General features: G+C 64.7%; 44 protein-coding genes and 2 pseudogenes. 25 read left to right on the top strand and 21 right to left on the bottom strand.

Annotated elements, in window-relative coordinates; all coding sequences use genetic code 11:
- The coding region (locus QTH97_RS32535; protein WP_286572723.1) for a coiled-coil domain-containing protein at positions 1-716 on the top strand (716 nt) is incomplete at its 5' end.
- Between the two features lie 297 nt (positions 717-1,013).
- Here the strand turns inward: QTH97_RS32535 and QTH97_RS32530 are convergent.
- From QTH97_RS32530 to QTH97_RS32505, 6 genes are all read right to left on the bottom strand, one after another.
- Positions 1,014-1,406: a hypothetical protein gene (locus QTH97_RS32530; protein WP_286572722.1), complete on the bottom strand. Its 393-nt coding sequence runs from the start codon at positions 1,404-1,406 to the stop codon at positions 1,014-1,016.
- Between the two features lie 330 nt (positions 1,407-1,736).
- Positions 1,737-2,504, bottom strand: coding sequence for a bestrophin-like domain (locus QTH97_RS32525; protein ID WP_286572721.1), 768 nt, complete (start codon positions 2,502-2,504; stop codon positions 1,737-1,739).
- A 492-nt stretch (positions 2,505-2,996) separates the two neighbouring features.
- Positions 2,997-5,771, bottom strand: coding sequence for an Hsp70 family protein (locus QTH97_RS32520; RefSeq protein ID WP_286572720.1), 2,775 nt, complete (start codon positions 5,769-5,771; stop codon positions 2,997-2,999).
- 19 nt (positions 5,772-5,790) lie between these two features.
- Entirely contained in the window at positions 5,791-7,665 is a 1,875-nt protein-coding gene (locus QTH97_RS32515; RefSeq protein ID WP_286572719.1) for an Hsp70 family protein, read from the bottom strand.
- Complete coding sequence (locus tag QTH97_RS32510) at positions 7,662-8,249, bottom strand: DUF2760 domain-containing protein (protein ID WP_286572718.1); 588 nt, start codon at positions 8,247-8,249, stop codon at positions 7,662-7,664. The genes QTH97_RS32515 and QTH97_RS32510 overlap by 4 nt, the downstream gene beginning before the upstream one ends.
- 392 nt (positions 8,250-8,641) lie before the next feature.
- Positions 8,642-9,160, bottom strand: a complete 519-nt coding sequence (locus QTH97_RS32505; RefSeq protein WP_286572717.1) for a phasin family protein — start codon at positions 9,158-9,160, stop codon at positions 8,642-8,644.
- An 806-nt stretch (positions 9,161-9,966) separates the two neighbouring features.
- Here QTH97_RS32505 and QTH97_RS32500 point away from each other — a divergent pair.
- The 5 genes and pseudogenes from QTH97_RS32500 to QTH97_RS32480 all read left to right on the top strand — a co-directional run bounded on the left by QTH97_RS32500 (position 9,967) and on the right by QTH97_RS32480 (position 13,504).
- Positions 9,967-10,143 (top strand): DUF3563 family protein, encoded by a 177-nt coding sequence (locus QTH97_RS32500; protein WP_286572716.1) that lies wholly within the window; start codon positions 9,967-9,969, stop codon positions 10,141-10,143.
- 352 nt (positions 10,144-10,495) lie between these two features.
- Positions 10,496-10,807, top strand: a complete 312-nt coding sequence (locus QTH97_RS32495) for a hypothetical protein (RefSeq protein WP_286572715.1) — start codon at positions 10,496-10,498, stop codon at positions 10,805-10,807.
- 441 nt (positions 10,808-11,248) lie between these two features.
- Positions 11,249-11,563: pseudogene (locus tag QTH97_RS32490) on the top strand (transposase family protein); the annotation flags it as partial.
- A 128-nt stretch (positions 11,564-11,691) separates the two neighbouring features.
- A complete protein-coding gene (locus tag QTH97_RS32485) occupies positions 11,692-12,819 on the top strand; it encodes a helix-turn-helix transcriptional regulator (RefSeq protein ID WP_286572714.1) in 1,128 nt (375 codons plus the stop codon).
- Between the two features lie 178 nt (positions 12,820-12,997).
- The gene (locus QTH97_RS32480) at positions 12,998-13,504 is read left to right on the top strand and encodes a hypothetical protein (RefSeq protein WP_286572713.1); all 507 of its coding nucleotides are present in this window, start codon (positions 12,998-13,000) and stop codon (positions 13,502-13,504) included.
- Positions 13,505-13,798: 294 nt separating this feature from the next.
- Here the strand turns inward: QTH97_RS32480 and QTH97_RS32475 are convergent, their stop codons facing one another.
- From QTH97_RS32475 to QTH97_RS32460, 4 genes are all read right to left on the bottom strand, one after another.
- Entirely contained in the window at positions 13,799-14,266 is a 468-nt protein-coding gene (locus QTH97_RS32475) for a phasin family protein (protein WP_286572712.1), read from the bottom strand.
- A 218-nt stretch (positions 14,267-14,484) separates the two neighbouring features.
- Complete coding sequence (xseB, locus tag QTH97_RS32470) at positions 14,485-14,877, bottom strand: exodeoxyribonuclease VII small subunit (RefSeq protein ID WP_286572711.1); 393 nt, start codon at positions 14,875-14,877, stop codon at positions 14,485-14,487.
- A gap of 212 nt (positions 14,878-15,089) precedes the next feature.
- Positions 15,090-15,557 carry an RrF2 family transcriptional regulator gene (locus tag QTH97_RS32465; RefSeq protein ID WP_286572710.1) on the bottom strand — a complete coding sequence of 156 codons (468 nt, stop codon included), beginning with the start codon at positions 15,555-15,557 and terminating at the stop codon, positions 15,090-15,092.
- 93 nt (positions 15,558-15,650) lie between these two features.
- On the bottom strand, positions 15,651-16,013 hold the full coding sequence (locus QTH97_RS32460; RefSeq protein WP_444813504.1) for a group III truncated hemoglobin: 363 nt from the start codon (positions 16,011-16,013) through the stop codon (positions 15,651-15,653).
- Positions 16,014-16,150: 137 nt separating this feature from the next.
- On the opposite strand from QTH97_RS32460, the gene QTH97_RS32455 reads away from it, so the two are divergent.
- Positions 16,151-16,564 (top strand): PAS domain-containing protein, encoded by a 414-nt coding sequence (locus tag QTH97_RS32455; RefSeq protein WP_286572708.1) that lies wholly within the window; start codon positions 16,151-16,153, stop codon positions 16,562-16,564.
- A gap of 20 nt (positions 16,565-16,584) precedes the next feature.
- Positions 16,585-16,941: a hypothetical protein gene (locus QTH97_RS32450; RefSeq protein ID WP_286572707.1), complete on the top strand. Its 357-nt coding sequence runs from the start codon at positions 16,585-16,587 to the stop codon at positions 16,939-16,941.
- A gap of 136 nt (positions 16,942-17,077) precedes the next feature.
- Here QTH97_RS32450 and QTH97_RS32445 read toward each other — a convergent pair whose 3' ends face one another.
- Positions 17,078-18,484, bottom strand: coding sequence for a hypothetical protein (locus QTH97_RS32445; protein ID WP_286572706.1), 1,407 nt, complete (start codon positions 18,482-18,484; stop codon positions 17,078-17,080).
- 412 nt (positions 18,485-18,896) lie between these two features.
- On the opposite strand from QTH97_RS32445, the gene QTH97_RS32440 reads away from it, so the two are divergent.
- From QTH97_RS32440 to QTH97_RS32415, 6 genes are all read left to right on the top strand, one after another.
- Positions 18,897-20,342 (top strand): hypothetical protein, encoded by a 1,446-nt coding sequence (locus QTH97_RS32440; RefSeq protein ID WP_286572705.1) that lies wholly within the window; start codon positions 18,897-18,899, stop codon positions 20,340-20,342.
- 65 nt (positions 20,343-20,407) lie between these two features.
- Positions 20,408-21,496, top strand: coding sequence for an alpha-xenorhabdolysin family binary toxin subunit A (locus QTH97_RS32435; protein ID WP_286572704.1), 1,089 nt, complete (start codon positions 20,408-20,410; stop codon positions 21,494-21,496).
- A 4-nt stretch (positions 21,497-21,500) separates the two neighbouring features.
- A complete protein-coding gene (locus QTH97_RS32430) occupies positions 21,501-26,219 on the top strand; it encodes a coiled-coil domain-containing protein (RefSeq protein WP_286572703.1) in 4,719 nt (1,572 codons plus the stop codon).
- Positions 26,220-26,279: 60 nt separating this feature from the next.
- Complete coding sequence (locus QTH97_RS32425; protein ID WP_286572702.1) at positions 26,280-26,504, top strand: hypothetical protein; 225 nt, start codon at positions 26,280-26,282, stop codon at positions 26,502-26,504.
- A gap of 714 nt (positions 26,505-27,218) precedes the next feature.
- Complete coding sequence (locus QTH97_RS32420; protein ID WP_286572701.1) at positions 27,219-28,121, top strand: SPFH domain-containing protein; 903 nt, start codon at positions 27,219-27,221, stop codon at positions 28,119-28,121.
- Between the two features lie 25 nt (positions 28,122-28,146).
- Positions 28,147-28,344, top strand: a complete 198-nt coding sequence (locus QTH97_RS32415) for a type II toxin-antitoxin system antitoxin (RefSeq protein ID WP_286572700.1) — start codon at positions 28,147-28,149, stop codon at positions 28,342-28,344.
- Positions 28,345-28,464: 120 nt separating this feature from the next.
- Here the strand turns inward: QTH97_RS32415 and QTH97_RS32410 are convergent, their stop codons facing one another.
- Entirely contained in the window at positions 28,465-29,643 is a 1,179-nt protein-coding gene (locus QTH97_RS32410; protein ID WP_286572699.1) for a GlxA family transcriptional regulator, read from the bottom strand.
- A 13-nt stretch (positions 29,644-29,656) separates the two neighbouring features.
- On the opposite strand from QTH97_RS32410, the gene QTH97_RS32405 reads away from it, so the two are divergent.
- Together QTH97_RS32405 and QTH97_RS32400 are read left to right on the top strand one after the other, a co-directional pair.
- A complete protein-coding gene (locus QTH97_RS32405; protein WP_286572698.1) occupies positions 29,657-30,640 on the top strand; it encodes a tripartite tricarboxylate transporter substrate binding protein in 984 nt (327 codons plus the stop codon).
- Positions 30,637-31,827 (top strand): M20 aminoacylase family protein, encoded by a 1,191-nt coding sequence (locus QTH97_RS32400; RefSeq protein ID WP_286572697.1) that lies wholly within the window; start codon positions 30,637-30,639, stop codon positions 31,825-31,827. Before QTH97_RS32405 ends, QTH97_RS32400 begins: the two co-directional genes overlap by 4 nt.
- Positions 31,828-31,855: 28 nt before the next feature.
- On the opposite strand, the gene QTH97_RS32395 is transcribed toward QTH97_RS32400, so the two are convergent.
- From QTH97_RS32395 to QTH97_RS32380, 4 genes are read right to left on the bottom strand one after another with little or no spacing between them, the layout of a single operon-like run.
- The gene (locus QTH97_RS32395) at positions 31,856-32,254 is read right to left on the bottom strand and encodes a hypothetical protein (protein WP_286572696.1); all 399 of its coding nucleotides are present in this window, start codon (positions 32,252-32,254) and stop codon (positions 31,856-31,858) included.
- A 56-nt stretch (positions 32,255-32,310) separates the two neighbouring features.
- Entirely contained in the window at positions 32,311-32,730 is a 420-nt protein-coding gene (locus QTH97_RS32390; protein ID WP_286572695.1) for a hypothetical protein, read from the bottom strand.
- A 31-nt stretch (positions 32,731-32,761) separates the two neighbouring features.
- Complete coding sequence (locus tag QTH97_RS32385) at positions 32,762-34,393, bottom strand: alpha/beta hydrolase family protein (RefSeq protein WP_286572694.1); 1,632 nt, start codon at positions 34,391-34,393, stop codon at positions 32,762-32,764.
- A gap of 26 nt (positions 34,394-34,419) precedes the next feature.
- Positions 34,420-36,546: a gluzincin family metallopeptidase gene (locus QTH97_RS32380; RefSeq protein WP_286572693.1), complete on the bottom strand. Its 2,127-nt coding sequence runs from the start codon at positions 36,544-36,546 to the stop codon at positions 34,420-34,422.
- Between the two features lie 24 nt (positions 36,547-36,570).
- Here QTH97_RS32380 and QTH97_RS32375 point away from each other — a divergent pair, with 24 nt between their 5' ends.
- The 3 genes from QTH97_RS32375 to QTH97_RS32365 all read left to right on the top strand — a co-directional run bounded on the left by QTH97_RS32375 (position 36,571) and on the right by QTH97_RS32365 (position 39,492).
- The gene (locus tag QTH97_RS32375) at positions 36,571-36,759 is read left to right on the top strand and encodes a hypothetical protein (protein WP_286572692.1); all 189 of its coding nucleotides are present in this window, start codon (positions 36,571-36,573) and stop codon (positions 36,757-36,759) included.
- A 132-nt stretch (positions 36,760-36,891) separates the two neighbouring features.
- The gene (locus QTH97_RS32370) at positions 36,892-37,203 is read left to right on the top strand and encodes a hypothetical protein (RefSeq protein WP_286572691.1); all 312 of its coding nucleotides are present in this window, start codon (positions 36,892-36,894) and stop codon (positions 37,201-37,203) included.
- A gap of 150 nt (positions 37,204-37,353) precedes the next feature.
- Positions 37,354-39,492 (top strand): hypothetical protein, encoded by a 2,139-nt coding sequence (locus QTH97_RS32365; protein ID WP_286572690.1) that lies wholly within the window; start codon positions 37,354-37,356, stop codon positions 39,490-39,492.
- 113 nt (positions 39,493-39,605) lie between these two features.
- On the opposite strand, the gene QTH97_RS32360 is transcribed toward QTH97_RS32365, so the two are convergent.
- Together QTH97_RS32360 and QTH97_RS32355 are read right to left on the bottom strand one after the other, a co-directional pair.
- Positions 39,606-40,196, bottom strand: a complete 591-nt coding sequence (locus tag QTH97_RS32360; RefSeq protein WP_286572689.1) for a plasmid pRiA4b ORF-3 family protein — start codon at positions 40,194-40,196, stop codon at positions 39,606-39,608.
- Between the two features lie 128 nt (positions 40,197-40,324).
- Entirely contained in the window at positions 40,325-40,687 is a 363-nt protein-coding gene (locus QTH97_RS32355) for a hypothetical protein (protein ID WP_286572688.1), read from the bottom strand.
- Between the two features lie 951 nt (positions 40,688-41,638).
- Here QTH97_RS32355 and QTH97_RS32350 point away from each other — a divergent pair.
- The 4 genes from QTH97_RS32350 to QTH97_RS32335 all read left to right on the top strand — a co-directional run bounded on the left by QTH97_RS32350 (position 41,639) and on the right by QTH97_RS32335 (position 45,799).
- Positions 41,639-42,838: an FAD-dependent monooxygenase gene (locus QTH97_RS32350; protein ID WP_286572687.1), complete on the top strand. Its 1,200-nt coding sequence runs from the start codon at positions 41,639-41,641 to the stop codon at positions 42,836-42,838.
- Positions 42,839-43,146: 308 nt separating this feature from the next.
- Positions 43,147-44,553: a patatin-like phospholipase family protein gene (locus QTH97_RS32345; RefSeq protein WP_286572686.1), complete on the top strand. Its 1,407-nt coding sequence runs from the start codon at positions 43,147-43,149 to the stop codon at positions 44,551-44,553.
- A gap of 126 nt (positions 44,554-44,679) precedes the next feature.
- Entirely contained in the window at positions 44,680-45,090 is a 411-nt protein-coding gene (locus QTH97_RS32340) for a cupin domain-containing protein (RefSeq protein WP_286572685.1), read from the top strand.
- Between the two features lie 238 nt (positions 45,091-45,328).
- The gene (locus QTH97_RS32335; protein WP_286572684.1) at positions 45,329-45,799 is read left to right on the top strand and encodes an AAC(3)-I family aminoglycoside N-acetyltransferase; all 471 of its coding nucleotides are present in this window, start codon (positions 45,329-45,331) and stop codon (positions 45,797-45,799) included.
- A gap of 156 nt (positions 45,800-45,955) precedes the next feature.
- Here QTH97_RS32335 and QTH97_RS32330 read toward each other — a convergent pair whose 3' ends face one another.
- The gene (locus tag QTH97_RS32330; RefSeq protein ID WP_286572683.1) at positions 45,956-47,179 is read right to left on the bottom strand and encodes a c-type cytochrome; all 1,224 of its coding nucleotides are present in this window, start codon (positions 47,177-47,179) and stop codon (positions 45,956-45,958) included.
- Between the two features lie 582 nt (positions 47,180-47,761).
- Between QTH97_RS32330 and QTH97_RS32325 the strand changes: the two genes are divergently transcribed.
- Positions 47,762-47,932 (top strand): hypothetical protein, encoded by a 171-nt coding sequence (locus QTH97_RS32325; RefSeq protein ID WP_286572682.1) that lies wholly within the window; start codon positions 47,762-47,764, stop codon positions 47,930-47,932.
- A 96-nt stretch (positions 47,933-48,028) separates the two neighbouring features.
- Here the strand turns inward: QTH97_RS32325 and QTH97_RS32320 are convergent, their stop codons facing one another.
- Complete coding sequence (locus QTH97_RS32320; protein ID WP_286572681.1) at positions 48,029-48,928, bottom strand: DUF2950 domain-containing protein; 900 nt, start codon at positions 48,926-48,928, stop codon at positions 48,029-48,031.
- 23 nt (positions 48,929-48,951) lie between these two features.
- On the bottom strand, positions 48,952-50,442 hold the full coding sequence (locus QTH97_RS32315) for a DUF3300 domain-containing protein (RefSeq protein WP_286572680.1): 1,491 nt from the start codon (positions 50,440-50,442) through the stop codon (positions 48,952-48,954).
- Positions 50,443-50,608: 166 nt separating this feature from the next.
- Here QTH97_RS32315 and QTH97_RS32310 point away from each other — a divergent pair.
- Positions 50,609-50,844: pseudogene (locus tag QTH97_RS32310) on the top strand (hypothetical protein); the annotation flags it as partial.

Below are 50,844 nucleotides of genomic sequence, written 5' to 3'. Positions count from 1 at the left end.
AGGAGGTAGAACTGCAACAACGCGCGACCTCCTTCGACCAGGCACGCGCCGCGCTCGATGAAGCCCTCGCGTCGTCACGCCAGGCGGTCGCTGCCATGGAAGCCCAGATGCGCGCGCAGCTTCAGGAGTCCGGGCGCCTGCTCAGCGACTCCGAGGCCGAGGTGCGGCGCCTCCGAAAGACCCTCGACGAAGCGCTGGCCAGCAAGGAAGCCCTGCGCGAGAAGGCAGCGATGGAACTCGCCGCTAAGCAGCGAGCCGCGGAGGAAGCCGAGGAGCGCCATCTCTCGCAGGAACGCCGCCTCCTCTCCGAGCTCGATCGCGAGCGCGTGAACACGCGTCAAGCCAGCAGCGACCTCACCAAAGAACAAAAGGCCCGTGCTGGCGAAGCGGAGGCCGCTCGCACCGCTCTGGCGGTTGCACACAAGGCGCTGCAGGACGAGGAAGCCGGGCACCGGGACGTATCCGCTGCATGGTCGCGCCGGGTCCAAGAGGCCCAGATCGAGCTGGCCACCCTAAGGGAGCGAACCGCAAACGCGGAGAAGCGGGCAACTGACCTCGCCTCTCATGCTCTGCGCCAACAGGAACAGTCGGGGCGCGAGATCGCACAACTACAGGAGAGCCTGGCTTCGACGGCGACCGTGCTGCGCCGGTTCGAGGCCCACCACGAGGAAGGCCAAAAGGCACCGTCTGCCCGACGGCGAAAATCATCGAAGTGATTGTCCGTGATCGATGCACTGGAAGGGGCGCTGGCTGGGCGCTTAGGCGGAAGCACCGAGGGCAAGTGCCGGCGCGCGGACAGTTCGTCTAGACCGGTCTCGAGGCTCGGGCAATCGACGCTCGACCAGCGACTGCGCAGGGCATCGGCGGCATCGAGAAAGCAGGCGACGAACCGGCGCTCCGCCCATGGTTGCGCCAGCGCGATCATTCGCGCCCCATGCGCCTAGCCTTCCCTTGCGGCAACCTCTCTGGGCAGCAGACGAATCAGCCGCTGCGCGCGGTGCCTGAGGGCTCGTTCAGGTCTTCGCTGACTTCTTTGGCGCTGTCCTCGCGGCCTGCAGGGCCGCCGCCTGCGCTGCGTGCTTCTCGGCACGCGAGGGCCTGTGGGCCTTGCCAACCTTGGCCTTCTTGGCCTCCTTGGGCTCCTTTTGTTCCTTGGGCTTCTCCTTGGCCTGAGGGTGGTGCGTTCTCACCAGCTTGTCGACGGCCTTTGCCCTCGGCTGCTGCGCTTGCGCTTGGCGCTTCGCACGCTCCTCTTTGAGCAGGCGGCGCTCCTCGGCCAGCGCCTGTTCGGCTTCGGACGGCTCATGGTCCGCCCCCAGGGCGTGGACGCGGTCCTTCGTCGCCTTGTGAAGCATCGCGCCGTTCCTCGCGATGCGGTGGGTCAGCGATGCGATGCGAATGGGCATGTTGCGAACCTCCTGGTGGGTGGAAGCCCAATGTAGGCCAACGTGTCGCGTCCTGCCAATCGATTTGTACGGCTTCACCGCCGGCGGCGGCAGTGAATTCCTGATGCTGGAAAAGAAACTGTCGCCGATGCCGATGGGACCGAATGTTCAGAATGCGGAGAGTTGTTAGGCGAGCGGCGACGGTGCGCTACTGTCGGCTGCGGACGCAGGAGCGCATCCGAGTCCTGGGGTCTGTGGTGCAGTCACGCAGTCCGCGAGAGCAGCCGCACGGTCGCGCCGCTTGGTCGCGCCGTAGCGGATCTGTCGGTCCACAAGCGGCACGCCGTCTCGTCAACGCGGGCGCACCGACTCCGCGATGCTCAGCAGATTGACCGGCTTCACGAGAATGGCGCCGCTGCGCGGGCTGTCGATGTCGGCGATCAGCATGAACGCGATCGACATGACCAGCGGCAGCACAAGCAGCAGGGCGCGCTCCTCCTTCGGATCCTTCACGCCGTAGCCGACCAGCACATGGCAGCAGATCCCGATCGTCAGCATGAGGATCCATGCCGCGCTAGGAATGCGGTTCCACCAGGCGGCCTGCGTGTAGCCCTGCGCGTTCAAAACATCGTTCATGCCCATCGCCACAAGGGCCGTTGTCGGCGAAGGCGTCGCCGCGGCCGGCGCGGCGACCGCGGCCCACAGTTCCGCCTGCAACCGCGCGGTGCGGGCATTGATCGTCTTGAGTTCCTGCTCGTCGCGAGTCGTGTAATACAGGACGCGTTGATCGAAGTAGTCGGCCAGCAGGGCGCGAACCTTGGCGGCGTCGGGGCCGGGCAGCAGATCGGCGCGCAGGAATTCGGTGCCAATCGCGTTGGCCTCGGCCTCCTCGAGAGTCTTGCGCTGGTCGTAGCGGCTGACGGCCATGGAAAAGGAGAAGGCGATGATGAGCCCCAGCAGCGTCAGCGTGGCGGCCTGAATGACGCCGAAGTCGTCCCGAGTGCTGTCCTTGGGCGGCCACCATCTCCTGAACAGCAACGCGCCCGTCCAAACGGAGATCAGCAGAAGCAGAAAGGACAGCCCGAAGACGGCCAGCGGGTAGTCCGTCACCCTGGGCATGGACCCTCCATCGGTATCCAATCCCTCAAGGCCGCCGGCTCGTCGTCAGCCATGCGATTCGGCACAAGCGATCCTGTCGGTGTCCGCGGCATCGGCCGTTCCCGCGTCGCTGGCGATGATGATGCGGCCGAGACCTCGGCGTCGGCGGGATTCAATCGTCGTTCCGTACGCGCGGTCCATCGAGTTCGCTCAAACCAAGAGGCAGCCATTCACAGGGTCGGTAGCATCAGTGACGGGGGCAGCATAGAAAGTTGAGACCGCTTGGACCATCCAACCAAAGTTGGATCCGGTGGTTGGTCGCAGAGGCAGGGCGATCGCGCGCGTTCTTACACCGATCGACGCCTTGGTGTTTGGCGACACCACCCAATTCGTCGCGACATGGACTGATTGCCGAGAGCGGATCCCGGGATTCCAAGCGTAGCGCACCGTTGTGAGCGAAAGCTGCGCGTACCCAACAACGACAGTGGAGACAACATCTCCGGTTGTCGGCACTCAGCCGATAAGCTTCAATCCCGGTGGCAAAGCTTCGCCGAACACGCCGCGCTCTCCGGCTTCGTCGAGCGGAACGACTTCGCGCACGCGAGCGATCCATGCCGACGGAGCCCGATGGGCCTCGAGCCGCGAGATGACTCGTTCGCGCGCTTCGAGCGCCAGGTCGCGAGCGCGATCACCGCTCAGACGGGCCAGGTTGGCGGCGGCGGCAGCGGCCCCTTCGACGCGCTTCCAATCCAGCGCAAGGAGTGCGTCGAGCCAGACGGCGGCGCGGGCAGTGGGCACCACACCGTGCGCACTGCCGTAAAGGGGCGCGCGCGCGCCGATGCGGCCGATGGCCCATAGCGTCCAGATGTCGCGTGCCTGCGGATCGCTTGCGGCGCCCGGCCGCTGCAGGCGCTCGACGAGCCAGTCGCCGATCTCGACCTTGTGTTCGACCGGTATGCGTTCAAGCGAAGCGCCCATGCGCACCATGTCGTCCCAGCCCCCCTTGACGAGCCGCGGCGGTCGCTCGCGGATGCCCGCCTCTTCGCCCTGGAGGTTCATCGCGAAATCCTCGAGCAGGCGTTGCTGTGCCGCTTCTTCCAGGCCGCCGGCGACGCGGCGCCAGAGCGTCCACCATTCCGCGTTGACCTGGCGCTCGTGGCCATGCTGCACCCCCATCTCGAAGAGCGGCCACAGCTGCTCGATGCGCCAGGGGTCGAGCGCGTCTCCGAAACCCGGTCGCAGGCACCACCCGGCCAAGCTCAGCCATAGGCGCTCGTGGTCGGCCGAGCGGTGGCGGCCACGCGCGCGCTGCCACAGCACGTCGAACAGGGGACGCAGCAACGCAGTCGTCCACCGCTCGCGACTGCCGAGCAGGGCTTCGAGTTGCGTGCGCAATTGCTTGACGGCCTTGGGTCCCACCTGGCGGTCGCGCGCGCCGAAGACCCGCTCGATGCACTCGACCGCTTCGCCAAAGCGCGGTGGCAGTCCGGCCCCCGCGGATGCCGGGGCAGATGAATCGGCACGCAACTGGAATTCGAGCTTCCAGCGTTGCGCTGGGTCGATGGCGGAGATGCAGTGCATTTCGAGCGTGCCGACCTCGGTCAGCATCGCTGTCAGCTGCACCGGGATGTTGCGTCGCGCGCTGCCGCGGCCGGCCCGCACCACGGTGGCCACCGGTGGCAGCGGCTGCACATCGCGATCGTCGAGATCGATCAGGTCACCTGCCAGCGGCGTGGGCTGGCCTGCGGCATCGCCCGTGGTCGACACGAGGTGGAAGCGTACCGGTTCGCCTATGCGCAGCTCGAAGCTGCGGCCTTCAAGGCGGATCTCGCGGCCTTCTTCGCTGCCGTGCGGAAGCACGCAGACGGCTCGCCCCTTGCTGTCGTCGAGCGGCAGGAAGTAGCTACGCGCCGAGCCGGCGCTGATCTTCGGCGCCAAGCCGCGTCGCGCCAGCGCGTAGGCGACCGCGCCGCGCGCGACCGCAACGTCCGGGTCGACGTTCTGCAGTGCCTGCAGCGGTGCGCCCCGCCATGCGCCAAGCGTCGCATGCAGGCGCGCGGCGATTGCCTCGGCGCGAAACACGCCGCCGTTGAGCAGGAGTGCGTCGGGCCAGCCGGCCTCTGCGTTCTGCTGCAGAAAGCCGGCGATGTGGCGCGTCACCGCCGGGTCGCTCGCGTACGGCAGGCCGAACGCGACCAAGCCGCTGGAGCGCTCGCGCTTCGGCAGTTCGCCGGCGCTCACCGGCGGGAAAAAGCCATCGACCACGATGCGTTCGACCTCGTCGCGGCCCAGCGCCACCGAACGCGCGCCGCCGATCAGGCGCGAACCCTCGCCGAGCAGCGTTACCTGTGCGCTGGCCGGTGCATCGGCAGCAAGAAGTCGTTCCTTGGCGGAGCGGCAGCGTTCGACCAGCTGCGACAGCTGGCCTGCAGACAGGCGCGCCGCAGCCTGGCCCGCCGCTGCGTCCAGCCTGGATTCGGCCAAGTGCGCGAGTGCCAGGTCCATGTTGTCGCCGCCCAGCATCAGGTGGCGACCGACCGCGATGCGTTCGAGTCGCGGGTCGGCGCCATCCTTGTCGACGCGCACCAGGCTCAAGTCCGTGGTGCCGCCTCCGACATCGCAGACCAGCACCAGCCGCGTGCCCGCCAACTCCTTCGCAAGGGCATGGCGGTGCCGGAACAGCCAGTCGTACAGCGCAGCCTGAGGTTCTTCGAGCAAGCGCAGCTGGGGCAATCCGGCCTCGCGTGCGGCCTCGACGGTCAGTGCGCGTGCCGCGTCGTCGAACGAGGCCGGCACGGTCAGCACCAGTTCCTGGTGTTCGAGAAGGGCCTGTGGATAGCGGTGGTTCCAGGCCGCGCGCAGGTGCGCGAGGTAGCTCGCGCTTGCAGTGACCGGAGAGACCTTCGGTACATCTGCCGTCGCACCCCAAGGAAGGATGGGCGCCAACCGATCGACTGCCGCATGAGATAGCCAGCTCTTTGCGCTGGTCACGAGCCGCCCGGGCACCCGGGCGCCAAGCTGGCGCGCAAGGCTGCCGATCACCGCCGTATCACCGTTGCCGGCCGGCGCCCAAGGCAGTACCAGGTCACCTGGCGCCAGCTCGCCCGGCAGCGGGTGGTAACGCATCGACGGCAGCAGCGGCGGCGCCGCCACTTCGCCTGGCGCGACCAGTTGTTCGACGTTGAACAGGCGGATGGCGTCTTCCGCGACTTGGCCGTTCGCTGCCGCATAGGCGACCACCGTGTGCGTGGTGCCGAGGTCGATGCCGACCGTGTAGGTCGCAGTCATGCTGTTCCCAGAGATCGGCTCACCCTCCCGCGGCGTCCTGCGGGCGTTCGCCGCGCACGTCGAATTCGATCTTCCACCGCTCGCCGCCGCTGCGCGGCACGGCTTCGAGTTCGAGCGTGCCGGCCTCGGTGACCCGGGCGTGCAGGCGCACCGGCACTACTTCGCCGGGGCTGCGCCCCTCGGGTGGCAGCGTGGCCGAGATCGGAGCGAGTTCCTGCAGTTCGTCGGAGGTCCAGGCGTCCAGCAGCGTGCCCACGCCGTCATGACGCCGCACCGACGAGGCAAAGAAGCGAAAGTGAACTGGTTCGCCGATCACCAGACCGAGTTCGAGCGCCGGGAGTTCGGCTTCGGTGCCTTCCTCCATGCCGAATGGGGCCAAGCACAGGGCCTGCACTGGCGGCTCGATGCCTGGTACCGCGGGCATCGACGATTCAACACCGACGTAGTACGCGAACGCGGTGCCACCGCGAATCCGCACGCCGTGGCCATGCCGCACATAACCATAGTAGGCCGCGCCCCGGGCTACAGCGAGGTCGAGGTCGGCGCCGCTCAGCAGCCGCGCCGGTGCGGCGCCTTCAGCGGCGAGCCACCCGTTGATGGTCGCCAGCGTGCGGTCGGCCAGCAGCGGCGACTTGAAAACGCCGCCGTTGAACAGCACCGCCGTCGGGTGCAGGAAGCTGGCGCCCTCCACGCCGTGGCCGACGCGGTCGCCAAAGAACCCTTCCAACTCGGCGACCGCGCCGAGCTGCCGTCCGAGGAACGCCGCCAAGTGGCGGGTGACGGCCGCGTCTTGCGCATAGGGCAATCCCAACTGCGACAAGCCGACACGAACGCGACTCACGGGTCGCGCCGAGGCTTCGACCCGGGGGAAGAAACCATCCACGATCGTCGCGCCGACCTCGTCGCCCGTCAGCTCGGTGCGGATCGAGCCGCCGATCAGTTTACTGCCGCGGCTGGGCACGACGATGGGTTGCGCAGGTGCTGCGGTATCTCCAAGCAGTCGTTCCTTCGCGCTGCGGCAGGCGTAGGTCAGGGCGCGCAGTTGCCACGCGTCCAGCGTGGTGCCGGCCGTGGCCAGCTTGCGGGCGACGACATGCGCGAGCGTCAGGTCCATGTTGTCGCCGCCGAGCAGGATATGGTCGCCAACCGCGACGCGGTGCAGTTCGAGGTTGCCGTCGCGCTCGAGCACGGCGATCAGCGAGAAGTCGCTGGTGCCGCCGCCGACGTCGACCACCAGGATGATGTCGCCCGGCTTGACCTGCTTGCGCCAGCTGGCGGCGCTGGCCTCGATCCAGCTGTACAGCGCCGCTTGCGGCTCTTCGAGCAGCGTCAGGGAACTGCAGCCCGCGGCCTTGGCGGCTTCGACTGTCAGCTCGCGCGCGGCGGGGTCGAACGACGCCGGGATCGTCACAGTGACATCCTGCTCGACAAATGGCGCTTCAGGGTGCGCATGGTCCCAGGCGCTGCGCAGGTGCTCGAGGTAGCGAATCGAGGCATCGAGCGGCGACACCCGCGCCACCTCGGGCGGCGCATCGTGGGGCAGGATGGTGGCTCGCCGGTCCACGCCGGGGTGGCAAAGCCAGCTCTTCGCGCTCGAGACCAGCCGGATCGGGGTCGTCGCCCCGCGGCTGCGCGCCAGTTCGCCCACGGCATGACGGGCGTCCGCCGACCAGGGCAGCGTCAACTCACCCGCCGCCATTTCGTCTGCATGCGGCACGTACAGAAATGACGGCAACAGCGCTAGCGATTCGACCGCACCCGGGGCAGTCAGCTGTGGAATCGACAGCAGGTCGTGAACGGTGGCCTCGCCATCGCTGGCTGCGATGTCGATGTACGTCAGCGCACTGTGCGTGGTGCCCAGGTCGATGCCGATCGCGAAGCGTGGATTGCTCATAGTTCCACCTCCGCCGGCGCCACCACATGCGTATCGTGGCGCTCGGCCAGCTTGGGCAGCCGCACCTCTGTGACGCGCCAGCCCCGGTGCGTCAGGCTGCCGGAGAAGGGCGGCTGACCGACCACGTTGCCGGTCAGGCGCACCGCGGCGGCGTCGAAGCCCCTCTGCAGCGTGACGCGGGCGCCTTCGGCCTCGTCACGCACTGGCACGATGCTGAAGTGCTCGCGCAGCACCTTGGCGCAGCCTTCGTGCACCAGGCGTGCCGCCGCGCCGATCTGCGCGTCGGCATAGCCGCCAAGATCCTCACCCACAAAGTCGATCAGCCGCGCATCACGTTGCAGCAGCGCAAGCAGTTGCAGCGCGGCGTCGGGACTTGCTTCCTTCAACGCCGGCGGTTCAGGAAGCGGTGCGGCCGTGGGCGGAACCGGTGGCGGCGCTGCTGCGCCATGGCGCAGCGCGGCATACCGCGCGGCCAAATCGGCATCCGCCAACAAACCGAACAGGGCGCCGAACGCCATTGGAATGCGGCGCAACAGCGAGGGTTTGACGTTGCCGTCGGAAGAGGGTGCTTGCGAGTGGTTCATTGATTGCTCCAAGTCGCCAGCCGCGCGGACGCAGTCACGGGCGACGTTAGTCTGGCCCCATCTTGCTGACAAGGGACAGGGCGCGAACCGCTGGCGAGGTCAGGGGCGAACCCCGTGCTGCAGCGCAGCATTGTAAGGTCGCCACCAATGATTGCCGGTGCAGCACCCACGCCGTCCCCCGCACGAAGAACTGCGACTATCAAAACGAGGCAGGTGTTCGGCGCTCTGGGGCGAAGCGGCGCATTCAAGCCCTGAAGACGGCGAGTTTGCAACTGAGCCTGGAAGCGGACTCTGGACGTGAGAGCAGGCCGATCAAGCTCGTGCCATGCAGCAGGCCCTCAACTTCGGGTCAGGTCGTCATGTCCAGCCCCGCCGCGTGCGGGCCGGCATCCCTAGGACTTCGGTTCCACGTCGATGACGTTGTCCAAGCCAGCCTCTGCCACTTCCGCCGCCTGCTTGACGGCCAGTTGCATCCCTTCGGCGGCGCTGCTCGCACCTTCGACGGCAGTCTTCACAAGCGCCAAGGCGTGCTCCGATCCAGCGGGCACGCTCTTCGCAGCAGAGTCGACAGCCGCCAATAGCGTCTTGCGCGCCTCGGTGACACTCAATTCCGCAGCCTTGGAGAACTCGCCCCTTGTCGCGGCGACGATCTCGCGCACGTGGTGGGCATAGGCGGCGGCCTTGTCGCCCGCAGGCTTGAGCAAGCCCGACTGCAGCGCCACCAATTCCTGCGGATCCTTGATCGACAGCATGGCCAAGGCGGTTTCCCGCGCTTCGCCAATGAGGGTCTTGATGGTTTGCAGGTTCAGTTCTGCGAGTTTTTCGATTCCTTCGAACGCCTTGCCAGCAAGACGGAAGCAGGTCTCGATGCTGGATTCTTGCGCGGCTCTGAATTCGGCAGCAATAGTCATGTGAAACCTCGTGCAATGGTGGGTGGATGGGATTGAGTCGCTTGCTGCAGTGCAGCATTGCCCTCTAGCATGCACTGCTCCTGTGACAGATCGAGCGGCAATTTTGTAAGCGGCTGCTCAATTGCAGATTCCTTTGGTTACGAGCGTAAGGTTTCACATTCAGGAGCTCCTTCCTATACTCGCGCCCGTTTGGACCACGAGAGAGCACATGGCTGGAACCGGAACCTACGAACGAGACGACAAACGGGCACACACCGACCTGACGATCGAGGCGTTTGCTGCTGCACTCCTATCTCGGACCTCGGATGGGGCTGCCGCCCCTCACTGGCTCGGAATGAACGCGCTGGCCCAACAGGAGGCCTTGACCTCCCTGCGAGAGATGCACGCCCAATGGGTTGCCGACGAGCTGGCCGCGGCAGAGAGGCGTGCGCTGATCGGAATTTCGGCGCAACCCTGGACACCGCGGCGCCAGACCAGTCACATCAGATCAAGCCACCCTGACTGATCGTTCGTCGCTCTGTCCGCCGAGTGGGGCGGCAATTCGCGCATTGCGGCCTGTGCACCTACCCTCGCGCCAGGTCTCGCGAGTCTGAAGGGAGCGGTCGTACGCACACGCTCCATCGCAGCCCGCCCGACAGCAGCGGCGCCTTGCCCAACTCGCGGTGAAGCCAGCGTCATGGATACCCCTGGTTCCCTTCGTTGGTCGCCTCCGTGACTTCAACTCAGGCTGGGCGCGGCCATGCGGTGTCCGCGCGGTGACAGGATCGTCGGCAAGAATTGGGGTAAACCCTTATAATTACGCCACCATGAAGCACATGATCCATCGCGCGCTGGCCGCGCTGAAGCGCCCCTTTCAGACTGACAGCAATTTCGAAGATGCCTACCTCGCTGGCGCCGTCGACATCTACGACCTTGAGCGCCGTATGAGCGAGCTCGACAGGCGTGACACCCAGCGCCCGTTTCATCTGCAGCATTCGGTCTGAGTGCAGCGGCCCGCCCTGGCCGTCCATGCGCTATATCCGCGACTTTGCTTCAGTCCCTGGACGGTTCTGCTGCCCGCATTGACAGGCGCGGCTTTTGGGCATCGTTGCGGTCGTTCCTGCCGGTCTTCACGAACCGTGTGACGCACTGACTGTTCAGCCGATGCATCCAGTCCAGTGGCGCGCCTGCTGCACGCCTCCATGGCGACGTGAGGCTGCGGCCCGGCCATACCCTTGGCAGTGGAGCGGCGCGCATGAACAGGCGAACGGAACACCGTACCCACATCCGCAGTAGGCAGACTCTTGCCAGCGGCCTCCGCAGCCATACTGGCGTCGCTACGAATGGAGGTCGCAAATGGCCCAGCATGCAATTTCAGCGGTTCACTACGGCGGCGACGGGATCGATCTGGTCGCGGTTCATTCGGTCGTAGAAAAGGAGTTCGGCTCGACAGGTCTGGCCCTTGGCGCTGCCCGGCGGATCAGTGTTCGGGATTGCGCCGATCTCATAGCGGCCGGCGAGGAGGTTTGCCTAGTGCGACGAACCGAAAGCCATGAGTGGGAAGTCAGTTGCGATGTTGAACTTCTGCCAAGCGGAAACGGAATCACTGGCGTCGATATCGTTGGCCGGCCAAACGACGCCCTGCAGCAGCTTCCGTCCTGGGGCTAAAGCGCTTGCAGTCCAGATGCCAGGCAAGCTCCCTCAAGACGCTGCGGAAAGAGTGTCGCGACGCAAATCATCGAACTAGTTCTGAGCAGGAACTTGTTCTGAGCATGGAAATGAAGTCTGTGCGGACACACAGGCACTCTTCGTCCAGAGATTGAGGCGCAACTCGTCGAACGGATCACCGGCCGCTCGGCATCGGTTCAAGCTCCAGTGCCGTCCCCCAAGACGCTGCGCGCTCGGGAGTGACAGTGCGGGAACGCGCCTCTTCTCGGTGACCCAAGCCCGGCGCAATCGCGCGCCAATGGCCTTCGCCGCACCGGTACCGCCGCTGATCACCCGTGTGGTCGTGCGAATGGTCCTCGAGAGTGCCTGCACCACCAGCGTGACCGCGACCTTCATGTTCAACAGGCTCCGCGCGCGACGCATTCTGTGGCGCACCGTCGCGATCAACTGCGTGGCCATCCAGCCCCCAGGGCCGCCGAGCTCGCGAACGTGCCGCACGCATGCGTGAACGCCTGTGTCCGCCACCGCGCCGAGAACAGCCTTCAGGCCCACCCGGGAGCGCGAGCGGCGTATGCGAGGCTTCTCCGGCCTGAACACACGCGAGTTTTCTCTCGAGCTTGGCCTCATCCGCCAACACTTCGTCCTCAAGCGCCCCATCTGCCACGCGCCTCGCTATATCGCAAGCAAGTTGCCGCGCGGTTCGACTCGTGGCGTGCCTTCACCGGCAGCGCCCGAAATCCGTCCGTCGCATTCTGAGCAGAGATCTCCCATACCCCCTTTGCTCTTTTTTTTGCCAACGTGACAACGCCCTGCAGAAAGAGAACGTTGCACCTATTCCCTGTGAAAGTTGTTCTCGGTGGCTTCTTTCACTGGGCCTCGGCCATTTGTCAAAGGACCCGCGACGGCCTTTAATGAACCGCATGGACAGCAAGCAATCCGCAGCCATCGCGCGGATCCGCCAGATCTGCTGCGCGGGCCTGCCAAGTCGTTCGTTCGTGCCCATGGTGGTCAAGGAACTGCGCGAGTCGATTCCGTCGGTGTATGGCCAATTCACTTGGTCGAACGAACAGGGGCGCGTGATCAACGCGTGGTCCGACCGGTTCCTGCCGCGCCGTGCAGCGTGGATCATCCTGCACTTCGAGCGCTATGCGATCGACGCTGGCATCAGCATTCCGGACCTGTTGCTCTTCGGAAAGCCGACGGGCAACCTTCGCGTTTGCGGCGAACCCGCCTTCGAGGCCACCCCGACCTATGCGGCGATCTTCAAGCCCTATGGCTTCAAATGGTCGCTTGACGGCGTGGTGCGCGATGCGATGCGGCCCTATGGATTCTTCGGCCTTTTTCGGGAGCTCGGCCAACCGGATTTTTCTCACGCCGATGAAGAACTGTTGGCACGGACGCTGCCCTACGTGGCGCACGCAATGCGCGTCGAAGTGGCACGCCCGGCACGTTTTGTTCGCGGTGCCGGACGTTCGGCCCTGGTCGTCTGCGACGCGCAAGGCGAGGTAGTCGAGTGGTCCGAGCAGGCACATCACCTGGCCGTGTTCGCGCTGATGGACAGCATCAACCTGGAGACCGAGATCGAGAGCGACGACTTTCGCGCGGTGCGCCCCGCGCTGCGTGAGGTCGCGCTGGCGTTGCGCGGACGCATGGAGGAGGGCGGCGACGCGTTGCCGACCCTGGTGCGCAGCAACGGCTGGGGCGAGTTCGTCTTTCGGGCCTATCGCTTGAGCGGACCGCACGGGCCCAGCGAACGATTCGGCATCCTGATCGAGCAACTGGTTCCCTTCGAGGCGCATCTGCTGGACCGCGTGAACGCCACCGGCCTGACAGTGCGCCAGAAAGAGATCGCGTTGCTGAGCGCCAAGGGACTGCCCAACGCCGAAGTGGCGCGCCGGCTCCACATCACTCCCAACACCTTGAAGGACTACTTCAAGGCGATCTACACGCGGCTCGACATCAACAGCCACCAGCAACTGGTTGAGCGGCTGTCGGCCGATCAGGTCGACTGATTGGCCGATGGCCGATTGACGAGACCCGTTCCCCCCTGCGGTGGGATTCGGCACGCGGTCGTTCCAAATACCTTCGACAGCAAGGAGCGCTTCATTCCGAAGACGCTTCTTGCAAGTCGGTCACTGCCGGAATCGACCTGCATTTTTCTTCAATTTCCGGCTGCTCAAGGAGATCACCATGTCAGCTATCGACGACCTCGCAGATGCAATGAACCGCTATCCGCAGGACGAAACGACCATCGAAATCATCGACGTCAAGCTCGTCAACGACGACCCGAACAACCCCGACACCAGCATCAACGAAGAAGAGACGTGGCAGTTTCGCGTCAGGCTCACCAACAACGGGCACCTCGACATGACCGAGGTCTCCGTGCACGTGGCGGGATTGGCAGGGACGACGGTGCGGGAGAAATCGCCCGACGCTTTCGTTTCCGGAATCATTGTCGGCAACCTCAACCCCGTGGGCGGCGGCGGCGTCGCCACGAGCAAGGTGTTCCAGTTCAAGGCGCCCAGCACGACCGAGCCCGCCGGAACGGACCTGTTGCACGTGCACGTCCAGACTTGGAACGCCGGAAAGGGTTTCGATCATCTCTTCAACAACCACACGAAGGATGACAACGAGGCTGCCGACCTCGGGATCACCTATCCGCGGGCGTTCTACTCGGCACAGGTGTTCCCGGCATAGGCCGCGGCGCCTCTACGTGGTGCCGTAGCGTCCAGCCGATCGGAGCGCAACGGGCTGATCACCACGCCGATACGAGGTTGAAAGACATCTTGCGGTCGGTGGCGGTGATCAACCAAGCGCGGCTAAACGGCGCAAGGTCAAGCCGGTGCTGCTCGTCGCGGCCGGAAGAGCTCGCACATCGTCGCAGCGGCTCGGATGCGAGTTACTGTGGGCCAAGGCCAAGGCCAAGCCTCGCTCGGCCATCGTCTCCACCAGGTCGCGTGTGCCCGCGGTGCCGTAAAGGCCGATCCCTTTCTAGCCCTTCTTGGGTTGCATTTGCTTGGTGAATTGCTGCATGTGCTCGTTGGCTCGCTCGGTCATGTGGGCGATCGCGGTCGATTGCGACTCCCGCGCCATCTCGGCAAGCTCTCTCATGTCGGCCATCACCGTCTCAAAGGCTCTTCGGGCAATCTCGGCTTGCCTCGTCGGATCGGCGCCAGCACTGGCGGCGGCGGCCGCTTGCAATGCCTGCATGGCCCGCGTGAACATTTCGGTTTGCTTTTGGACCATTGCCTGCATGCCCTGGTATGCCAGCCTGTTGGCCTCGACCAGCGCCTCGACGTTCTTCCGTTGGGCTTCGACCATGGACGCCATGTCCACCCCGGGCATCCTGAACTGCTCGAGCATCGTCGCCATATTGCCAAAAGGATTGATCACACCTGGCACCTTGAACTGCTCGAACATCGCAGTGATACTGCCAAACGGATTGATCTCAGTCGCCATGATTTATCTCCTTGAGAGGGTCGGGATTGGGGTGCAAGAGCTGTACCGGCTCGGTGCAGTGAAATCGGGTCTGTGCGGTCTTTGTCTTCGGTGCGTCCTGCGTGCCTTTCTCATTCGCCGAGGTTGCCGAAATAGGGGCGATCAAATCCTTCCTGCAAATTGAGGCCACGCTGGCCTTGTCGCGGGGCCGGTATTCTGATTCTGAAGGATCAAGGCGATTAGGTCGAGGATTCGACGCCCGTGCCCTCCAGCGCTGCTTTCAGATCCTCTTCCACCGCATCGAAGCGCTTCGTGCAGACCTTGTACGCGCCAACCGACTCGGTAACGATCTTGGGCAGATCGTCGATATTGGGCTCATTCTGCTCGTGCAGTGTCTCCGCGTGTTTCTGAAGCACGTCATACGCTGCGCGCAAAGGTCTGTTGTTCGATGTTGGGGCCTTAAATCCGCTCGCCGGTCCGCGCACCCGTGCAGCCGTCGCGGAACTGGATCTCGATGTGCTGGTTTGGCGCGACCCGGCCAGGCCGGTAATGGGCTCGCCGATCGTGTCGCGGACGATGGCAAACCCGCGGTTCAGCGTCTTGTCAGGGCCTTCGCCAGTGATCTCTCGCATGAGGGCCCGCTTGAGCAAGCGGCCCGCCGGGGCGGTCCTGTGATGAAAAAAATCGTGTCCTGCGGTGCGCCCTTGTCGCGCGACGGGCGACGGGCACCGGTGCGACATGCCTGGCTTGCCTCGCGGCGCCTTCAGCGAGTTGGTGCGGCACTCTGAGCGGGCGTTCCCAGTGGGGCCGGATCCGCGCGCCCTTGGCCTGATTGGGCCTGCGCCTATGAGGTCCCTCGCGACAACGCCCGACGACGCATTGTCACCGGGCGCGTGGCGACGCTGACGCTTCCAGTTGTCCGCAGGGCGTCGGCCAGGGTGAAGCTTTCCAAATGCGTCAAAAACCGCTGCAACGCACCGTCCAGAATGACGGCCAGCCCGCAGCGACCCGTCAGTGCGCAGGTGCTGGCGGCCCCAAAGCATTCGACGAGATCGAAGTTGGCCTCGATCCCGCGTACCAGCTGCCCCAGGTTGATGTCTTCGGGTGTGCGCGCTAGCCGGAGTCCCCCGCCTTTGCCGCGCACGGTCTCGATCCACCCCTGAAGGCCGAGCTGGTGGGTGATTTTCATGAGATGGGCTTCCGAGATGCCATGGGCCTGGGCGATCTCGGCTATCGTGCAAAGGCGATCCGAACGTTGCGCGACGTACATCAGCAGGCGCAACGCGAAGTCTGTCATTGCGGTCAGCCGCATCGGCGGTCCCCATTCAGCCAGGCACGAACGCCATGCATGCGCATGTGCGCCTCATCGTCGAGAAGAAGCGCCGCATGAACGGCGCGTAGGACATCAGACATCCTGCAATTCCGTCGGCACCGTCTCTGGACGGCGGCTCATCTGGTACCCATACCAAAGGCTTTCGGCAATTCGCTGCGCCGTGTCATAGGCCCGCTCGCCCATGGCGCGGTTAGGCTGCGCGGACGTCACCTGTCGAAACAGGACCAACCAGCGTTCGAACAGGTGCGCACTCAGATTGGGCAAGGCCACATGCTTGGGCATGGGCGTGCCCCGAAACCGCCCGGTGCCCAGGAGGATCGACGACCAAAAATCGGTCAGCTTCAACAGGTGGTACTCCCAGTCTCCGACAAAGGTGTTGAAGACCGGGCCGAGTTGCTCATCCTTGCGCACCGCCTCATAGAAGCTGTGCACCATGACTGAGATTTCCTGTTCGGTGCAGAGTTCAGAGCGGTGCAAGGGGCTTCTCCATCAGAAGATCTACGTGTAATATATCTTTAACGCTATCGCAGCGCAATGCCGGTCATTGACGAATCGCAAAATGAGGACAAGAAATGCCATCCCACGATCCAATTGATGCCCTGATCCTCGAACAAGCGGCGGAAGCCGTCATCTATGCGAACAAGGCCGGCGTGATCGAACGGTGGAATGCCGCTGCCGTCGCCATGTTCGGCTACACCGCCTCCGAAGCGCTGGGGCAGAACCTTGACCTCGTCATCCCCGAGCATCTGCGCAAGGCGCACTGGCGAGGATTCGACGCGGCGATGGAGAATGGCAAGACCCGACTGGGTGGGCGTCCGACAATGACCCGGGGGTTGCACAAGACAGGCCAAAAGCTCTACCTGGAGATGAGCTTCGCACTGGTAGCGGATGCCAGCGGCTCGGCGCTGGGATCGGTGGCCGTGGCTCGGGATGTGACCGAACGGGTCGAGCGCGAAAAGGCGGCAGTGGCGACGCAGCCGCATTAGTCAAATCGAAGTTGTCAACGATGCCAATGCAGCCGGGGAGCCATATCCTCGGCCCATTGCGGTCCGCGCAACAACAGGGAAAGCTAACCTTCGTCAAAGTCACTGAACGGTTGCTTTGGCTGCGGCGCGTGACCAATGCTGCGGCATGCGTTCATTTCAACTGCTGCCAGAATCAAGCCATGGATGACCTGAGCGACGAAGAACTTGCTTCAGCGGCCTTCGTTCTGCGCAAGCGCGCCGAGATGGGTGACGCCAGGGCGCTCAAAGAGGCTGAACGCCTCGAAGGCGAACTTCGCAAGAGACTGGGACCCACGCCCTCAGCGCTGGTGCCGCTGACCAAGCCCGCGAGGTCGCGTCCCTGGTGGCGTTTCTGGTAGGAATGCGGCGCGTCTGTTCCCCTCGAAAAGTGCGCGGCCGGGTTCCAGACCAACCACCTGCGCGTTCTTCAGGTTGTTGTCCACAAAGACATGCACCGGTGGCAGGGCGTACGCCCCCGATTTCTGAACGCTCCCCTCACTGCTTGAGCAGTGGATCGGGCGGCGTGTGCAAAGCCCTGACCTCTTCATCGGTGTGCGGATTCACCCACGACTCCCACGTGCCCTTGATGTCAGGGCCGGTGCTTCTGTTCTGGCACCAGTCGTAGCTCGCGTCGCAAGACGGACGCGCTCCGCTTCCATAGACCAGCGCGCTGTTCAACCGCAGCAAGTCGCTCTTGTGGTACGTCATCGCGTCCAGAAAGAGGTCACGTGCCACGGTGTTCTGCGCTGTCGACCTCTGTGCCAGGATGAGTTCGAGTTTCGCAAGCGCCCCGCGGTGCTTCTCGTTGACCCACGACGGCTGATTTGCCATGGCGGCCACTCCGTTCCGGAGGCATTGATGCATGAACGCCGTGTATCTGGAATTGCAATGCCTGATGGCGTCGTCGATGCTCATCTTGTCGGCGTGGTAGGACGGGTTGTGCGACTGACTGCCGTAGTAGGGCGACCATGACTCCCCTCGACCCAGATGCGTCGACGAAGCATCCACGCCGTTGGCCATCATGAACGAACTGCACGACATGCACGATGCGAGCTTGAAAGTGTCGACGCCGATGGACATCTCGAATGCCGTTCCCTGCCCAATCCTCACGGTCTCGCAGATGCAGCGGATCATTCCGTGGGTGTAGCCAACGATGTCGGTGTGCTTGTTGGGCGACACAGGCATGCCTCCTGACTGCGGATAAAAGCGCATGCCTTGCTGCGCGAGGATGTCCTGCAATGCCACGCCACCGATCAAGCCCCACGTCGCGTCGTCCTTGTCACGCGGATACTGGGCCGCACGCACATCGGCATCGGCCGGTGGCCGCCAGCGCTCGCCAATATCGGGCGTGTTTTCGTTGAGGGTCGTGCGGATGGTGCTCATGGCGCTGACGGCATTGCCGTCGTCGTCCACGACCAGCCCGCAGTAGGCGCCACGCCCGATGTACATCTCATCGGCGCGCTGCCCATCCTTTGCTGCGCGTTGGGCCGCACTGAGGTAGCTGAAGGCTGTCTTGGCGTACGTCGGATTCACCTTGGCGTACTCCCTCTGGGCGCCTTCTCCTGCCTGGATCATGCCGCCCCTGCCGAAGGTAGGCGTCAGCCCCCAGACCACGCCTCCTTCGTCCCTTGCAAGCTGCGTTCGCACGAGTTGATTCACCTTCGAACACGCATCGTTAAGTCCCCGCATGGACGCACGGTCGTCCGCAGTGCGCGCGTCGAGGTTCTTGTCGATGTCCGAATTGGGCTCCATGTCGACACGCCACGCGCGGCCGCCCTTTCGGTCGTTCTGAAAGAGCGTCGCACCGATGAAGGCCGCGGCAAAGATGACATCGGCTTCGCGCTCGACGTCGACCCTTGTGTCGCCAGTCCCCAAGATTGACTTGCCGATATTCCAGACCATGGCAGTTACCTCGTTCCTCGAGAACAAATGCGTTGAGAGACTTGCAGTGCGACTGCGAATGCTCGCACCAATTCACATGAATTCATAGCGCTCGATGCCGCTTCGCGGATAGGTCGCTTGCATCAATTGCCTGAAATTCTCGAGCGCGTCAATCTGCCTTTTGGCGAGGACGGTGAGGCCTTTTTTACTAGTGATTTTTGCGCAAGAAAACTTTGCACAAAGTCTCTCGACGCTCGTCAAACGTTCTGCCACACTCCGCGCTCTCATCCGATCGAGCAAAGAAAAAGCAAGACGAGATCGAGGTAGTTCCCCGTCGTTTCACGACAAGCCTGCACGCCTCCGACACCGTCATCTCGCACGGTGGCGGACGACTGCCGACGTTGTTTGTCAAGCTCACTTGAGGGCGCGCAACATGACGAATGCTTCCGGCAACCCATCGATGCCTGCGCAGGATCCCGATGCACTGAAGAGGACCTTCGCGAGTGCACTGCGGCCGCGCTTCATTGACGCGCTGCATGTCCTGCCAGCGCGAGAGTTAGAGACTTCGAACACCATGACGGTGGCCGACGCATGCGTGGTAGCGGAGGTCCTCGAGGTGACAATTCCCGAGCGCCTGGTGGACGCCGTGCCTTCGTCACCCTTCGTGCTGAGCCTTTCGGAGTGGATCGACCTGCAGGTCGGCATGGCCAACCTCGATCGAATTGCACTCACGATGAGGAACATCGGTGGCGACCTTGCAGGTCCTGCTGCAGAGGCCGAGCGGCTCGCGAAGATGTGGCGAGAGACGACCTTTCCGGCCCTGCGCGCCGTCGCTGCCGACATCCGCGACTACGGGCAACGCATCGCTGACGAGACGCCGCGCGCATCCAACCGCGACCAACTCACCGCCCTGTTCCGCATGCTGACGACAGCCGCCGGCGCTGCGCAAAAGCGCGTCGATGCGGTCTACGGCCAGGTGGTGCAGATCGAGAACGGATGCGCGCAACTGCGGGCCCAGGTCAACCTGTTGCACAGGGCGTACCTGTCGCGCGCCGAGAACGCATCGGCCGAAACCAAGCTCCTGCGCACGGAACTCGAAGACCTCACGAAGAACCTGCCGGGTCGTCAGGAGAAGTACCATCACTACGTGACCGTGGCGTCCACCACGGTCACCTACGGATGGATTCCACTCTTTGGCTGGATCGCCGGCGGTGCCGTCGCGGGCACCTATGGCCGGGCAGCCGTGGTCGAGAAGGAAGCCATCGACAAGGATGTCGGTCGCATCGCGGAGATCACGAAGAACCTGACCAAGCAGGAACACCAGATTGCCATCCTCATGCGCGCCACACAAGGCTTGGTCAGCATGGGTGGCTCTTTCGGCCGCGTGCTGCCCGTGCTCCAGCACACCAAAGGCATATGGGACGCGATCAACGGCGACCTTGCGTTCTTGTTCGAACGGCTCGAAGCCACAGGCGACGCCACGGAGTTCGCGGCGCAACTCAAGATCGAACTGCAAATCGTGGCCGATGGCTGGCGCGATGTGGCCAACCACGCCGCCGACTACCTCAAGCACGCCGAAGTGGCCGCGGCGCCGGACCCAACGCCCTTTGGCAACTTCCGCACGCAGACGCGCCACCGCAACAAGACCTTTGATGAGAACCATGTCCTGACCATCGACTTGCTCGGTGTCGCCGTGAACGGCGTGCCGGTGAAGTCGCCCACCTTCGAGGGCCCAAGGGTGTATTGGGGATGGCAAACCGACGCAACGCGTCAGGACAAGCCCGAGACTGCCGACATTCGGTTCACCGCCAACAACTTCGAGGGCGAGTGCAACTTCCCAATGGAAGGCCGCATCGGCTGGATCGGCGCACGCATCTGAACGTCGCCGCCTCGATGCCGCGTCATGTCGACGCGGCGCGGCGGTCCATCACCAGGAGTAGCGCAATGGACGACAAACTTCTCAGTCCCGGCGAGCTTGCCGCCGTCAAGGGGTCCCCTTTTCTGCTGAGCACGGCGGAGTGGTTGCGTGTGCAGCGCTACGTCACGAATGCCATGGCCCTGCCAGCCACCGAACCCCTCATGCGGACGGCGCTGCAGATGCCCGACTCCATGAAGATCGACGAGTTCAAGCCCCTGCTTGAGGGATACAAGACCGTCGTTCCGCACGTGACCAAGTGGAAGACGACCACGTTTCCCTCCACAGTCAGCTTGGCAGGCGACATCGTGAAGTACAACTCGATGGCAAAGGGGTACTACAACGCGCTCAAGGAACCCATCAACGCACTGCTGAAAAACCCCAAAGATGAGGAAGCCAAGAACAGCCTCAGCGGCGCGATCAAACTCCTTTCACAGGCCGCCGCGGATCGCGCCGGCAAGGCCAAGAAGGTCTATGCCGACATCCAGGAGTTCTCGATCCAGACAGCGACCGACGCGGTCCTGATCGGCAACCTGAACACGACGTATCAGGACAAGTTCGGCGCCAACAGCGAGTGGGGCAAGAAGCTGGCGAAAGACCTGAACGACACGCGCGACCTGATTGAAGCGGCGATCACGGAGTACGAGTACGACAAGGCCGTGGCCTGTGCAACGCCGTCTTACGCGTGGATCATCGTGCCGCCGATCGGCCTCATCGCCGCGATCATCGTTGCGGGCATCTACGGCGACAAGGCGGTCAAGGCCAAGGCACGGCTGGAAGAGCTTCGCAAGGACCTGAAGAAGGCGAAGGACGACGAACTACTCTCCCTGACGCTCACCTGCATGCTGGGCGTTGCACGCGACAGCCTCGCCAACATCCAGCGTGACATCCAGGCCGCGCTGCCCGTCATCCAGAAGATCCAGGGCGTGTGGCACGCCATCCACACCGACCTCGAAAGTCTTGTCGATCTCATCGCCGAGAACATCGACGACGCCATTCTGGAGATCAAGAAGATCGGCATCGACATTGCACTGGAGCAGTGGTCGGAGTTGGCAGTCAAGGCGGAGGCTTACCGCGCGAATGCCTACATCGAAGTGGATCCCGGAAAGGAGGGCTGAGGTCATGGAGACGGCCGAAGCACCCCCGGCGGGCAATGCCCTTCCCGATTGGCGGACCCTTTTCGACCGGGCCCAAAAGTCCTCCGCATGGCTGGAGATGCTCGACAGGGGACGCCGCGCAAACATCCGCGACGTTCGCGCCGAGGCACGTTCCCCCACCCAATGGACGATCAGGGACCTTGTGATCGATCTCGATGCGGACCTCGTCGACAAGCTCGACGAAGCGCCAGTCAAGCCGCGCGTGATGGCGCTCTATGCCGACGTCGTTCGCGTGCGCAAGGGGCTGGCGGTGACGCTGGAAGGCAGCGCGCTCATCATCGCGGCGCGCCGCATCGAGATCGACGGCAACGCGACGGTGGTTCTGGACTATCGAAAGAGCAAGACGGCCAGCCTGCTGCTGTACGCCGGCGAGATCACGGGCGAGCTCATCGCCATGCCGGTCGTCGACAAGACGGTTCCGCGCAAGATGCCCATCACCACCAGCGAGAAGGCAGCTGGCCTATGGCTGCATGCGTCTGAGGGCACGCCAGCGCTCGAAGAGCGTCCCACTCTGCCGAGCGAATGGGCGCAGTCACTGGCGCCGGCCTTGCGGGTGGCCGCGTCGACCTTCCAGATGGCCGCTGTGCTGATGGCGACGCAGCCGGACATTGCAGCGAGCATGTTGCAGCACATCGTCCGCTTCGCCGCGTTGGTGCCTGCGAAGGCCGCTCACACCGCGGAGTGGCTAGAACTCGGGCGCGCGAGCACGCAGCTGCTGGCCAGCGGCGCGGCAGCTGCAAAGACATGGGCCATCGACTACGGGCGTTTGCTGTTTCGCGGCACGCCGGCCTTCGAGCGCAAGCGCAAGGCCGATGAGCTCGAACGCGTCCAGACATCGAAGATGGTGGCCGTTCCCTACGAACTGTTAAGGACCACGGCGCCCGCACCCGAGGCAGAGCACCCGCGGTACATTCGCCACGCAGCGCAGCCCCTCGGGCTCGGCGAACTCAACGGCGTGGAGCAGCCCCTGCGCAGCGTCACGCTCACCGGCGCGGAGATCATTCTCGAGGACTTGGATCGCAGCCAGTTTTTGAAGACCTACGCGGGCAAGACGGACATCCAGGAATTGACCATTCATGCGGACACGCTGGTGATCAGGTGTGGCCTGCACTTCCCGCAGACCGAGGTCACGATTTTCTGCCGCGCCCTGTACTTTGAAGGGCCTGATGCGTTGATCGACACCACCCCCGTCGACGACGGCCACCGGGAGCCCCTGGAGATTGATGGCAGGAACGGCGCCACCGGCGGCAGCATCACCTTGCATATCGGTCGCTTCGGCACGACCGAGGCCAAGGCGTGCCACTTCCGCGCGCGTGGGGGCAAGGGACAAGATCCGGACGACGGTGGCTTCACACCTTCGTTGACGGTGCGATACCTGCCAAGGATCGTCGAGGCCGACTGGGCGAACCTGTTCACTTACACCAACCGCCAGGTCGACACGGGCACGGTGTCAACGCCCTTGTGGGACACCTTCAAGGACGACAAGATCGTCTATGTCGAACTCAAGATCGGCGGCAAGGTCATTGCCACCAAGGGCGAGAAGGCCGAACCCGGCACGGGAGGCGCCGGCAAAGTGCCAGGGCGCCCCGGCATGGGCGGCATGGGCGGCACGGTCCGCAGCACACTGGACGAAGTGTTCGCCTACACCGATGTGAGCGGTGGCGATTCGGCCAAGGCACGCGGCCCATCCAAAGGTGGTGCGGGTGGCTTGCCAACCGACGCGTGCTGGCTCTTCTTCGAGGATGAACTTGAAAGCGGCATCCGCGTCCTGAAGTCGAAGCGTGAGATCAAGAAGGCCGTAAAGGGGCCCGACAGCGCGCCGGGGCCCGAAGCCTTCGAACCCCAAGGCGGCAATGGTGCCTGCGAACTTCTCACCGCGGCCGAGCAGGACTCGTGGCGCACGGCGCTCAACCTGGGCGTCGCCGTGCAGTTTGCGCGCGACGCGCTCGCCAGCGCGCATCCCGCACAGGCACGGGAATATCTGGTTCCCTACCTGCAAGACCCGGACGCCGTCATCGACTCCGACAAGGACGCCGGCGCCGTTTCCCTGTCGCAGTTGACGCGACACGCCGTCGACCTTGCCGAGCAGGCCCTGCGCAACGTGGACGACTTCGGCAATCCGCCCGGCTGGGTGCCGATGCTCTCCCTCGAAAGCAATGTGGACGCGTACCTGAAGATCATCCGGCCCTCGATGGCGGAGCTGTACACCGCCTACTGCCTCCAGCGGGCATGGAAAGCCAAGGCCGACCGCCAATCGACGCTCGAGGACTTCAGCCGCGTGCTCACCGACCAGACGGAGGAAACCCGAAAGAAGTTGACCGACACGCGCGCCAGCATCGCCCCGTTGGTGGGGCAGCTGAAGGAACTGCTCGGCGACATGGAAAAGACACAGAAGCGGCTGGACGGCGTCAAGGTGAAGCTCGAGCAAAGAGAAGACCGGCTGTTCGCCAGCGAGGAGGGCAAGCGCATCCTCGCCGAAACCTTCAAGATCCTCGGTGCAGTGATCAAGGCCATCCCGCTGCCCGAGCCCTATCAGGCGGCCACCGCCGGCCTGGGCATGATCTTCGACACTGCCGGCAACCTGATCGACAAAGAGGACACCGCCTTCACGGCCCTCAACAAGGACCTTGAGGCCTTCTCGAAGGACAACGCCGACTCGCTCGCCACCATTGCCAACAAGAACCTCGAAACCGCCATCGAACGCAGCGGCAAGGACATCAAGGCCTTGCAGGAGACCGCGAGCGAGACCAAGAAGGAGAACCAGGCGCTGACCGATGCGCATGACGAAAAGATGGCGGCCCACAAGGAGATGATGGAGAAGGAGACCGCAATCTACGAGATGGCGAAGGAAGCGCTCCTCTACGGCCGAACGGACGACAAGGAAAAGCTGGTCGAGGAAGCCGCAGGACTGACGGCGGATTTCCAGAAGTTCGAGAAAGATCAAGAGGCCAAACTGAAAGCAACCACCGGCGAGTACAAAGAAAAGAAGAAGTTGATGGACAGGCAGGACGGCGCCATCAAGGCCCAGGAGAAAAAGCTCGCCTCACAGAAAGAAGAACTCACCAAGAAGAAGGCGGCCAGCCAGAAGTCGATCAAGGACGGCATCAAGAAGATGCAGGGCGTCGTCGGCGGCATCGAGAGCATCCGAAAGTCGATCGACCGGCTCAGCGTGCCCAAGGCGCAGCTCAACACCGAGTGGGACAAGGCACTGGCGAAGCTGAAGGTCGAAGACCCCGAGTTTCAGGCCATCTCCGGCCAGCTCGCGTACCTGAACGTGAAGAAGGCCGAGATCACGGCGAAGCTGTCGCGACTGCAGGCCGACCTCACCGAGCAGAAGAACGAGATCTCGACCAACCTGGTGACGGTGCATGAACTGAGCATGCAGATCGCCAATGCGCACGAAGCACTCGCACCGCAGGTTGCCGTCTACGCCCAGGCACTGGGCCAGGATGCCCACCGCGACCTGCAGCAGTTTCTCTACTACGTCGTCAAGGCCTACGAGTACCAGCGCGTTGCGCCTTGGGACACCCCCTATCACGATGCGCAGAAGCTGTTCGAGGACATGCGCAATGTGCTGGAGCCCAGCGATTTCAGGTACACCTTCGTCGATGAGACGGACGGTGAAAAGCGACGCGAAGAACTCAGGAAACTGCTCGCCGAGCCTGCGTCCGCTCGCGACGGCACGCTCACACCGTCCGAGTTTGATTTGCTGCGTGTCGTGTACGAGAAGCCGCTGCGCGACATGGGCAAGCAGCTGCTGCGCCAACTGGAGGCCAGTGGCAGCTCCCGGGAATCGAAGTCCGGCATCACGCTGCGTGCGGCCGAGTTGCGGGAGCTGAACCACAAGATCGAACGGCGCGAGCCCGCCGTCACGGCTTTTGATCTGGTTCGCCTTGGCCAGCTCAATCTCGGCAAGGAACGCCAGCGCATCGCCGACATCAGGGTCACCAAGGTGAGGTGCCGGCTGCTCCAGCCCGGTGGGCACATGCCGGACTCGGTGAGCTTCAGGTTCACGCGGCAAGGAAAGTCGCTGGTGCGGGCCGACGGCCGGATCTACGCCTTCGAGCCGGAGGGTGGCGGCGACCGCTCGTCGGCGGTGAGCTTCGAGACCTTCGGCGGAAAGAGCGACAAGGCGGGCTGGCGTATCGATGACGGGGTCGGCGTGCTCGAGGGTGCGGCCCTCTGGCCGCCGAGCCCACCCACGCAGGAAAGCCTGCTTGCGCAACTGCTGGCAGGCGACAAGGACCCGCACGCAGCCAATCTGGTCAAGCTGTCCGACTTCCGTCCGGGTGTGTTCTCCGACTTCGTGCTGAACGTGACGGTGACACCGCCCGAAGCGCGGATCGCACTCGAAGAGGTCGAACTGTTCATCACCACCGAAGGCACGAACGCGCCCGATGACCAATGGATTGCGTGCGTGAGTGTCAACGTGCCCACGATGATTCCGCTCTCGACCAGCAAGGCGGACCTCGCGGGTCATGCCGGAGGACTCGGCCGATACGTGGGCGTGTTCAAGCGCACCGACGCGCCCGTCGAACTGAGCGTGCCTGCCAGCTTTGGCGAACTCACGCACTGCGGCTGGCTCATCAACGGTGATCACAAGCGCGGACCAACCATTTCGCTCGAGCAGAGTTCCTATGTCGTGGCCCTCTACGAAGCAGGGCAGGACAAGCCGGTCTCCTGACACTTCCCAGGAGATTCATCCGCACTTCGATACAGGTGCATACATCAACGAGGAGCTACCATGGGCTACAGAGTCAAGATGCAAGACAACGCCGGGAACTACAAGACCTTCCACAGCGACAACGCACCCAAACACGTGCAGGGCAATGCGCTCGCTTCCGCCTTGGTCATTCATCTCAACGCCACCTACCCGGCGTCCGCGCCTTTCTCGACACGAGAAGTCACGCCCAAGGAAATCAGGTACGACCAGGACATCGACGTCGCCACCGACGCGGTCTGGCCCTGATGCGGGCTGTCGGACCGGAGAACCTGCGTCGCGCTGATGGAAGGATCAAGGCAACGTGCGTGTCCGGGCGAACCGGCCAGGCGATGGTGTGGAGCAAGACGATGCCTTCTGGCGCGACCATGAACCGCGTCGACTGGAACAGGGCATGAGCGTGCCGCAGTACGCGCGGCGCGCCCTGTCGCTGTCGACGTACATCGCGTGAGCGGCAAGAGGCGCGCGAGCGCGAGGTCTGCCACGCAGCCGATGGCTTCGTCAGTGCCGGTGTCGGCTCCGCGGCGTGAGCTTGGCGCGCTCGAGAAGATCGCCCTGCAGGGCAGGCGCGCAGGTTTGAAACGGTGGCGGGAGGATCCTTCCGGCGCTCGATCGGTAATTCGCCTGGCACTGTGCCCTTGAGGATTCGTGCCGACCAGGGAGCCCCGCGCCGCGCCAAGGCCTCGGCCGTCCCTCATGGGAATTCCTGGTCCAGCGTCGTCGTGCCGGCAAAGTCAGAGGCCGCTTTGGTTGGTCTTGCAGCCACCCCCTTCGACATCCTGATGGCCGGCATTAGGCCCATCGCACGCCTTCGAAGGAGCGACGCGACTGCACCGACGCCGACCCAGTACCTCACCTATGGCTTGCAGGCCGCCGGCATCGAGGTGACCTGCATGGGGGCAAGACATTGACTTGGGTTTCGTATGATATTAAAGTGATATCACTCTTACAGGAGGAGATCGAATGACCCAAGCTGCTTTCCCCGCGACGCCGGCTCGCCTCGTGCGCACCGAGCGCTCTTATCGGTCGATCAGCGGTTATCCCATGGTGCTGGTTGCGCTGCTGCTCCTCGTTTTCGGCGCGCTGGTGTTCGCTCGCCACTTGACGCACCCGGTGGTTGGCGTCGCCCTGGTGATCGCCAGTGGCGTGCTGGTGCCGGGCTTCTACATGCTCAAGCCGAACGAAGGCAATATCTTCACGCTCTTTGGCGAGTACAGAGGTACCGACCGCGCCGAGGGCCTGCGTTGGACCAATCCCTTGCTGAGCGGCCAGAAGATCTCGCTGCGCGCGCGCAACCTCAATACTCCGCCGCTCAAGGTCAACGACAAGCGCGGCAACCCGGTCGAGATCGGCGCCGCGGTCGTCTGGCGCGTGCACGACACCGCGCAGGCGGTGTTCGAGATCGACGACTACACCCGTTTCGTCAGCATCCAGGCCGAGGCCGCCATCCGCCATCTGGCCACGCTCTATGCGTACGACAGCGGCGAAGACCTGGACAAGGACGAGACCACGCTGCGCGCCGGCCTGGACACCGTCGCCGATGCGCTCAAGGCGGAGCTCAACCAGCGCTTCGCGAGCGCGGGTGTCGAGGTGCTCGACGCCAAGCTGACCCACCTGGCCTATGCGGCCGAGATCGCGCAGGTGATGCTGCGCCGCCAGCAGGCCACGGCGATCGTCAGCGCCCGGCACCAGATCGTGGCCGGCGCGGTGGGCATGGTCGAGGCTGCGCTCAAGGGCCTGTCCGACCGCAACCTGGTCACGCTCGACGACGAGCGCAAGGCCGCGATGGTGTCGAACCTTCTGGTCGTGCTGTGCTCCGACAACGACGCCCAGCCCGTCATCAACACCGGCACTCTGTACACCTGAGGCGCGAACCCGCACTGTTCTGTCAATGGCCAGCCCGGGCAAGAAATCCTTTCCGCTGCGCATCGATCCGGTGCTGTGGGCCGAGATCGAACGACTTGCTGCGCAGGAGCTTCGCAGCGCGAACGCGCAGGTCGAATTCATGCTGCGCGAGGGCCTTGAGAAAAGAGGGCGGCTGCTGGCGCGCGGCGCCACTGCCACCAGTCCGAAAAAGGAGAGTCGATAAAGCGCAAGCAGCCCACTTGCTGACGCTCACAATCATGAGGAACGCATGGGGGTGCGCCAGAGCTGCCGCGCGAGGAGAGCGGTCAGCGCTTTCCGCAAAACCGATCCCGACGACAAAAGGTCACGCTTTCGGAGTTAACTTTCGAACTGCTTCCCTGACTTCGCTCTCGGAATCTCGCGTTTCATCGAGCTTCCAGTGCGCGCGGGGGCCGCGAAAGGTGTAGCGCTCGCGATGGCCGCGGGGGCTCGTGCCGGTCGCGCGCGCGAACATGCGGCAGAACGCGCTGGTGTCCGTGTAGCCGCAGTCGTGCGCGATCTCCTCGACCGATCGAAAGGTGCCTTCGAGCCACATCTGCGCACGCTGGAGGCGCAGCTCCTGAAGGTATTCGAGCGGCGTCTTGTTCAGGTGCTGGCGGAACAGCCGCGACAGGGTTCGCTCGCTGATCGACGCGGCCGCCGCCGCGCGTTCCAGCTTCAACGGACGGCCGGCGTTCGCCTGAATCCAGGCCTGCGCGCGATAGAGCGGGGTGTCGCGCGACTGGCCCATGACTTCCTTGCTCGTCATGGTGGCCGACAAGGCCTGGCGCTCGGCATTGAGCAGCAGTTTCTCCGCGCCCGCATGCGCGAGATCGGCCAGGCCAGCGTACGCAGCCAGATGCAGGACCAATGCCTGCAGCAAGGGAGGCGCCGCCGCGCAGACGCTGCCGTGCTGGGCGACGATCGGCTCGCGCGCCTCGATCCTGACGTCGGGAAACTGGTCCGCGAAACCCGATTGATAGAGCCACGGGACCGGCGCGAGTTCGAGCCGTCCGGACTGCGCGAGCAGCCACACGCTGGTGCCGCAGGCGCCGATCAGATGGCCTGCATCGAATCGCTCGCGAATCGCCTCGACCACCTTCGCGTTGCGCGACACCAGGCGGCGCAGCGCGGGGATCGAGCGCATTTCGAGCGGCGGCAGAAGCAGGATCCGCGGCCCCGGCAAAGGCTTGCGCGCGTGGAGACGCTCTTCATCGTTCACGCACGACTGCGCATGCCACCGGTGTGCGCGGCCATCCGCATCCACGAGGCGCCATGCCAGCACGGGCGTGCCCATGCGGGGATTGCGGGTGCGGGCGAGCGCGTTGAGCTCGCGCAGCACGTCGACGGCCGACCACAGTGCGCCCGGCGCACCACCTTCAGGAAGCATCAACTCGAAATGGATCACGGAAATGCCTGTCCGGAACAGCACAGAAAATGGCTGGTTCGAACATTGTGGCAGCGACGGCGCACGCCTGCGATTCGCCGCACTGTTCAAGCCCAAGGAGTGCTTCGCCGTGATCCCGTCCCGCCTCAAGAGGTCCTTTGTCGCGCTGTGCTGTGGCGTGGCGTTGGTCGGCCCAGCGGCCGCCGCCTGTGTGTATAGGCCGGTGACGCTGCTGGTGCCCTATCCCGCCGGCGGCTTGTCGGACGTGATCGCACGCACGCTGAATGTCCCGCTGTCGCAGCAGCTCGGCCAGCCGGTGCTGGTCGAAAACCTGGGCGGCGCGGGTGGCTCGATTGCCGCGCAGAAAGCGCTGTCGGCGCCGGCGGACGGGCACATGCTGTTCCTGGGCTCGCCCAACGAGGTGATCCTGACGCCGCTTGCGAACGCAGCCGTGAAGCTGCGCCATGACCAGTTCACGCTCGTCGGGCCAGTCACCGTCAATCCGCTGGTGCTGTTGGTGCGCAAGGACCTGCCGGTGCGTTCCGTCGATGAACTCGTCACCTACGCGCGCAATCCCGCGAACAAGCCGTTGAGCTATGGCAGCGTGGGCTATGGCTCGCTCTATCACTTCGCGGGCGAGGAACTCTCGGCCCGCGTCGGCGTGCAGATGCTGCATGTGCCCTACAAGGGCGGCGCGCCGTTGCTGCAGGACATGGGCTCCGGCCAAGTGGATTTCACGATGATGCCCTGGGCCACCATGTACCGTGGACTGGCGCAGGATGGGCGGCTGCGCATCGCGGGGTGGGTCGGCCCCCGCCGCGACGAGCTGGCGCCCGACGTGCCCGCCTTCGGCGAAGGCACGCTGTTGAAGGACTTCGAGTATTCGACCTGGGCCGGCGTGATGGTCCGCAAGGAGACGCCGCCCGCGACGCTGGCCTGCCTTCACCAGGCGCTGTCGAACGTGCTGACGCAACCCGAGATCAAGCAGGCGATCCTCAACACCGGGTCGCGCCCCGCTGCACCGCAGTCGCTGGACGAATCGGCGCGACGGCTCGTCGCCGAGGCAGCGCGCTTCCAGGCATTGGCCAAGACCATCCACCTGCAACCGCAATGAGCACCACCCCAACGCTGCCGGTGCTCGACTGGGCGCAAGGTCGAGCCGCCCACTACACCGCGATCCGTCGGGAGATCCACAGCCACCCGGAGCTCGGCTTCGAGGAATACAAGACGAGCGACCTCGTGGCCGAACGCCTCCAGGCCTGGGGCTACGAAGTCGAACGGGGCATCGGCGGCACCGGGCTGGTTGCCCAGTTGCGGCGCGGCACGGGAACGCGCAGGCTCGGCATCCGCGCGGAGATGGATGCGCTGCCGCTCACCGAACTCGCGCAGCGCCCCCACGTGAGCCGACGGCCCGGCGTGATGCATGCCTGCGGCCATGACGGCCACACCACCATGCTGCTGTTCGCGGCCGAATACATCGCGTCGCACTGCCGCTTCGACGGCACGCTGAACCTGATCTTCCAGCCTGCCGAGGAAGGGCTCAACGGCGCATCGCGGATGATGAAAGAGGGCCTGTTCGATCGCTATCCGTGCGATGCGGTGTTCGCCATGCACAACATGCCTGGCCTTCCGGCGGGCCAGTTCGTCTTTCGCGACGGGCCGCAGATGGCATCGGGCGACACGGTCGTCATCAAGCTCACCGGACGCGGCGGGCACGGCGCCATGCCGCATCTCGCGACCGATCCGGTCATGGCGGCGGCCAGCATCGCTCTGGGCCTGCAGACGGTGGTGTCACGCAACACCGACCCGCTGCATTCGGTTGTGGTGACGGTCGGCGTCCTCCACGCCGGAACGGCCAGCAATGTGATTCCCGACAGCGCCGAGCTGCAACTCACCGTGCGCGCGCTCGACCGCGGCGCGCGCGAGCTGGCCGAACGCCGCATTCACGAACTCGTAAACGCCCAGGCGCAGAGCTTCGGCGTCGCGGCCGAGGTGGACTATCGGCGCGGATACCCCGTGCTGGTCAACACCTCAGCGGAGACGGCATTCGCGCGCTCGGTGGCACGCGCGGTGGTCGGGCCACAAGGCATGGTGGAGATGGGCCCGCCGGTGATGGCGAGCGAAGACTTCGCCTTCATGCTCGAGAAGGTACCGGGGTGCTATCTCTTCATCGGCAACGGCACGCACATCATGGAAGGGGGCTGCAGCGTGCATAACCCGCACTACGACTTCAACGACACGCTCCTGCCCGTGGGCGCGGCGTACTGGGCCAGCCTGGTGGCGCACTATCTGGCCACCTAGTGGGCTTGCCTGCTCGGCGAAGCGGAGGTCACTTCTTCGAACGCGGCACCATTTTCCGGGGGCGTTCGCCGCCCGTGTCCTGGGCTTCCATCGGGAGGCCGGCGCGCGCGATGCGCATCGGCTCAGGTTCGCCGGAGATGGTGACCACGACCCGAGTCCATCCGTCGGTCGTCCGCCCGAACACCGCCGTCCCCTCGACGCCCGGTGTGCGCACCGCACGTAGGATTCGCGCGTCGTTGACTTCGAAATCCTCAGGTGCGTAGACGAAGGGAATGGTCTCGGTTGCACTCATCTGGGCATGGTACTGCGCCTCCGGCTTCAAAAGCCGAACCGTCGAGATTCTTCGCCGGTGCGCTCCGCGATCGGCCCCTGGCCGCGCGCCCGCGAAAAGCGCTGCGTCACAGGCTCGGTGCGCGATCGGCGTCACGAGGTTTCTGCGCCCGGACCGTCGATAAGGATTGAGAGGAGTCCGATGCGACTTTCCTACCTGAGCACTTCGCTTTGTCGCGGCAGGGATGTCGTGTCGTGCAAGCTGTCCTGTCGCGCACTGCCGCGAGGCGCCACGAGCTTCAGCCCGGTATCGAGGAACTCGGTACCGTCGGCAGAAAACCGCAGCTTTTCGCCGTTGTGCTGCGCGAAGAAGCCGGCATCGAAGACCTTGAAGTAGATTCCCTTGACGTAAGCCCAGTACTTCGGTATCCGCAGATCGCCCACGTACAGCGCCCAGCCCGCTGCGGTGGCTTCAGGTACCGATTTCAGCGCCACCTTGACGATGTAGGCCACCGGCGGCCGGGATGACCCTTCCTCGCGATCGAGTTGCGCGATGAACCGGTTGTCGGCGTCCGTGGGCTGGGTGGCAACCACTTCGACGGCGACGGCTTCGGGTGGGATGAGCGTTGCCATGGGGCGATCCTCTCTGGGTGGTCAGCATGTGTCAATTCGAGATCTGCAGGTCGCCCAAGTACAGCGTGCCCGAGGCGCGCTTGTCAAAAACCAGGGCGACGCTGCGGATGTCGCCGGGCTCGATGCCCAGTTCTTGCAGTCTTCCCAACGGCACTCGCAAGGTCTGCATCACGATCTTGCCGGCCCCGGAGACCACGTCGGGATAAAGCAGGCGATGGACTGAGCTGGCAGCGATGGCTGCGGTCCGGCAGCCGCTGGTGACCTCGATCGTGAAGTCCTGGTCTCGACCGGCGGCGTTCTTCGCTTCGGTGGACTGTCCGACCCGCAAGGACAGCACGCCATAGCGCGCGGCAGGCAGGGTTTCCGGCACGACATTCAATTGCACGTGTGCCCCGAAGGCACTCCATTCGAGCCGCAGGGTGATCGTGGTTTGCGGGGCGCCCGCGTTGACGAGGTCTGTCAGTTGCCGCGTCGCAAGCACGGCGTCGGTCTGCACGGAGCCCTGCACGGGCAGCGAGATCTGAGGCGCGGCCAAGCCTTCCTGCTGATGCTGCAAGTAGATGCGCTCGGAGTCCTGGTATTGCGACACCAGGCGAACGCCATCCGGCTCCCACATCTCCGCGACCGTGTGGTCGCGCAGTACCTCCCGGTATTCCGTCCGGTCGAGCAGCAACGCCTGCGCCAGCGCCCCAAGGTGCACTTCTGCCACCTGCTCCTGATCGGCGCGCGACATCGTCGTGGCCGGCGCCGTCTCCGACGCCCATGCCGAGTTGAACTGGTTGTGATTCGCACCGTAGACCCACAGCAGGCATTGCAGCTTGCCTCCTGATACGGTCGCATTGGGCTGATCGACGGCGCGCGCCCGGTTGTAGGTGTTGTACCCCGCAAAGGTGGAGACGTCGCCGTCGCGGCTGCCGTGGATCAGGAAGTAGTTGTCCGGTACGACGGTGGGGCCGCTGACTGGCTGGTATTGCCGGTCGGTGGGTGCAATGGCGGCCACCACGGTGAGTGCAAAGCGGTAGGGGCCCAGGCCTCCCGAGCCGTCGAGGGGAACGACAGGGGTGAAGAGGTCCGGCTTGACGGAGGCAAGCCGATTGAAGAACGAGGCATGGCCGACGGCTTCGCCGCCGCGCGAGTGGCCGCACAACATGATGCGGTTCAGATCCACCTTGCCGTGCAGCGGATGTGTGGCGGTTGCGTTCCAAGTGCGGAACTGCTTGACGTGCTCAAGATGGACGATCGCGCGGGCATCGTTCTCACCAAAGTTGAATCCATTGAGGAAGTTGGCATCGATCGTCGCGGCGATGATGCCGTGCGAGGCGAGCAGCGCGCACAGGTAGAGATAGCCGGGTGTCGAGTTCTCGAACGGATTGTGATTGCCGTGTGCGAACAAGGCCAGCGGGAACGGCCCACGCCCACGTGGGACGCAGACGTGACCGTTGAGCGGCACGCTCGTGTTGGGAAAGGGCCAGGGCACGGACGCTCCGAGGCTGGCGAACGGCGAAATGTCGATGCGCTGCGTGAGCCAGGCTGGATCGGGCGTGTCGTAGATCGTGTATTGGACAAGCGATGGCACGCCGCCGTAGTTGCTGCCCGGAGACGCATAGATCAGGGTCTGGAAAGGCGTCGGCCCCGCGAGGCTGGGGTTGTTCAATGTCGTCATTGATTCCTCCCGTCTTGTGTCGCGCATCACTTCACATGCAGCTCGATGGCCAAGCCACCCATCACCTTCCGGGTGCGCGCGTCGCGTTGCACGAGATCGAGCTGGAGTTTCCGGCCAGGCGTTGCCGAGCGCGGTACACGCACGCGCAGCGCCGGCACGATCTGCTCGCGGGCGCGCAGCACGACGGGGATGCCTGCCGCCGCGCCATCGTCAAAGGGCAGCTCGATTCCTTGGGCGATCCTGGTCAGCCGAGGATGCGCCGACGTTCGCGAGGTCAGGATGTCTGCTGCACCGGACGCCGACACTTCCTCATCGGGCAGGTACTCGGCGCCGCAATCGCCGCGCGCAGGTGACTCGGCACGCAGATCCGCGGGCTCGCGCGACCGCGTGGCAGCGGCGCGCGCCGATGCGCCATCGAAGGGGCGGCCGTTCTGATGGACGAGCACCGCCTCAACCCCTTCGGCACCGGCAGAGCGCCGCACCTCGATCACGTAGCGGCGCGTAGCGCTCGAATGCACATTGCGCGCGACGAACGGCACGAGAATCCATTCGTCCCGCCTCAGATCGACGATCGTGAGGTTCTTCTGCGCGAGATTGTTGTGCTCGTTGACATGCCTACCGACGAGCGGATGATCGCCACGGGCGATCACGGCGGCGAGCCAGCACGCATGCGCTCCGGGCGGCGGCACCTGTTCCCGCGGCCAGCGTGCTTTCACCACCGTGCTCTGTCCCGGACCAAGGTCGAATCCCGTGATAGCGGCGACGCAGGGAAGGAAGTCGTCAGGGTAGGCGAACTGGGTGCCGGCGAAGTGCTTGACGTTGAACGTCACGACGAAGTGCCGCGCGACGCCGCGTCCGCGGTTGCGCACTCTTGCGTAGAACCAGTTGTCCTGTCCGAATTCCGGAGACTGGTGGGTGGTCCCGCCGTCGTCGCGATGGCGGATCCAGAGGTCAGGCGAGTCCCAGAACCTCGCCGAACCGTTGCCACCGGTGTCCGAGGCCGCGTCGCGGAGCCACAGGTCCGGCTTGCGCACTGCATCCGGCATGCCATAGACGAACCGATGGAACGCATCGACCAGGAGCGGCTCACCGGTACGGCACAAGAGGAACTCTTCCATCATCGCGGTCGTCAGGAGGGCGCCCCGATACCGTGCATACAGCTCCCGCATGTGAGCTTCGAGGGCTGATACCCCCACCAATGCTGCGAGGCCTTCGAAGAGTCGATCGCCGGAGGTATACGAGGCCGATGCAGTGGTGCGGATCCATGGGTTGTGCGGACATAGTTCGACCGGCGGCGCCGCGAAGTCGAACGGCGCGGCCACCGGCGGCGTGTCAATGTTGAACGTTGTCCACGCCTCGTCCCACCAGGCGTCCGCCTGGCTTGCCGGCTTCACGCCTCGCGCCCACCAGCTGTGGAAAGCTTCGTGTCGCAGCGCGCCGGGAGAGCTGGTCGTCCCACCCTCGTATTCCATGCCCCCGACGTTGAGGAAGACCACGAAACGGTTGCCGTGCACGTACGGGCCGATGCGGCTCTCGTTGTCGGCGAGCCAAGTGCGGAGGTTGGCGATCTGCGTCGGCAGATCAGCCGTCCCCGACACAAGCTTCCACGCCTCGATCACCACCGTCGCGCCTGACACCGGGAGGCTCACATTGCCGGTCATGCTCGTGACCGTGTCCGCCGCGCGCAGTTCGAGCAGGGGAGACAACGCTGTGAATCGCTGCGGGAAGTGCACCTCCCATTGATTCGGACCTGTGGACGTCACCATGCCATTGGAGATCACCTGATGCGCGAGCGCCGTGTTGACCAGGTGCAACGACAGATGCAGCTCGAACTGGTCGTAGATGAGGTTGGCGGGTACCCAGGCCTCGAGATAACGGCCGGCACCGAGATCGGTGAAGCCGAAGTTGAATGCAAGACGGGGCCCGGTGGTCCATAGCATGCGAGGTTGATACGAGCCCGCTGTGGACGCCTGCGGGGTCGCGAGCGTATAGGTCACACGAAGCGTGTGGCGCGTTCCCGCGGGCAGCGAGACGGCAAGCACCATCATGCCGGCGTCGGGTCCGCCGCCGAAGTCGTGTCGCCTCACTTGAGAAAGCGGGACAGGCTGGCTGTCAAGCCACGCGCCTGTGATGACCTGCCGCAGGTCGAACACCGGGCAGCCGTTGGCCAAGCCGCAGTGGAATTCGAGCGTCGCGTCACCGACGCCCGATTGCGTCGTGCCGTCGAACGCAAGGCGCGCGACGATGGTGTCGATGTCGATCGGCACGGCGTTCAAACCGTCGACCGTCTTCGCCGGTGGTGCGAATGCGAGGTTTGTCGTCATGCCGGCTCCCTGGTCCCGATCAAGGACCGCGATGCAGTCTGACGCTTCGCCCCTTGGCGATCATCCTTCAAACGGAGGATGCCACTCTGTCTCCGGAAATCGATGATGTCGTCGAGCATTGACGCACCTCTCATCCGGAATTGAAATGGTCGGTCGTGGCAAGCGGAGACGGACATGAGCGATACCGGACAGGAACAGCAAGGACCTCTGGTCGGTCGGTGGGAAAAGGTGACGACGCACGCCTGCGCCGAGAAATACCCGCAAGGGATCACTTTCTCAACGGGCACCTATCGGGGCACGCGGGGACCGGGGCAAGGAATGGTGTGGTGGGATGCGGGCATCTATCGCGTCGAAGGCCCGCAGACGCTTCTTTTGTCGGTCGCCACCGATGAACTGGTGACGTACCGGCTGGACTATCGATCGGACTGGTTCGAGGCGACCGATCCGGACGGGTGCCGATTCGAGTACCGGCGTGTCGTTCCGTAGGCGCTGCGAGCGAGAGGAGGGTGGGGGTCGCTGCCCCTGCTTGTGAGCTCCACTTCGGAGGACGAGACCATGTGCAATTGTCACGAGAATCAATCGCCGGCCGACCCTGGCAGCGGTGGTCCCGGCGTTCCCACCACTGTGACCGCCTCCGTGGTGCCACCCGGCGTTCCGCTGTCCCGGTCCATCAGCGTCAACACGACGGGCAGCGAGACCGATGAATCCGCTTCGCCCGACCGCGACGAAGATGCGCAACCCCCTGGGCAGCCCGGAACGCTGGCCTTTGGCAAGCCGTGCAAGCTCGATCTGCGCGACGGCTGCTACCAGATCGAGTACCGGCCGAACCGCTCGGTGGTCAGCTTCGTCGGCACCCTGCGTGTGGATCGCAAGGCGCCCGACTCGGGACCTGACAACATCATCGTGAGTGGTGACCTGTACCGGCAATCGCGCCTGGTGGGGCCTCTGGTAACGTCGGGCGCGGCGTCCGAGCAGTCGCTCGCCGGCGCGGCGAGCACGGTCAGTACCGTGCTTCCGGGAATACTCACCCGCAAGCCGGTGATCCCGGTTTTCGCCCGCTCAAAGTACCATTCCTACCTGAGAGTCACAGGCATCACCATCCCGAGGGTGGGCACGCTTGGCTCGCCTTGCCAGGTCACCCTCATGGCCGAGCAGTATGACTACACCCAGCCGCCGGCAGGGCAGTTCAAGGGTTCGTTCCCGACCGCGCCAAGTCGCACCGTCACGATGAAGCTGAGTCCGTCGACGGCCCCGATACCGTTCTCGCTGACCGGCGGGCCGTACTTCAAGGGACGGCTGCTCGTGGGTGGGGTGGACAAGGGAAGCGTCACGATCGCATGGGTGTCGAAGTTCTTCCGCCGGGCCTCTGTCGAAATCGATGTGCTCGCGGGCGCGATCGCGCCGACACCGGTGCCTGATGGCTCGGGCGGCAACGAATACTTCGACACCATCTTCGCGCGCACCGGCTGGCAGTTGCGCGTGATTCAGGACCAGATCAACGTTCCGGTACCGGCCGGTGTCACTCCCACCAACTGCTGGAGTTCGGCCGATCTGCACAACCTGATGAGCACCGTACAGCAGGCGACGAATATCGACAATGAGTGGCGGATCCACCTGTCCGTCGTGCCCAGCAAGCTCGGCTGCGGACGCGGCGTGATGTTCGACGTGATCGGCACGCCGCGCCAGGGCTGCGCCAGTTTCTCGGACGACGGCTATCCGGTTTCGGACTCGTCCAACTTTGGCGTCGCGGCGAACCAGAAGCAACGCGACATCGCGCGCGCGTTCCTGCGCAGCGCAACGCACGAGATCACGCATACCTTCAACCAGATTCACCAGGAGATCGAGACGAACGCCGACAACTCGATCATGACCACCACGCCCAGCGTCGCCGACGTGCTCGGTAGTTCCACCACCGGGGCGCCCGGCGTGTTTCCCGACCAAATCAATCTCGTGCACAACGCCACGGTGCGCAATCACCTGAACCACATGCCGGATCCAGTCATCCGCCCGGGAGGTTGGCCGTTCTCGAGTTGGTTCCCGACGGGGTCGCCGCAAGCGGCCGACCTGCACCAGTTCGACTCGACGGAGCTTTCGCTCGATGTGACGTGCACGACTGACCACCTGGCTTTGGGGCAGCCGGTGGACGTGTCCTGGACGCTCAAGAATGAAAGCAGCGTCCCGCTCCTGGCGCCGAACGACGTTTCGGTGGAAGCGCTGTTTGCCACGGTGACCGTGACGGATGCGGAAGGGCGCGAGCGTCCGATGCGCACGTTCGTCGTTCGTTGCGACCACGCCAAGTTGACCCCACTCGATCCCGGCGAGAGCGTGACTGCCACTACGACACTGTTCTGGGCCTCGGCCGGATTCGCGTTCGAGCGGCCCGGGCGGTATCACGTCCAGGTCGTGCTTGCGTGGTCCGCGCAGGGCATCCCGGTGGGGGTGTCGGGCGGCGTCGACGTCTTTGTCGATTACCCGATCAGCGACGCCGACAACCGGGCGGCCGGACTCGTCCTGCATCCCGAAGTGGGAAAGTGGGTCGCTCTCGGCGGCGGCGCCTACCACCTCGACGAGGCTTGCCGCCGCCTGCTCGCGCTCGAGGACCACGGTGCGGCCGCCGGCGATGCCGGTCCTGCGCGTGTGGTGCAGAGCTTTGCGGACTTGATGCCGAACCGAGCTCGTGCTGTCAAACTCTACCCGGCACTCGGCGGAGGTGGCGGTGACGCGGCGGATGGCGGTGGTAGGGCACGTCGCGCGGGGAAGAAAAAGCCTCGCTGACGCGCCCCGGGTTCGAGGGATGACTTGAACGTTCTGCGAGCGGCGCTCCATCGAACGCAAAGCGCATGCAAGTCTTCGCAGCGTAAGCCGCTGGTCGCGCCACATTGGCGGCCTCAGGTCTCCAGGCTGCGGAGTGCGAGGTTGGTGGCGTTGATGTCGAAGCCTTGCGGATCGAACGGGCCGCCCGCCCATCGCCACATCGCGACGTGTTCCTTGTGCGTTGGGTCGCTGATCGCTTCCAGGAACTCCATGTAGCCACCCGTTCCTCCAACGTCCTCCGGCGGGCATGCATTCTTGCCGGCCAGGCACATCGGCCACAGGTTGATTTCGTTCGGAAGCATGCGCATCTCCACCTTCACGCTGTGGTGCCAGTGGTCACCGAAGTCATAGAGGTAGGTGAATTCATTCACGTCGTCGCCCAGCACCCTGCCCACGCGCGCGCGGGTTTCATCAAGTGGGGGGTTGTCATCGGGCCACTCGTCGTCCGGAATGCCATAGCGCTGCCCGTCGATCTCGAACTCGTGCAGATGGCTGTTGGTCCAACCCATGGCCGCCTGGATGACGCGGTCGAGCTTGGCAAGCGTCAGCGTGTCGGCCACCCAGATCCGACGCCAGATCGACGGCTGTATGTCGTCCAGCGCGACGAGGAGTTGGTAGATCTTCCGGGGTGCTACGCGACTGGATGTCTTCTTGGAGGCGGCCATTGCTGAAGGCTATCAGCGGGAAGACCAGCCCTCAACGTACGGGGGCCAACGATGCGGCTTTCAGGCTCCGTCGGCAGGCGATTCGCGACGTCCTTCGAGCCAGCCCCACGGCTCCCGGCGGGCTGCCGTCATTGCACACTCACCACCGTCGCCCGAACCGCGCCATCCGCTCTCACCGACGAAAGCACCCCATCGCGCCGGATCAGCTTGACGCAGGACTCGTTCATCGGGGCCTTGTTCCAGGTGATGCAGTAGCCGCCCGGCGCATCCATGCGCCATTTGCCCACGTCGTTGTACGCCCCTGAAGCGGTGGCCTTTCCGGCCTTCGTGAGCTCCACATCAACAATCTTTCCGTCGAACATTTTCCACTGTATGGTCTTGCCAACGATCTGGTTCAGGATGTCCTCCTCCGTCAGCGGCAAATCCTGGCACCAGGCTTGGCCAGCGGCGATGGAGAGTCCGGCAACAACGATTGATGACCGAAGATTCATGATGGCTCCCGCTTGTGAATGCGTGCCAATTTGAGCCTCAGGCGGTCGCGCATCATCACTCAGATGAGGGTTGCCAACCGGGCCCTGCCGTGCGACTCGCGAATCGACCGTGGCCCCCTGCGCCCAGGCGCATTGAGCATAGGCCGCGACCCATAGGATCGACCCTATCGCTCTCGTCAGAGATCGCCCGAGGGCCCAGACAGCCCGTGTGGTGCTGAACCGAGACATGGAATCCTCCCTCGTGCGACATCACGACCGGAAGGCTTCGGATGGTGAGTGGCGCCTCCCAGCACCTTGATCGCTCGCAACTCGCTTCGCGTCGTCTTGAGTGAGGAGCGGGTCACAGACGACCTCAGGGGCCGCCATCTCGGCATGTCTGCCTGGCCCCTGAAAACGATTGCAGGGGCGCACTTTGGACCAGCCGGTGACGCGTAGTGCCGTGCGGAAGAGGGGCGGACGGGGAGGTGGGACAGCGCTTATGTCCTCGCGGCGCAGGGAAAATGGCAAGTTTTGGCAATCCGGAAGGACGAAGATATCGAGTCCCAGACAAAGAGTGGGCAGTGAGAGCCCAATGCCGCCACCAAGCGTTGCCGGTATGCCAGATCAGGCGGCCTTCGTCTGCGCGGGGTCCATCCACCCCATCCTCTGCCCGCGTCCGAGGACGGGGCTCCGCAGGGCAAAACGGATGCCTCACCTTCTTCGCAAACGAGATGGGGCGGCGCCGCCCTCCACGCGAAAGGACCATGAAGGCTGGGAATGCCGCTGATCACGGCCAACCCCGAGATCGCTCCGAGGCCGCATGTCCCAAGGCCCCCAACCAGCCGAAAATGACGCCGCACGCCGAAGTCCTGGAACTCGACTCGTGACAGGCAGCGCGCTCTGGAAGGCGAGAGCGGGCGACATCCTCGGCGGACGAAGTCTCTACCCAAACGACGGAGCCGCGATTCAGGCATGACGCGCAAGGATCTTTCGATGGCCATCATTGGAGGTGGCATGGGCGGACTCACGGCCGGGTTGGCCGCACTTCAGGTCGGCATCGACGTCCAGGTCTACGAGCAGGCGACGTCGCTACGCGAAATCGGCGCGGGCGTACAGATCAGCCCCAATGCCTCGCGCGTGCTGCACCGTCTGGGACTGGCGGATGCGCTTGCACGCACGGGCGTGAAGCCGCTTGCGTGGCACCAACGTCGCTGGGACAACGGTCGAACCCTTCTTCGCACTCCGCTAGCCCATTCCATGGAGGCCGCTTTTGGATTCCCGCACTACCAGATGCATCGGGCGGACGTGCTGAATGCATTGGTGGACGCCTTTCCGCAAGAACGACTGCATGCGGGCGAACGGTTTGCCGCATTCGTCGATCACGGGGACCATGTCGAGGTCAGCTTTGAGAGCGGTCGTCGGATCGAGGTGGACGTGCTGGTGGGCGCCGACGGGATTCATTCCTCGGTCCGCCGTGCCCTCCACGGCAGCGACGACGCGCGTTTCACCGGTTGCGTCGCCTATCGCGGGCTGGCGCCCGCCGATCGCCTGTCCGGCCTCGGACTGGAACTGACTTCACAAGTATGGATGGGTCCCGACAAGCATTTCGTGCATTATTTCGTTCGCAATCAAGAACTCGTGAACTTCGTAGCGGTGATCGAGCAGGATTGCTGGACGGCCGAATCCTGGATCGACCGAGGCGATGTGGACGAGGCGCGGTCTTCCTTCGCTGGCTGGCACCCTCAGGTGCAGACCATCATCGGAGCCGTGGACGAAACTTTCAAATGGGCACTCTTCGATCGACCGCCGATGGAGCGCTGGTCAATGGGCAGGGTGACGCTGTTGGGCGACGCATGTCATGCGATGCTGCCGTTCATGGCGCAGGGCGCGGCGCAGGCGATCGAGGATGCCGCAACGCTGACGGCGTGCCTGGCCAGCCGCACGCACAACGAAGTGACGGATGCCCTCGCGCAGTACGAGACGCTTCGCCTTCCTAGGGCCTCGCGCCTGCAAGCACTGTCGGCAGCGAACAAGTCGCGTTTTCACCTCGTTGACGGGCCTTCACAGGAAGCGCGTGATGCGCAGATGGCGCTCGGAAATACGGATTGGTCTCTCGATGCGGTCGCCTGGCTGTACGGGCACGACGCGTGGTCCACTTCCGCCGTGGGCTGACCTGGTGTCTGGCGCTGTCCGCTGCGGCAGCCCCGACCCGGCCAGGGGAGGGGACGCGGAACGGTTCGGGGCCGCGTCGAACCCCGGCCTGGGCGACGGAGGGCTCGAACCCTCCGTTCGACGTTCTCGCGAAGTCGCTCTGCAGCGTCGATTCCTGGCGTCCCTTGCGTGCCGCCCATCGTCTATTGAGCATAATCTTCTTGTCAACAATACGAATGTCACATAGAGTGTGAGCACCACGAATTCCCTGCGCGACCTGTCCCCATCCGCACGCAGGTTGCAACCACCGACGACACCGAGGATTCCCGATGACCAAGCTCGCACTGCTGATCTTGATGGGCTGCATCGCTCTGTTACAGGGCTGCGCATCGTCCCACGTGATCCCCGTCGCCAAGCTTCAGGAGACGGTCGCGTGCACGAATGAGGTGCCCAAGCGTGATGTTCTCGTCGGTGTCGCGCTGTCGGGCGGCGGCAGCCGCGCGGCGTTGTTCGGAGCGTCCGGTCTCGAGGCACTGGCGGGGGTGAAGACGTCGCAGGGCAAGTCGCTGCTCGAGCATGTCGGGCACGTGTCGAGCGTGTCCGGCGGCAGCCTCGCGGCCACTTCCTACGTCTTGTCCAAGCCGCCAGCCAGCGTGCCCATGCTCGATGCACAGGGAACCTTGACTCCGGAGTACAGAACCTTTTTTGAACAGTATCGCGGCAAGCTGAGCCAGGATTTCCAGAGCTCGCTGGTCACGCGTCAGCTTATGTCGCTGCGGTGGGTGAACTCGGCGCTCGCCGCCAGGACCCTGAGCGAGATCCTGAAGGACGACCTGCTAGGCACCGCCACTTTCCAGGAAGCGGGGGCGCGGGAGCGGGCGGCCGACGCGCCGGGCCTGATCGTCAACACCACGCTGTACAACAACGGCCGCCGGCTCGTGATGAGCACGCTCCCGCAAGATGCGTTCAACTACAACTTCGTCGCCGACCTGGAGCGCTCCGTCATCAGCAGCGGGCGACCCATGCGCAACGCCGACACCATCGCCCGCCGGTGGCAAACGCTGAAGCCGCTGACGCCGCCCGACATTCGCATGGATCCCTGCCCGATCGCCCTGGTCGGCGCCGCCGCCGCTTCGGCCTCCTTTCCACCGTTGGTCGGCCCAATCACGATGCGCGTGAGTGACGAGGAGGTCTTCTGGCACGTGGGCGACGGTGGCCTGTACGAGAACTCGGGGCTCGAGACGCTGCTCTTCCTTCACCTCAAGCAGCTGCGGGACAAGGCGGCGCGCAAGTCCTTGATCATCGCCTTCGATAGCTCCTACCCCTTTTCGGTCGGCGAACGCCAGCTCTCGCGTCGCTCGCTGCCCTTCACCCTGCTGACCTTCGACTTCTCCCGCGTCCCCAGCATCATGGAGGAACGCGCTTCAGCCTACCAGCAGCTGTTCTTCCAGAGCCTCCAGCTCGAAGGCGTGTTCCCTGGCCCAGAGACGGTCATGGTGGTCCTCTTGCGGCATACCGACGCCAAGTGGAACGAGGATCTGAGCGATCTGCCCAATGCATGCGAGGGCGAAAGAGCCCAGTTGGCGAACACCGAGGCGGTGCGCGAACGCATCGCGGAAATTCCCACGCTTCTGCGCGTCCCGTCGGCCTGCGACCGCGAGCTGCTGGCTGCGGCGGCGCAGAAACTGGTCGCGGAGCACCAGGCCGGCATGGTCGAGTTTCTGAGCCGACGCTAACCGGGTCGGATGCCGGGCAACGAACGCTTGCAGGCCTCGACAGCGGTCAGGTAATCTCCGTTTTTGGCTCTTTCGAGGAGCAGCCATGCGCCGTCTCTTTTAATGGCACTCGCGGCGGCTGCGTCGGTGCAGGCTGCCGAACCCGATGCATCTGTGATGGCGGTCAAGCGCGATGCGGATCTCGCCTGGACCCAGGTTCCAAACGCGCCAGGCCTGGAGAGAGCGGTGCTGTATGGGAACCCCGCTGCGCCTGGCCCTTACGTCATTCGTGTGCGCTTTGCGCCGGGTGTCATGTCGCCGCCGCACATCCACCCCGAGGAGCGGCAAATCGTTGTGCTGAAGGGGACCTGGTGGGTTGGGTCTGGCCCAAGGTGGAACCGGGCGGCGACCGTGCCGTTGCCTGCCGGAAGCTTCGCGGTCCATCACCCGGGAAAGGTCCACTACGACGGTGCCAAGGACGAGGAAGTCATCGTCCAGATTTCCGGCGTCGGACCCAGCAGCACCAAGATGGTCGACGAAGCCGGCAATACGAGATAGCCACGCGAAGGGTGACGGAGGGCGGCCCACGTGAGCGTGAGCACGAGATCGAATCCTTGACCTCGATCGCACCCGCGAGGCAGTTGAGCGAGCGTCGGAACGCGCTCGGAGAGCCAATGCTCGACCCTTGCATCTTGGTCCCCAGACACCCTGCCTCAGGCGGCACAGAGTTGCGCAAGCTCCAAAGTCGCGGAACGCACTGCATCGACGATCACACGACTTCAGCGAAAATGCCGGCATGTCCATGACGGCCGGCATCACCATTCGGCAGCTCTCGGCCGACGACGGGCTGCAGATGGAGGCGCTTCTCACCGTGTTCGGAGTCGCCTTCGACGACGTGGACTCCTACAGTTCCGCTCGCCCTCAGGCGGCCTACCTTCAGCACCTGCTCGCCAGCGACTACTTCATCGCGCTGGTTGCCAGCGAGGGATCGCATGTGATCGGAGGCCTCGCGGCCTACGAACTCATCAAGTTCGAGCAGCAGCGCAGCGAGGTCTACATCTACGACCTTGCCGTTGCCGCGGCACACAGGCGCAGAGGCATCGCAACGGCGTTGATCCGCGAGCTTCAGCGCATCGGCCGGCAACGCGGGGCCTACGTCATCTTCGTGCAAGCAGATGCCCCCGACGAAGCCGCGATCGCCCTGTATTCGAAACTCGGAGTGCGGGAAGACGTGCTGCACTTCGACATCCCCGTGCGGTCTTCGTAGCGGTCAAACGCGATCGCGCTTTGGGCTACGGATCCGGGCGCCATCGGCATTCGGCGGGCGCGGAGATCCGGCCGAAGGGAGACTCGCGGAGGGGGCCGCAACCGACAGGCCGGCGCGCCCGCAGGCTCGGGCCGCGCGAGCGGCCCTGCCGCGGCCTCACTGCGACTTCAGGTACTGGGCGAGATCAGAAATCTCCTGAGGGGTGAGGCCCAGAGCCCGACTGGCGTTGTAGGTGGCCGCGACCTCCTCAAGCGTGGCTGCTGACCCGTCATGAAAGTAAGGCGCGTGCTGCCAGACGCCTCGCAGAGGCGAGGTGCGATACAGCCTCGTAGCCGAGCGGGAAGCGTAGCTGGGCGTTTCCGGCTCCGCCATCGAGTCGCTCGGCGGATGCAGCGTGGAGTTCGCATCGGTGAAAAGAGTGCCGCTGTGGCACGTCGCGCACTTTCCTGCGCCGTCGAAGACCACTTTTCCCCGAGCGGCCGCAGCGGCGTCGAAACTGCCCGCGGGCGCAGCGGGGGGCAGGAGTGACAACTGGTAAGCCTGCAACGCTGGCAACTTGCCCGTCACCAGGTCGGTCGTGCCGTTGGTGATGTTCAGGTTCAGACGCGGCTCGGAGAAGTTGCCCTGGCCGCCCATCTGGGTCACGGCGACGTACCGGTTCCAATAGGCGATCTCGGCGCCGTCGCCCGTGAAGGTCACGCTGTGAAGGCCTGCCAGCCCATAGGCCGGCGGGATGACCACTGGCTTGTTGAGCCCGTCGATATTGAAGCGCGGGTCGTACTTGCCCTTGCCCCACGACAGGTAGACCGCCTTGCGGGCGGCGTCCAACGCAGGCGAGAGCGCGATGATGGCGCCGGGATTCAGGTCCCGGTTGGCCCAGCCATCGAGCCGCTTGCCGATGCCCGGTGCGAAAGAGTTGTCGACGCTCGAGTGACAGAGCGCGCAGGTGACGCCGACGCGGGTCAGCGCATCCTTGCCGCCGACGGTTTCCACGGTGCCCTTGAGGCCGACGACGGCGTCCAGCTTCAGCAACGCGATGGTCGTGGCGGGACTCTTGAGATCGATGCTTCCATCCTGGATGCCCCTGATCACATCCGGCGGCAGCGCCTCGGCGTCGACCTTCAGCCCGACCTCCAATGCGGTCGCGGGGCTGACTGCGGTACCGATGACTTCATGCATCCGCAGCGTGCCGGTCCAATGGGCTTCGTCGCCGAAAGTATCGAAACGGAAAATCTGCTTGCCCTGTGCCATGAGAGCGGCTTGTTCGATCGCGAAGCCGCCGCCTCCATTGTCGCCGCCCCCGCACGCCACTGCGAGTGCGGCAGCGACTGCAGTGGCGGTTGCGATGCGCACGGTCCGTGCATCGAACTTGCTTGCCACTCCGCTAGCTTCCATCCGTTCCCGACGTCCGGCGATCATCTGCGGGCTCCTTTCGCAGCGGCTGCATGGCGCTGGCGACGCACTGCCAATCAGCCGCCAAATCAGCCGCGAACTCAGCCATTAGATGGAGCAGGGGATCGTCCTGTTTCCAGAATTCGTACGCCCGGTGAGTGCCTGCACGCGGCGGGGGATACCGGGGCCGCAATCAGGGCGCGGCCAAGTGACGTCCGAGCCCCTCCTCGTCCACAGGCCGGAAGCCGTGGCCGAAGACGTGAGCCCTGCCTGCGCGTACGACCCTGCAGCGATCTCAACGATCTCAGCGATCTCAGCGATCTCCGAGATGTCGTGGCATTTGGATGCGCAGGCCTGGCCGACGAGCGAGTCGCTTCGATCCGCTTGCCGTCAATCGCGCCGTTCGGCTTCTGCGAAGGTGAGAGCGGCCGACATCAGGGGCGCGTCGGTTGAACTGGCTTGGTACGCCCAGGCGCGCACTCGAACTCCGCTTCTGCCGTCGCAGACTCGCGCACCTTCCACCGAAGAGGGCCGAGCATCGCGGGACGCCTGGGCTGGTAAAGCTCGCGCATGACCACCGAGTTGGGCATGGGACTGCTGATTGCCGCCATTGAGGGTCATGCGCGGTCGGCGGGGGAACCTCTTTGCGATAGGTGGCTCGTCCTCAAGCCGCCGCTCGACGGGGTCCTGGCGGCGACCGGGCCGAAGCTGCGCATGCAGCCCAAACCCCGCCGCCGCTGAACCGATCGGACTCATCGCCAAGGCGGTGGCCCTGGCCGTGCGCCGGGAGGACTTGAGGTGATTGGCGTTGGCCGTCTCGCCCCAACGACTCTTGCGTCAGGGCGTGTTCACCTTGCTCCAGGTCGAATCCGGGTTGAAGGTCTTCATTTCCCGTGCGATCGTGGCGCCCTTCGGTCCCAGGTCCTTCTGATAGAGCACCCCCTCATGACTGATCATGAAGCTGGTCACGCCGGTGTCCCCGTACTGGATCGGCCAAGCGACCACGGCGAAGCCGGCGCGCATGCGATTGCCGATGATGTAGTCGTAGGCCCCGCCCGGTGCATCCTTGCCCTGTGCCGTCAGGATCTTGTAGTGGTAGCCGTGGTAGCCCTCGCCCGGTCTCACGCCGCCGAAGCGCGGTCCCAATGGACTCTCACCCTGGGCGTCGTCGGGCCAGTACAGTCCGTCACGCTGGCCCGGTGTGCTCGCGAACTTGCGTGCGTACGAGAGCACACCATCGCCATCGCGGTCACGCTGCGCATATTCCTTCTGTGCGTCGAAGTAGGCCAGCACGGCCTGCATGGTGGTGAGTTCGTTGCGGCCGATACGCCGGGTGCGCATCTCGTCGGCGCCCGCTCGCGGGTCGAAGCGCCAGACACCGCCCTTCGTGACCAGCGGAATGGGCAATGTCCAGCCACTGTCGCCGACGGCCAGCACGGCCTTGTCCTGGCCGGTCGTCACGACCTTGTGCGCCCTGTCCCAGGCGGCCAGAAAAGCCTGCAGGTCGGCGCGGCCGATGTCGTCGGCAGGCAGGAAACGCTTCCAATCGGCGCCAAGGACCCTGCGCAGCGCGGCGGCGTCGTTGCCGGATACGGCGTCGTGGAAGGCCTGGGCAGCTGCCTCGGCGCTGGGATAGGGCTGTTGCGCCCCTGCAAGGCCGGGGACAAGCAGGGTCACGAGGGCCATCATCGCGGTGGCGGCAAGCCGGGCAGTGGCTCGGCAGGTGGGCAAGTGCATGGTGTGCTCCTGTACTTCTTCGTCTAGCGGCGGCCACCACCTCCGCGACCGCCGCCGCGCCCTCCGCCGCCGGCACGGCCCCCACCACCGCCATAGCCGCCGCTGTAGCCACCGCGCCCCCCGCCGCCGCTGTAGCCGCCGCCCCCATAGCCGCCACGGCCGCCGGTGTGCTGCTGTGACATCTGCCGGCTGGCATTGCCGCGGTCCATCTGCTGGCGCGCCTGCCCGGCATTGCCAGCGCCGCTGAAGGCGTTGTCACCGCGTGCGCCGCCTTGCGCGCCGACGCGTGACAACCCGTCGTTGCCGCCGAACCCTCCTTGCCCTCGTGCAGCTGCGTCGGCGCGCTGGCGAGTGGCCGGATCGTTGCGCAACTGCTCACGTCCGGCGCCCGGGTCCATGCCGCGCTGCTGCAGGGACGACTGTGCCTGCTGGCGTTGGGCGTCGCGACCACGAAAGTCGCCGCGGTTCTCTCCGCCCGGCACGTTCTTGCCAAACTGCTGCTGACTGCGGCTGTCGCGGTAGGGCACACCACGCCGGTTCTGCGCGTTATGCTGGAAGCGGTTCTGATTGGCGTTGATTTGCCGGTTGGTGTTGATGCTGTTGTAGCGGTTCGTGTTGATATTGATGTCGCCACCGCCCCAATTGCAATTGCCCCAAAGCGCACCGACGGCCGCCACCCCGACCCCGAAGGCGATGCCCGTGGCCAGCGCCGCGCCGGGGTAGTAGCCCGGGTAGTACATCGCCGGCGGGTACCAGTAGTACGGCGGGTAGGCCGGATAGGGCCAGGTGCCATACACCACCGTCGGGTTGTAGAGGGGCACGTAGACCGTCTGCGGGTTGGCCGGCTCGATGGTGATCGCCTCTTGCTGGACGGTCACGGTCTGCTGCTCGGTCGTCTTCAGGTTGCCGCTGTCGCGCGCCCGCGCACGCAGCCGTTGCGCGGAGTCAAGCACGTCCTTCGACGACGCGAGGAACGCGTCGCCCAGGTTCTGCACCCAGTCGGGCTTTTCGCCCATGGTCTGCAGCACCTGCGGAAAGGCCACCAGCGACTTCACGCTCGGATCCCATGGCTGGTTCTCGACCGCGCGCACAGCGGCGTCGCCGGACTGCTGGGGATTCGCCTTCGACCACCTCGCGGCGTCGGCCACGTCGGCCGGGTAGGTCGACGCCATCAGCACCTGCGACAGCAGCGAGTCCGGATACAGGGCGATGGGCGCCATCATCTGGTCGATCTGGGCCTGGTTGAAAGTGCCGTCCGCCGCAGGCGCCGTAGGCACCGTGGCAGCGGGACCGGCCGGCATCGGTGTGGTGGTGGTCGTGGTGGTGGTCGTGACGCGCGCCGGTTGCTGCACCGCCACCGGCACGGGATAGGCGCATCCCCCAAGCACCACGGCGAGCGCGATCGCGGACGCTGGCACGTGCGCAGGGAACCGGCGCATCCTCGTGCGCGCGGCTCCCACAGGGGGCGCCAGGGTGACAGGAAGCTCGGGGGGGCCGGGCAGTCCAATCTTCATGTCCGAATCTCCTCATGGTTGGATGGGCACCTTGGGGGCAAGTGCCGCGTTGTACCCTCGGATCTCCCGTTCGTCGAGGCTTGGCAACTCGACTGCATGGGGACACTCGGTGCCAATCGGGCGATTCATCGCAGAGGCGTCCCCGCCCTCATCTGAACATTCAACGATGCGCTGGTTGCCGCCCGCCCTGCTTCATGTGCTTGCCATGGGCGCATCGGCGGGCGTCGGCGCCCAGCCCTCGCCCGAACCGCGGAGGACCGAGGAGGGGATCCCTCGTGAGGCAATGAAGGAGCCCGCGCCGCGACTGCGCGACCGGTTCTTCGATCCCCAGGATGGACAGCTCGACTTGAGCAGCTTCCTCGAGAACCCCCGGGGTTTCCTGCCGATCCCGATCGTCGTGAC

It is taken from the genome of Variovorax gracilis (genome assembly GCF_030317115.1).
Taxonomy (GTDB): Bacteria; Pseudomonadota; Gammaproteobacteria; order Burkholderiales; family Burkholderiaceae_C; genus Variovorax; species Variovorax gracilis.
This window is presented reverse-complemented; position numbering and strand designations above follow the sequence as displayed.

Excerpts from the sequence above, each read along its gene's own strand:
- QTH97_RS32530 (WP_286572722.1), bottom strand. The coding sequence starts at position 1,406 with ATGCCCATTCGCATCGCATCGCTGACCCACCGCATCGCGAGGAACGGC.
- QTH97_RS32525 (WP_286572721.1), bottom strand. The coding sequence starts at position 2,504 with ATGCCCAGGGTGACGGACTACCCGCTGGCCGTCTTCGGGCTGTCCTTT.
- QTH97_RS32520 (WP_286572720.1), bottom strand. The coding sequence starts at position 5,771 with ATGACTGCGACCTACACGGTCGGCATCGACCTCGGCACCACGCACACG.
- QTH97_RS32515 (WP_286572719.1), bottom strand. The coding sequence starts at position 7,665 with ATGAGCAATCCACGCTTCGCGATCGGCATCGACCTGGGCACCACGCAC.
- QTH97_RS32510 (WP_286572718.1), bottom strand. The coding sequence starts at position 8,249 with ATGAACCACTCGCAAGCACCCTCTTCCGACGGCAACGTCAAACCCTCG.
- QTH97_RS32505 (WP_286572717.1), bottom strand. The coding sequence starts at position 9,160 with ATGACTATTGCTGCCGAATTCAGAGCCGCGCAAGAATCCAGCATCGAG.
- QTH97_RS32500 (WP_286572716.1), top strand. The coding sequence starts at position 9,967 with ATGAAGCACATGATCCATCGCGCGCTGGCCGCGCTGAAGCGCCCCTTT.
- QTH97_RS32495 (WP_286572715.1), top strand. The coding sequence starts at position 10,496 with ATGGCCCAGCATGCAATTTCAGCGGTTCACTACGGCGGCGACGGGATC.
- QTH97_RS32480 (WP_286572713.1), top strand. The coding sequence starts at position 12,998 with ATGTCAGCTATCGACGACCTCGCAGATGCAATGAACCGCTATCCGCAG.
- QTH97_RS32475 (WP_286572712.1), bottom strand. The coding sequence starts at position 14,266 with ATGGCGACTGAGATCAATCCGTTTGGCAGTATCACTGCGATGTTCGAG.
- xseB (WP_286572711.1), bottom strand. The coding sequence starts at position 14,877 with ATGCGAGAGATCACTGGCGAAGGCCCTGACAAGACGCTGAACCGCGGG.
- QTH97_RS32465 (WP_286572710.1), bottom strand. The coding sequence starts at position 15,557 with ATGCGGCTGACCGCAATGACAGACTTCGCGTTGCGCCTGCTGATGTAC.
- QTH97_RS32460 (WP_444813504.1), bottom strand. The coding sequence starts at position 16,013 with ATGGTGCACAGCTTCTATGAGGCGGTGCGCAAGGATGAGCAACTCGGC.
- QTH97_RS32455 (WP_286572708.1), top strand. The coding sequence starts at position 16,151 with ATGCCATCCCACGATCCAATTGATGCCCTGATCCTCGAACAAGCGGCG.
- QTH97_RS32450 (WP_286572707.1), top strand. The coding sequence starts at position 16,585 with ATGCCAATGCAGCCGGGGAGCCATATCCTCGGCCCATTGCGGTCCGCG.
- QTH97_RS32445 (WP_286572706.1), bottom strand. The coding sequence starts at position 18,484 with ATGGTCTGGAATATCGGCAAGTCAATCTTGGGGACTGGCGACACAAGG.
- QTH97_RS32440 (WP_286572705.1), top strand. The coding sequence starts at position 18,897 with ATGACGAATGCTTCCGGCAACCCATCGATGCCTGCGCAGGATCCCGAT.
- QTH97_RS32435 (WP_286572704.1), top strand. The coding sequence starts at position 20,408 with ATGGACGACAAACTTCTCAGTCCCGGCGAGCTTGCCGCCGTCAAGGGG.
- QTH97_RS32430 (WP_286572703.1), top strand. The coding sequence starts at position 21,501 with ATGGAGACGGCCGAAGCACCCCCGGCGGGCAATGCCCTTCCCGATTGG.
- QTH97_RS32425 (WP_286572702.1), top strand. The coding sequence starts at position 26,280 with ATGGGCTACAGAGTCAAGATGCAAGACAACGCCGGGAACTACAAGACC.
- QTH97_RS32420 (WP_286572701.1), top strand. The coding sequence starts at position 27,219 with ATGACCCAAGCTGCTTTCCCCGCGACGCCGGCTCGCCTCGTGCGCACC.
- QTH97_RS32415 (WP_286572700.1), top strand. The coding sequence starts at position 28,147 with ATGGCCAGCCCGGGCAAGAAATCCTTTCCGCTGCGCATCGATCCGGTG.
- QTH97_RS32400 (WP_286572697.1), top strand. The coding sequence starts at position 30,637 with ATGAGCACCACCCCAACGCTGCCGGTGCTCGACTGGGCGCAAGGTCGA.
- QTH97_RS32390 (WP_286572695.1), bottom strand. The coding sequence starts at position 32,730 with ATGGCAACGCTCATCCCACCCGAAGCCGTCGCCGTCGAAGTGGTTGCC.
- QTH97_RS32385 (WP_286572694.1), bottom strand. The coding sequence starts at position 34,393 with ATGACGACATTGAACAACCCCAGCCTCGCGGGGCCGACGCCTTTCCAG.
- QTH97_RS32370 (WP_286572691.1), top strand. The coding sequence starts at position 36,892 with ATGAGCGATACCGGACAGGAACAGCAAGGACCTCTGGTCGGTCGGTGG.
- QTH97_RS32360 (WP_286572689.1), bottom strand. The coding sequence starts at position 40,196 with ATGGCCGCCTCCAAGAAGACATCCAGTCGCGTAGCACCCCGGAAGATC.
- QTH97_RS32355 (WP_286572688.1), bottom strand. The coding sequence starts at position 40,687 with ATGAATCTTCGGTCATCAATCGTTGTTGCCGGACTCTCCATCGCCGCT.
- QTH97_RS32350 (WP_286572687.1), top strand. The coding sequence starts at position 41,639 with ATGACGCGCAAGGATCTTTCGATGGCCATCATTGGAGGTGGCATGGGC.
- QTH97_RS32345 (WP_286572686.1), top strand. The coding sequence starts at position 43,147 with ATGACCAAGCTCGCACTGCTGATCTTGATGGGCTGCATCGCTCTGTTA.
- QTH97_RS32335 (WP_286572684.1), top strand. The coding sequence starts at position 45,329 with ATGTCCATGACGGCCGGCATCACCATTCGGCAGCTCTCGGCCGACGAC.
- QTH97_RS32325 (WP_286572682.1), top strand. The coding sequence starts at position 47,762 with ATGACCACCGAGTTGGGCATGGGACTGCTGATTGCCGCCATTGAGGGT.
- QTH97_RS32320 (WP_286572681.1), bottom strand. The coding sequence starts at position 48,928 with ATGCACTTGCCCACCTGCCGAGCCACTGCCCGGCTTGCCGCCACCGCG.
- QTH97_RS32315 (WP_286572680.1), bottom strand. The coding sequence starts at position 50,442 with ATGAAGATTGGACTGCCCGGCCCCCCCGAGCTTCCTGTCACCCTGGCG.